48 protein-coding genes, 2 tRNA genes and 3 rRNA genes (2 of these 53 cut by a window edge) are annotated in these 57,671 nt (G+C 39.8%); 30 read left to right on the forward strand and 23 right to left on the reverse strand.

The window, feature by feature from the left end; translation table 11 throughout:
• The 12 genes from GSQ74_RS09035 to GSQ74_RS09090 form a co-directional block, all read left to right on the forward strand.
• Positions 1-855: the 3' portion of a heme A synthase gene (locus tag GSQ74_RS09035; protein ID WP_158992372.1), read on the forward strand. The gene continues 207 nt to the left of window position 1, outside the view; the window shows 855 of its 1,062 coding nt (coding positions 208-1,062); its start codon lies off the left edge, out of view; it ends in the stop codon at positions 853-855.
• Positions 852-1,727 (forward strand): heme o synthase, encoded by an 876-nt coding sequence (gene cyoE / locus GSQ74_RS09040; protein ID WP_158992374.1) that lies wholly within the window; start codon positions 852-854, stop codon positions 1,725-1,727. Before GSQ74_RS09035 ends, cyoE begins: the two co-directional genes overlap by 4 nt.
• Positions 1,724-2,299, forward strand: coding sequence for a cytochrome c oxidase subunit 3 (locus tag GSQ74_RS09045; RefSeq protein WP_254060838.1), 576 nt, complete (start codon positions 1,724-1,726; stop codon positions 2,297-2,299). The genes cyoE and GSQ74_RS09045 overlap by 4 nt, the downstream gene beginning before the upstream one ends.
• A gap of 19 nt (positions 2,300-2,318) precedes the next feature.
• Positions 2,319-3,047, forward strand: coding sequence for a cytochrome c oxidase subunit 3 (locus GSQ74_RS09050; protein WP_158992376.1), 729 nt, complete (start codon positions 2,319-2,321; stop codon positions 3,045-3,047).
• Between the two features lie 19 nt (positions 3,048-3,066).
• The gene (locus GSQ74_RS09055) at positions 3,067-3,414 is read left to right on the forward strand and encodes a cytochrome C oxidase subunit IV family protein (protein WP_158992378.1); all 348 of its coding nucleotides are present in this window, start codon (positions 3,067-3,069) and stop codon (positions 3,412-3,414) included.
• A complete protein-coding gene (locus GSQ74_RS09060; RefSeq protein WP_158992380.1) occupies positions 3,414-4,115 on the forward strand; it encodes an SCO family protein in 702 nt (233 codons plus the stop codon). The genes GSQ74_RS09055 and GSQ74_RS09060 overlap by 1 nt, the downstream gene beginning before the upstream one ends.
• Before the next feature lie 119 nt (positions 4,116-4,234).
• The gene (locus GSQ74_RS09065; protein WP_158992382.1) at positions 4,235-4,807 is read left to right on the forward strand and encodes a DUF420 domain-containing protein; all 573 of its coding nucleotides are present in this window, start codon (positions 4,235-4,237) and stop codon (positions 4,805-4,807) included.
• A gap of 24 nt (positions 4,808-4,831) precedes the next feature.
• A complete protein-coding gene (locus GSQ74_RS09070; protein WP_158992384.1) occupies positions 4,832-5,110 on the forward strand; it encodes a hypothetical protein in 279 nt (92 codons plus the stop codon).
• 32 nt (positions 5,111-5,142) lie between these two features.
• Positions 5,143-5,544 carry a DUF983 domain-containing protein gene (locus GSQ74_RS09075; protein WP_158992386.1) on the forward strand — a complete coding sequence of 134 codons (402 nt, stop codon included), beginning with the start codon at positions 5,143-5,145 and terminating at the stop codon, positions 5,542-5,544.
• The gene (locus tag GSQ74_RS09080; RefSeq protein ID WP_158992388.1) at positions 5,522-6,184 is read left to right on the forward strand and encodes a DUF2461 domain-containing protein; all 663 of its coding nucleotides are present in this window, start codon (positions 5,522-5,524) and stop codon (positions 6,182-6,184) included. Before GSQ74_RS09075 ends, GSQ74_RS09080 begins: the two co-directional genes overlap by 23 nt.
• Positions 6,185-6,202: 18 nt before the next feature.
• The gene (locus GSQ74_RS09085) at positions 6,203-7,051 is read left to right on the forward strand and encodes an OmpA family protein (protein WP_158992390.1); all 849 of its coding nucleotides are present in this window, start codon (positions 6,203-6,205) and stop codon (positions 7,049-7,051) included.
• 174 nt (positions 7,052-7,225) lie between these two features.
• Positions 7,226-7,984 (forward strand): metallophosphoesterase, encoded by a 759-nt coding sequence (locus GSQ74_RS09090; protein ID WP_158992392.1) that lies wholly within the window; start codon positions 7,226-7,228, stop codon positions 7,982-7,984.
• A 69-nt stretch (positions 7,985-8,053) separates the two neighbouring features.
• On the opposite strand, the gene GSQ74_RS09095 is transcribed toward GSQ74_RS09090, so the two are convergent.
• Both GSQ74_RS09095 and GSQ74_RS09100 read right to left on the reverse strand, forming a co-directional pair.
• Complete coding sequence (locus tag GSQ74_RS09095) at positions 8,054-8,356, reverse strand: DUF4286 family protein (protein ID WP_158992406.1); 303 nt, start codon at positions 8,354-8,356, stop codon at positions 8,054-8,056.
• 142 nt (positions 8,357-8,498) lie between these two features.
• Positions 8,499-10,307: a tetratricopeptide repeat protein gene (locus GSQ74_RS09100; RefSeq protein ID WP_158992408.1), complete on the reverse strand. Its 1,809-nt coding sequence runs from the start codon at positions 10,305-10,307 to the stop codon at positions 8,499-8,501.
• Between the two features lie 142 nt (positions 10,308-10,449).
• Here GSQ74_RS09100 and GSQ74_RS09105 point away from each other — a divergent pair, with 142 nt between their 5' ends.
• From GSQ74_RS09105 to GSQ74_RS09115, 3 genes are read left to right on the forward strand one after another with little or no spacing between them, the layout of a single operon-like run.
• Positions 10,450-12,348 carry a prolyl oligopeptidase family serine peptidase gene (locus tag GSQ74_RS09105; RefSeq protein ID WP_158992410.1) on the forward strand — a complete coding sequence of 633 codons (1,899 nt, stop codon included), beginning with the start codon at positions 10,450-10,452 and terminating at the stop codon, positions 12,346-12,348.
• Positions 12,349-12,359: 11 nt separating this feature from the next.
• The gene (locus GSQ74_RS09110; RefSeq protein WP_158992412.1) at positions 12,360-14,006 is read left to right on the forward strand and encodes a sensor histidine kinase KdpD; all 1,647 of its coding nucleotides are present in this window, start codon (positions 12,360-12,362) and stop codon (positions 14,004-14,006) included.
• A gap of 3 nt (positions 14,007-14,009) precedes the next feature.
• Complete coding sequence (locus GSQ74_RS09115; protein ID WP_158992414.1) at positions 14,010-14,702, forward strand: response regulator transcription factor; 693 nt, start codon at positions 14,010-14,012, stop codon at positions 14,700-14,702.
• A 110-nt stretch (positions 14,703-14,812) separates the two neighbouring features.
• Here GSQ74_RS09115 and GSQ74_RS09120 read toward each other — a convergent pair whose 3' ends face one another.
• A complete protein-coding gene (locus GSQ74_RS09120; protein WP_158992416.1) occupies positions 14,813-16,462 on the reverse strand; it encodes an NAD+ synthase in 1,650 nt (549 codons plus the stop codon).
• 13 nt (positions 16,463-16,475) lie between these two features.
• Here GSQ74_RS09120 and gldB point away from each other — a divergent pair, with 13 nt between their 5' ends.
• Positions 16,476-17,549 carry a gliding motility lipoprotein GldB gene (gene gldB, locus GSQ74_RS09125; protein WP_254060839.1) on the forward strand — a complete coding sequence of 358 codons (1,074 nt, stop codon included), beginning with the start codon at positions 16,476-16,478 and terminating at the stop codon, positions 17,547-17,549.
• Between the two features lie 66 nt (positions 17,550-17,615).
• Here gldB and GSQ74_RS09130 read toward each other — a convergent pair whose 3' ends face one another.
• The 3 genes from GSQ74_RS09130 to GSQ74_RS09140 form a co-directional block, all read right to left on the reverse strand.
• Positions 17,616-18,089: an SRPBCC family protein gene (locus GSQ74_RS09130; protein WP_158992418.1), complete on the reverse strand. Its 474-nt coding sequence runs from the start codon at positions 18,087-18,089 to the stop codon at positions 17,616-17,618.
• A gap of 146 nt (positions 18,090-18,235) precedes the next feature.
• On the reverse strand, positions 18,236-18,748 hold the full coding sequence (locus tag GSQ74_RS09135; RefSeq protein WP_158992420.1) for a TlpA disulfide reductase family protein: 513 nt from the start codon (positions 18,746-18,748) through the stop codon (positions 18,236-18,238).
• 46 nt (positions 18,749-18,794) lie between these two features.
• Positions 18,795-19,268 (reverse strand): ribonuclease H-like YkuK family protein, encoded by a 474-nt coding sequence (locus tag GSQ74_RS09140; RefSeq protein ID WP_158992422.1) that lies wholly within the window; start codon positions 19,266-19,268, stop codon positions 18,795-18,797.
• Positions 19,269-19,475: 207 nt separating this feature from the next.
• Here GSQ74_RS09140 and GSQ74_RS09145 point away from each other — a divergent pair, with 207 nt between their 5' ends.
• On the forward strand, positions 19,476-20,390 hold the full coding sequence (locus tag GSQ74_RS09145) for an alkaline phosphatase family protein (RefSeq protein ID WP_158992424.1): 915 nt from the start codon (positions 19,476-19,478) through the stop codon (positions 20,388-20,390).
• A gap of 16 nt (positions 20,391-20,406) precedes the next feature.
• Positions 20,407-20,850, forward strand: a complete 444-nt coding sequence (locus GSQ74_RS09150; RefSeq protein WP_158992426.1) for a hypothetical protein — start codon at positions 20,407-20,409, stop codon at positions 20,848-20,850.
• A gap of 19 nt (positions 20,851-20,869) precedes the next feature.
• Here the strand turns inward: GSQ74_RS09150 and GSQ74_RS09155 are convergent, their stop codons facing one another.
• The 3 genes from GSQ74_RS09155 to aqpZ all read right to left on the reverse strand — a co-directional run bounded on the left by GSQ74_RS09155 (position 20,870) and on the right by aqpZ (position 24,384).
• On the reverse strand, positions 20,870-21,550 hold the full coding sequence (locus GSQ74_RS09155) for a hypothetical protein (RefSeq protein WP_158992428.1): 681 nt from the start codon (positions 21,548-21,550) through the stop codon (positions 20,870-20,872).
• Between the two features lie 196 nt (positions 21,551-21,746).
• The gene (gene ettA / locus GSQ74_RS09160) at positions 21,747-23,429 is read right to left on the reverse strand and encodes an energy-dependent translational throttle protein EttA (protein ID WP_158992430.1); all 1,683 of its coding nucleotides are present in this window, start codon (positions 23,427-23,429) and stop codon (positions 21,747-21,749) included.
• Positions 23,430-23,676: 247 nt separating this feature from the next.
• The gene (gene aqpZ / locus GSQ74_RS09165; protein WP_158992432.1) at positions 23,677-24,384 is read right to left on the reverse strand and encodes an aquaporin Z; all 708 of its coding nucleotides are present in this window, start codon (positions 24,382-24,384) and stop codon (positions 23,677-23,679) included.
• Between the two features lie 492 nt (positions 24,385-24,876).
• On the opposite strand from aqpZ, the gene GSQ74_RS09170 reads away from it, so the two are divergent.
• On the forward strand, positions 24,877-27,414 hold the full coding sequence (locus GSQ74_RS09170; protein ID WP_158992434.1) for an ATP-dependent Clp protease ATP-binding subunit: 2,538 nt from the start codon (positions 24,877-24,879) through the stop codon (positions 27,412-27,414).
• 71 nt (positions 27,415-27,485) lie between these two features.
• Here the strand turns inward: GSQ74_RS09170 and GSQ74_RS09175 are convergent, their stop codons facing one another.
• Positions 27,486-28,703, reverse strand: coding sequence for a carboxypeptidase-like regulatory domain-containing protein (locus tag GSQ74_RS09175; RefSeq protein ID WP_158992436.1), 1,218 nt, complete (start codon positions 28,701-28,703; stop codon positions 27,486-27,488).
• Between the two features lie 272 nt (positions 28,704-28,975).
• Here GSQ74_RS09175 and GSQ74_RS09180 point away from each other — a divergent pair, with 272 nt between their 5' ends.
• Positions 28,976-29,368 (forward strand): hypothetical protein, encoded by a 393-nt coding sequence (locus GSQ74_RS09180; protein ID WP_158992438.1) that lies wholly within the window; start codon positions 28,976-28,978, stop codon positions 29,366-29,368.
• 103 nt (positions 29,369-29,471) lie between these two features.
• Here the strand turns inward: GSQ74_RS09180 and GSQ74_RS09185 are convergent, their stop codons facing one another.
• The 8 genes from GSQ74_RS09185 to GSQ74_RS09220 form a co-directional block, all read right to left on the reverse strand.
• On the reverse strand, positions 29,472-30,284 hold the full coding sequence (locus GSQ74_RS09185; protein ID WP_158992440.1) for an enoyl-ACP reductase: 813 nt from the start codon (positions 30,282-30,284) through the stop codon (positions 29,472-29,474).
• 115 nt (positions 30,285-30,399) lie between these two features.
• Positions 30,400-32,055, reverse strand: a complete 1,656-nt coding sequence (recN, locus tag GSQ74_RS09190; protein WP_158992442.1) for a DNA repair protein RecN — start codon at positions 32,053-32,055, stop codon at positions 30,400-30,402.
• A gap of 49 nt (positions 32,056-32,104) precedes the next feature.
• Entirely contained in the window at positions 32,105-33,970 is a 1,866-nt protein-coding gene (locus GSQ74_RS09195; RefSeq protein ID WP_158992445.1) for a M56 family metallopeptidase, read from the reverse strand.
• Between the two features lie 2 nt (positions 33,971-33,972).
• On the reverse strand, positions 33,973-34,347 hold the full coding sequence (locus GSQ74_RS09200) for a BlaI/MecI/CopY family transcriptional regulator (protein ID WP_158992447.1): 375 nt from the start codon (positions 34,345-34,347) through the stop codon (positions 33,973-33,975).
• A 340-nt stretch (positions 34,348-34,687) separates the two neighbouring features.
• Positions 34,688-35,590, reverse strand: a complete 903-nt coding sequence (locus tag GSQ74_RS09205) for a DUF4835 family protein (RefSeq protein ID WP_158992449.1) — start codon at positions 35,588-35,590, stop codon at positions 34,688-34,690.
• Positions 35,590-36,786: a bifunctional phosphopantothenoylcysteine decarboxylase/phosphopantothenate--cysteine ligase CoaBC gene (coaBC, locus tag GSQ74_RS09210; RefSeq protein WP_158992759.1), complete on the reverse strand. Its 1,197-nt coding sequence runs from the start codon at positions 36,784-36,786 to the stop codon at positions 35,590-35,592. The genes GSQ74_RS09205 and coaBC overlap by 1 nt, the downstream gene beginning before the upstream one ends.
• A 113-nt stretch (positions 36,787-36,899) precedes the next feature.
• A complete protein-coding gene (locus GSQ74_RS09215; protein WP_158992451.1) occupies positions 36,900-37,235 on the reverse strand; it encodes a DNA-directed RNA polymerase subunit omega in 336 nt (111 codons plus the stop codon).
• Between the two features lie 5 nt (positions 37,236-37,240).
• Complete coding sequence (locus GSQ74_RS09220; protein ID WP_158992453.1) at positions 37,241-38,170, reverse strand: outer membrane protein assembly factor BamD; 930 nt, start codon at positions 38,168-38,170, stop codon at positions 37,241-37,243.
• 1,221 nt (positions 38,171-39,391) lie between these two features.
• Between GSQ74_RS09220 and GSQ74_RS09225 the strand changes: the two genes are divergently transcribed.
• From GSQ74_RS09225 to GSQ74_RS09250, 6 genes are all read left to right on the forward strand, one after another.
• Positions 39,392-40,913 (forward strand): 16S ribosomal RNA (locus GSQ74_RS09225).
• 280 nt (positions 40,914-41,193) lie between these two features.
• Positions 41,194-41,268, forward strand: a tRNA-Ile gene (locus GSQ74_RS09230).
• Positions 41,269-41,356: 88 nt separating this feature from the next.
• Positions 41,357-41,430: transfer RNA gene (locus GSQ74_RS09235), tRNA-Ala, on the forward strand.
• A 234-nt stretch (positions 41,431-41,664) separates the two neighbouring features.
• Positions 41,665-44,546, forward strand: a 23S ribosomal RNA gene (locus tag GSQ74_RS09240).
• A gap of 238 nt (positions 44,547-44,784) precedes the next feature.
• Positions 44,785-44,896: ribosomal RNA gene (gene rrf / locus GSQ74_RS09245) — 5S ribosomal RNA — on the forward strand.
• Together the 16S, 23S and 5S rRNA genes with 2 tRNA genes alongside form the textbook arrangement of a ribosomal RNA operon.
• Before the next feature lie 607 nt (positions 44,897-45,503).
• Positions 45,504-46,421: a bestrophin family protein gene (locus tag GSQ74_RS09250; protein WP_158992455.1), complete on the forward strand. Its 918-nt coding sequence runs from the start codon at positions 45,504-45,506 to the stop codon at positions 46,419-46,421.
• A gap of 9 nt (positions 46,422-46,430) precedes the next feature.
• On the opposite strand, the gene GSQ74_RS09255 is transcribed toward GSQ74_RS09250, so the two are convergent.
• From GSQ74_RS09255 to GSQ74_RS09270, 4 genes are all read right to left on the reverse strand, one after another.
• Entirely contained in the window at positions 46,431-48,005 is a 1,575-nt protein-coding gene (locus GSQ74_RS09255) for a hypothetical protein (protein ID WP_158992457.1), read from the reverse strand.
• Positions 48,002-49,840, reverse strand: coding sequence for a glycosyltransferase family 2 protein (locus GSQ74_RS09260; protein WP_158992459.1), 1,839 nt, complete (start codon positions 49,838-49,840; stop codon positions 48,002-48,004). Before GSQ74_RS09260 ends, GSQ74_RS09255 begins: the two co-directional genes overlap by 4 nt.
• A 105-nt stretch (positions 49,841-49,945) precedes the next feature.
• Positions 49,946-52,033, reverse strand: a complete 2,088-nt coding sequence (locus tag GSQ74_RS09265) for a cellulose biosynthesis cyclic di-GMP-binding regulatory protein BcsB (RefSeq protein WP_158992461.1) — start codon at positions 52,031-52,033, stop codon at positions 49,946-49,948.
• A gap of 13 nt (positions 52,034-52,046) precedes the next feature.
• Positions 52,047-53,393: a sensor histidine kinase KdpD gene (locus GSQ74_RS09270; protein ID WP_158992463.1), complete on the reverse strand. Its 1,347-nt coding sequence runs from the start codon at positions 53,391-53,393 to the stop codon at positions 52,047-52,049.
• Positions 53,394-53,477: 84 nt separating this feature from the next.
• Here GSQ74_RS09270 and GSQ74_RS09275 point away from each other — a divergent pair, with 84 nt between their 5' ends.
• Positions 53,478-54,614: a glycoside hydrolase family 5 protein gene (locus tag GSQ74_RS09275; RefSeq protein ID WP_158992465.1), complete on the forward strand. Its 1,137-nt coding sequence runs from the start codon at positions 53,478-53,480 to the stop codon at positions 54,612-54,614.
• A gap of 53 nt (positions 54,615-54,667) precedes the next feature.
• On the forward strand, positions 54,668-55,645 hold the full coding sequence (locus tag GSQ74_RS09280; RefSeq protein ID WP_158992467.1) for an acyl-ACP desaturase: 978 nt from the start codon (positions 54,668-54,670) through the stop codon (positions 55,643-55,645).
• Positions 55,646-55,733: 88 nt separating this feature from the next.
• On the opposite strand, the gene GSQ74_RS09285 is transcribed toward GSQ74_RS09280, so the two are convergent.
• Positions 55,734-56,060 carry a hypothetical protein gene (locus GSQ74_RS09285; protein ID WP_158992470.1) on the reverse strand — a complete coding sequence of 109 codons (327 nt, stop codon included), beginning with the start codon at positions 56,058-56,060 and terminating at the stop codon, positions 55,734-55,736.
• Between the two features lie 173 nt (positions 56,061-56,233).
• Here GSQ74_RS09285 and GSQ74_RS09290 point away from each other — a divergent pair, with 173 nt between their 5' ends.
• Positions 56,234-57,259, forward strand: a complete 1,026-nt coding sequence (locus tag GSQ74_RS09290) for an aldo/keto reductase (RefSeq protein WP_158992472.1) — start codon at positions 56,234-56,236, stop codon at positions 57,257-57,259.
• A 263-nt stretch (positions 57,260-57,522) separates the two neighbouring features.
• A protein-coding gene (locus GSQ74_RS09295; protein ID WP_158992474.1) for a hypothetical protein crosses the window boundary here: on the forward strand, positions 57,523-57,671 show its start. 388 nt of this gene lie beyond the right edge of the window; 149 of the gene's 537 nt are visible here — the first part of the coding sequence; the start codon lies at positions 57,523-57,525; its stop codon lies beyond the right edge, outside the window.

The raw sequence follows: 57,671 nt of genomic DNA on the forward strand, positions 1-57,671 counted from the left end.
GGTCGTATCAAAAAGAATCAAAGGTTTGCTAAAACCCTTGATGTATTTGGTTACAGCGATCTGGCTATGCGAATCCGCAACGACAAATCTATCCTGATTCCTGAAGAATTTAATGCAACCAGAACATGGACGGAATATATTAACCGCTTACTAGGCGCAATATCCGGCATATTCCTTTTTTTTACGGCCGTTTATTCTTTCAGCTATTTCAGGTATAGCATGATGATAGCTATCCTAAGTGTATTTAACCTGATACTGGTAGGCTTCCAAGCCTGGTTAGGCGGCATTGTGGTTTCTACTAATTTGGTTGCCGGTATTGTAACCGTACATATGTTATTAGCGTTAGCCATATTAGCCATAGCCATTAGTACTTACTTTATGGCGAAGGTTTATGATAAGAACCGGATTAAAACCAGTCCATTGGTATATGTTATTACACTTATTGCTTTGGTAGTTAGTGTAATACAGATTATTTTCGGAACCGAAGTCCGCGAGAAAATTGATGAAGTATCAAGCCATTTGCAAGGCGGTTACCGTGGAGACTGGATAACTGATGCGGGTAGTATTTTTATTGATCACCGTTCTTTAGCTATGCTGGTATTAATAATAAACGTGGTGTTATACGCCTTAATCAGGCGTACTTTTACCCGCCATTCTATTCAGCAGCAATTAATGAGCTTTACCTTTTTGATGATAATGTTGCAGATAGTTACCGGCATATTGTTATCGTATTTAGCATTACCGCCATATGCACAGGCATTGCACATTGTGTTGGCGAGTTTAATATTTGGGGCACAGTTTTATCTACTGCTCAATTTTCACAAATCAGTTAGTTTACAGGGAGCAAGCAAATGAAGTTGAGCGATTTTTCGAAACTGATTAAAACCAGGCTTACATTTTTGGTGGTGTTTTCCGCCTCTATATCATTTTTGATCGGTGGGATGGCAAATCCTGCGACCCATGGTGTTATCAACTGGAAAAATTGGATAATACTAATTGTGGGTGGGTTTTTAGTTACAGCAGCAGCAAATTGCTTTAACGAGATCATCGAAAAGGATTACGATAAATTGATGAAGCGCACTATGGACCGCCCAATCCCTACCGGACGGATGACAACCGGACAGGCATTGGTATTAGGTTTATTTATGGCGATAGCAGGTACCTATTTGCTAGGTAGCTTAAATTTAACTACGGGACTACTATCTGTATTCTCTATAATACTTTATGCTTTTGCATACACACCATTAAAACGTAAATCGCCTATAGCGGTTTTTGTAGGTGCTATACCGGGTGCATTACCACCGCTTATTGGTTATGTTGCAGGTTATGGAACTATTGACCAGGTAGCTTTAATATTGTTCGGTATACAATTCGTTTGGCAGTTTACACACTTTTGGGCTATTGCCTGGGTTTTGGATGATGATTACAAATTGGCTGGTTTTAGGTTGTTACCCACCGGTAAACGCGATTTTACCAGCGCGCTGATTGTATTTCTGATCACCATATTTTTAATACCGGTAAGCTGGTTACCAACTTATTACCATTTCGGTGGTTACTACGTAGGTGTTGTGTCGTTAATTTGCAGTTTAGTATTTTTGTACCAGGCTTTTACGTTGTTACGTACACGTACAATTAAGTCGGCAAAGCAACTCATGTATGGGTCGTTTTTATATCTGCCGATAGTGCAGCTTATGTTTTTATTTGATTTTATAGGAAAAGCGAAATGATGGCACAGATTCAGGAAGATAAATATAACCTCGCCCCCAAAAAATTCAATATGTGGATATTCATATTCACATCGTTTATGTTTTTCGCAGCGCTTACCAGCGGCTTTATAGTTTATACCGGCGGCCGCGAGCATGCTATTAACATTATACTGCCAAGGGCGTTTATGTACAGCACTACGGTAATTATTATCAGTAGCATTACCATGTTTATTGCTTCTAGGGCAGCGAAGCGGTTGGAATTTGGCAAACAACGCCTGTTTTTATGGCTTACACTGGCCTTAGGCGTGTTGTTTTTTGTAATACAGATTTACGGTTGGAGCATTTTAATTAAGATGGGCGTATATTTTATAAACCCAAATGCCTCCCAATCATTCATATATGTGTTTACCGGTATGCACCTGATACACATTTTCGCAGGTTTATTACTGATAATTAACACCCTATGGCGCAGTTACAAAAACGTGCCACAGGCAAAGAATTTGTTTGGAATGGAGATGTCCGGTATTTTTTGGCATTTTGTCGATATTATATGGATATATCTGTATGTTTTTTTACTTTTGAACCAATATTAACAACCCATAATAAGTACAGATGAGTACAGCAGCAGTATCACAAATTGATGAGGTAAAATCAACACCATGGTCGGGGGGAAGATCTCCGTTCAACGTTGAATACGGAAAAATGATGATGTGGTTTTTCCTACTATCGGATGCATTCACATTTTCATCATTATTAATTGCTTACGGTGCTTTGCGTTTCAGCGCATATGCATGGCCATCAGCTGCATTGGTTTTCCAATCAGTACCGGGCTTAATTGAGCATGGCGCACCATTGGTGTTCGTAGGTTTAATGACATTTATCCTCATCATGAGCTCTGTTACCATGGTATTGGCTGTTGAGGCTGGTCACCGTAACGCTCGTAAAGAGGTTATAGGTTGGATGATAGCCACAGTAATTGGTGGTTTAATGTTCTTAGGATGCCAGGCATTGGAGTGGAATCACTTACATAGCGAAGGCTTTTGGTGGAGCAGTATCCCAACAAGTCCTGAAAAACTACAAGAGTTTTTCGCGATAGGGGTACCTTATGCGGCACAGGCAGCTTCGGCACACCAGTTTGCTAACTTATTCTTTACCATTACAGGTTTCCACGGTTTCCACGTATTTACAGGCGTAGTGATTAATATCATTATTACCGTTAACGTATTACTGGGTACTTATGAAAAACGCGGTAGCTATTTAATGATCGAAAAAGTTGGCCTTTACTGGCACTTTGTAGATTTGGTATGGGTATTCGTATTTACATTCTTTTATTTAGTTTGATCTTTTAATCACAAATCATATGTCATCACACGCTACAGACGCGCATGCAGAGCATGGCGAAGAACATGAATCAATGACCAAAGGCAAAATATGGAAAGTGTTTTTCATATTGCTGGGCATTACATGTGTTGAATTTGTTATAGCGCTTATTTTAGTACCTAAAGGAATTATCCCTGGGCACATAGCAAATCCTTTATACATCGTTTTAACACTATTTAAAGCGTTTTATATTATTGCATATTTTATGCACTTAAAGTTTGAAAAAACAGGGCTTATCATATCAATAGTTGTTCCTGTTCTGTTTATTATCGGTTTAATCCTGGTACTTACTAACGAGAGCCACCACTGGATTACCTTGAGGGGGTAATGAGCAAAAACAACATTCTGAAAAAAATAGTAATCCTGGCTTTGATATTAGCATTGCCGGGATTTTTATATTATTTACTTACCGCTAAGGGCAAAAACCGTTACGATCCATTACCGTACTTCGGCCCAAAGGAACTGGCTACAAGCAGCCACATGGTTAAGGGTAAGTCAATCCCGGATACCATCTACCATAATATTTCTGATTTCAATCTGCAAGATCAGAATGGTAAGCCGGTATCCTTAAAAACGCTGACGAACAAAATACTGATCGTTAACTTTTTTTACAGCAATTGCCCTAATTTATGCAATCAGGTAAATCAAAGCATTAGTAAGCTGGCAGCGGAATATGCGCATAATAAGATCACTAAGTTTATTTCGATTACGGTAGATCCGCAGCGTGATAACGTTGCAGTTTTAAAGACGTACAGTAATAAGTTTAATGCAGATAGCACCCGTCGGTTATTTTTAACCGGAGACACATCTGTTATTTATCCGCTTGCGCGACAAGGGTTTTTAGTGAATGCTTTGGATGAAGGTAACGGCAATTTTGTGTACAGCGATAAAATTATGCTGATAGACGAAAGCCACCATATCCGTGGCTATTACTCCGGTACATCCGACGATGACATGTTGAGGTTGGATAACGAGATCAAAGTGCAGATAGCTGAGGAAATTCGTAAGAACGACCACTCTATGTATTAGATTCAAGAAGTAAGATTCAAGAATCAAGATTTTACAGTAAATTTAAATCATAATTGAGGTTAAGGACGCGGTGGATCAGCCTTGATTCCTGAATCTTAACTCTTGATTCTCAAAAAACTATGACTGATAAATTTATATTCCGTTTTGTAGCAGCAGTATCTGTTTTTGTATTTGTTGTTGTATTTGTTTTAAGCTTGAAAGTTATACCCAAGCCAGCACAGATGCCAGCTTTTATGCCTTTTTTACCGAAGCTTAACGCCATCTTAAATGGTACCTGTAGCGTACTATTATTGATATCCCTGTACTACATCAAAAAACTGAATATTACTATGCACAAGCGCATAAATATTCTGGCTTTTGTATTGTCGTCGCTTTTCCTGGTATCTTATATTTTATTCCACTGGTTAGCGCCTGAAACCAGGTACGGAGATATTAACGGCGATGGTGTATTGTCTGCCGCGGAAAAAATTACGGCTGGTAATACCCGTTACTTTTATTACGTGTTATTAATAACACACATTATACTTGCAGCCGGGGTTTTACCGTTGATATTACTGAGCTTTTACCGTGGCCTGCAAATGCAGGTGGAGAAGCACAAAAAATTGGTTCGTTGGGCATTCCCGATATGGTTATATGTGACAGTAACAGGGGTTATTGTTTATTTAATGATCTCGCCTTACTACCATTTCTAAGTTATAATTAATTAAATTTGCAGCATGAAAAAGGGCTTAAAAATATTTTTGTTTGTTATTGCCTTCGGCTTTACCGCATTGAGCTATCAGCCGGTAAAAGCACAATGTGCCATATGTGCGGCCAACGTTGCCTCAAATGTTAAAGATGGCCGCAAAACAGCCGACGGATTGAATCACGGTATTATGTATTTATTGGGTGCTCCATACTTAGCTATTGCAGCGTTGGGCATCATCTGGTACAAAAAATATCGACGCAAAAACGTTGACCTGAATATGCGCAGCGAAAAGTTGCATTTGAATTAATAACACCCGGCTTTAAACCGTTACACGTAATTATGGCCACCACACCCAAAGCATGGGCAATGCTGCATGCCAAATGCCCACGTTGCCGTCGGGGTAATATGTTTAATGGGGGAACTTACAGCTTTGGTAAGATAAATCTGAATTGCCCGCATTGTAATTTATACTTCGAGATTGAACCGGGCTACTTTTATGCAGCCATGTATGTGAGTTATGCCATGAATGTTGCCGAATCGGTAGCGCTTGCATTAGCAACACGCGTTATCACCCAAAATACTACATCGCCCTGGTTATATTTAGGCGTTATATTTAGCGGATGCTTATTGCTTTCGCCGCTAAATTTCCGATATTCAAGGGTGATTTTATTATATTGGTTATCACCCAAAATACATTACTATCCACATTTAGATACTGATGATAAACCCGCAAACCGTTGATTTTTTAAAAGAGCTTATTGATAACAATAACCGCGAATGGTTTCAAACCCGGAAAGCGGATTATGATAAGGCCCGCGAAAATGTAATTGATTTTACCGGCAAGCTTATCAAGCAAATACAAAAGATCGACCCTACGATTGATGAAAACCTTGATCCGAAGAAATGTGTAATGCGCATTTATCGCGATATCAGGTTCAGCAAAAATAAAGCACCGTATAAAAATAACTTTGGTATCAGCATCCCAACCACAGGCTCAAAGCTTGGCGGTGTTGAATATTATTTTCACCTGACGCCCGGTGCCTCTTTTATTGCCGGTGGCTACTGGATGCCGGAAGCAGAACATTTAAAGGCCATCAGGCAGGAGATAGACTACAATGCCCACGATTTGAAATCGATTATTGATGATCCGGAATTTGTGAAGCTTTTTGGCAATTTCCGTGATCAGGATAGATTAAAGACCGTACCCAAAGGTTATGATGCCGATAATGAAAATATCGACTTGCTAAAACTAAAAAGTTTTATAGTTTCACATACAATAAAAGACAAAGATTTGTTTAAGGCGGATGCGGTGGATTATGTGGCGCAAGTTTGTACTAAACTATACCCCTTAACAGTTTTCTTAAGAAACGCTATTGCTTAATTAAAAACTCACCATACAATGAAAATACAACACTATTTTTTTGCCGCGATTTTGTGCACAACCCTGCACTCCTGCGTGGTGTTATCCCCTAAAAAATATAAAGCGCTTGTTGCTGATCGTGATTCACTGCAAAACCGTACCGTTAATCTTGATGCTGAAGTATCAAGTCTGCAAGGTGATACCGCCCGCCTGCATCACGAAATTGCCGACCTGAAAGGCCAGTTAGCAGCCATGAACGACAGATACAATACACTTAACGGTAACTATAATACATTAAACGATAACTATAATGCTACTTCATCCAAGGTAACCAAGCTATCGGGTGATTTGCAGGCGCGTGAGGCCCGTTTAAAAGAGGTTGAAGATATTTTGCATAAACAGGATGCCGCTAGTCAGGCTTTGAAGAATAAGTTGCAGCAAGCGCTATTAGGCTTCCAGCAAAATGGTTTAACGGTTGATATCCGTAACGGTAAGGTATACGTATCGTTAACTGATAAATTGTTATTCCCTTCAGGCAGTATCACTATTGACGATAAAGGAAAACAGGCATTAAAGCAATTAGCTGCAGTATTGAATAAAGAACCGGATATTAATATCGCTGTAGAAGGCCATACTGACGACAAAAAGGTAATTAACCTTGGCCAGATAAAAGATAACTGGGATTTGAGCGTATTGCGTGCAACATCGGTAACCCGTTACTTGAGCGAAACTGAAGGAGTTGATCCGCATAGGTTAACCGCTACCGGCAAAAGCCAGTACCAACCTATCGACCCAAGCAATACACCTGAGGCTTTAGCTAAAAACAGGCGCATTGAGATAGTGCTTACGCCTAAGCTTGATGAGCTTTATAATTTAATTACTAAATAATTAAAAAAGCCTCCTGACATATAGGAGGTTTTTTGTTATATATAGATAATGTTATTCATCACCTTGTCATTCTGAGCGGAGCGAAGAATCTATCCGATAGACATTTGCGCCATGTATAACGGATAGATTCTTCGCTCCGCTCAGAATGACAAAAGGGAATATAAATTCATTACCATGAAACAATATGCCATCATATCAGACATTCACGGAAACGCATTAGCGCTTGCGGCCGTGCTCAAGGATATAAAAGCCAGGAATATTGAGACGATCATCAATTTGGGCGATTACTTCTTTGGTGCTTTAGAACCTGAAGCTACTGCCGATCTGCTCCGTGCTGCGCCGATGATTTGCATCAGCGGTAATACCGACAGGGAAATACTGGAGAGCTTTACCAAAAAATCAGAAAAAGCTGATATGGAAAGGGTAGTGGCTGATTTATCCGATTTGAGTATAAATTGGCTAAAAATGTTGCCGAATACTACCACGGTTGATGACCTGATATTCGTTTGTCACGGTACACCCGAAAGCGACAATGAATACCTTTTAGAGAAAGTAACCCAGTACGGTGTATTTGTTTATAACGATGAAGAATTGATCGCGAAAACAACACATATCAAAGAGCGTATAATCCTTTGTGGGCACTCGCATGTAAACCGCGTGGTCTATCTATCAAACAACAAAATAATCCTGAACCCTGGTAGTGTTGGCTTGCCTGCCTATTTGGGTAACGGTGAATACCGCTTCGCTATGGAATCCATGACACCGCATGCCAAGTATGCCATTATAACTGTTGACGGTAATGCCATTAGCATTGAGCAAATTAATTGTGCTTATGATTGGGTTGCTGCATCACAACAAGCCAAGGCTCACGGTAATGCGAATGCTGCTAAGTTTTTATTATACGGCCGTATGCCAAAGGATCTGAGAGTTTAGTTGAAGGTTAAAAGTGTAAAGTCAACCGATTAAAACTTTGAACATTCTACTTTAAACTTTTCACTCCAATTAATCAATAGTTTCCATCAGCGTAGTGTAAAGCACAAATTTACCTTCATAACGCTGGTTGTGGATGATGTGCAAGCCTTGTAAATGCTGTTCGTAAAATTGCGCGAATTTTTCTTCGGTATCGGTATTGTATTGTATGCAGGCTGTTACCCCTTCGTTTGGGGAGTCGATCACATTTAATATGCGGTAGCTTTCAAAATAGCCGGTAGCCATTACAGCCGGGATATGTACTTCTTTCATCCAGCTTAACCATTCCGGGTAAGCGCCTTCTTCAACAATAAGTGTTTCGTTGTATACGATCATGATGCAAAAGTACTAAAACTATCGTCATTGGGAGGAGTGTAACGACGTGGCAATCCCAAACTTTACAAGGCCAATATACAAGTCGGGGATTGCCGCGCTATCGCTCGCAATGACGTTATAAAGAAAGGATGTCATGCTGTGGTTAACTCGTCGGCGAGTCCCCCCTTATCACCCTAAATCTTTTCCTTGCATCATTTATCCATAAACTGCCAGGATAATCGGTTATGATTTTCTGATAATAGATTTTAGCCTGCGCTTTATCATTTAATTGGTTATCATAAATATCGCCTAGCATAAACACGGCATCATCTGCCCAAAGATTAGTTGGGCTATCTTCGTAAATTTTCTTTAATAAAGGTATCGCATCGGTATAATCCTTTTGCTGGATCAGGATTCGGGCTTTCGCCATCAAAATATCGTTACTCAAAGCGTTGCCGGGGTACTTTTTATCAATGCTATCTAAAGTTTTTACTGCTTGCTCCGGTTCTTCTGCAAAAATCAGCAGATCTGCACGGGCATAAATCTTTAACGCATTGCCGCTGCTATCCGCAGTTAAATTATCACCGATTAATAACGACAAGTTCAACGCGTCGTTTGCTATTAATTGCGAAGTAGCTGCTTTGAGTACATCCAATTGTCTTTTCGCCCAGTAAAAGTCGCCGGTATAGTAGGCCAGCCTGGCATTACGGAATTTCGCATCCTGCCCGATGTCGGTGTTCGGGAAATCCTTTTCAACCTGGCTGTATAACAAGGTAGCATCCCATTGTCTGCCGGTAATTAAATAAACATCGCCCAAATCAATTTTGCATTGCGCTAATAGTTCCGGTTGTACACCGGGAATGGTAATCACATGTTCGAGAGACTGCTCGGCTTCATCAAATTTGTGCAGTTTGAAAGCCTGTAGTTTTGCCAACTGTTCTACTGCGAATGCTGTATTGGTAACATCGCCAAATTCAGCTAACAGATCTTTGTAGTTCTTTTCCAGTTCAATCAGATCGGCTTGGGTATACTTACCTGCCGTAATTTTAATGTTTTTTGTGTTGATGAGTTCTATTTTAGCCGGGATATAGTATGGCGCATCTTTACCCTTATCAATTAAATACTGGTAGCCACGTATGGCGGCATCATAAGCGTTATTAGCTGTTAGGGTGTGGCATAGCGCGTAAATATTACTGCCATCATCATTACTGCGCCTGTTTAATGCCAGTGATTGGTTCAGTGCCTGGTCAAAATCTTTTTGTTGCAGATATTGCCATATCAACAGCTCAATATATATGGTTTGTTCGGGCTCTTTTTGTATCTTTTTTAATAAGGCTGTTTTTAGCAGATCGTAACCATCATTATCCTCAAACATGTTTGATAAGGTGTTCTCAGCTTGAGCCAGGTAACCTGGGTTTGCGGGTAAGAACTTCAGGTACTCATTTATGATCGAAGTTTTATCACCTTTATATTTGTAAAGCATGATGAGCTCAAACGAAAAATCTTTGTCGCTATTCAAAGTTTTGCGCCCTTCTTCAAGCGTTTTAATGGCATAATCAATATTGGCATTTTGATAGAATTGCCCGGCCAAGGCACTAATGGCGTTTTGATCTGCAGGGAGCTTCTTTAGCAAGTCATTATACAAGGCGTCGGCTTTATCATTATTGCCGGTTTGCGTATAAATGTTACCGAGGTTGATGAGGTAAGTATTATCGCCAGGATATTTACGCATCATTTTTTTAGTGAGACTTTCGGCGTCATCAAACTTTTTAAGCGCTAGCAGGCATTTAATATAATATGGATAATAAGCTTCGTTGTTAGTTTTAAATAAGTTTTGATAAATATCTAGCGCCTTTAACTGTTCGCCGTTAGCAAAGTACTGGTTAGCTAGTGGTAAATCATCGGTCTGTGCATAAGCTTTTGAGTATGAGCCGATAAAAACAATAAGAATAATCGCGAAAAACCACTTCATCTATCCAAAAATAGCTAATTTAAACCAATCCAATTTCAAGTATTATTTAATATTTAACATAAGTTTACGGGTAAAATTATAGTGACATTAATTATTACCTAAACTAAATTGCATAATTTGAGCGTCTATACTTTTATTTAAGATGTTAAGAAGGGTTTGTTTCTGTTTATTTATGGTGATGGCAATGGCGTTCAGTTCCTGTATGCGGAATGGTGCTGTGCAAATACCTATAAATGAATTTTTCAGGACACCTCAAAAAAGCGGTTTCAAAATATCTCCCGATGGTAAATACATATCTTATTTAAAGCCTTATAAAGGTCGTTTAAACCTGTTTGTACAATCATTAGCCGATGGTGAAGAGCGTATGGCCACATCTTTTACTGATTATTCGCTGCGTGATTATTATTGGACATATAACGATCAGTTGGTTTTTAACCAGGATATCATAGCAACTGATCAGCTGAAAATATTCGCGTTGGATATAGCTACCATGAAACTCCATTTGTTAATGACAGGGAATAAGGTACGCATGCGGGTGATTAGCCGGATAAAGGAAGATCCGAATATCATCAACGTGGCGATGAATAAAGATGACCCAACCCGTACGGATGTATACAGGCTTAATATTAAAACAGGCGAAATAAAGTTATACCTGGTTAATCCGGGCAATTTTACCGAATGGTTCCCGGACCCGGATGGTAAAATAAGGCTTGTTAAGGCATCTGATGGTGTAAATGAAACAATATTGTACCGTAATGATGATAATAGTCAGTTTAAGCAAATCATCACTAATAACTTTAAAACACGTGTTGAACCAATTGCCTTTACCGGTATAAAAAATGATTTTTACGCCCTATCAAATGTTAATCGGGACAAAACGGCATTAGTTGAAATTGACGCGGAAACAGGCAAAGAAGTAAAAGAAATTTATGCCAATAACAACGCCGATATTATGAGCGTTGAATATTCAAAAAATAGGCATAAAGTTGAATATGCTTCATGGGAAGAGGCTTATCCTCAAAAACATTTTCTGGATACTTGCATGGCAAGTATTTATAAAAACTTTGAGAATCAGCTTAAAGGATACGAGATCAGAATTGTTGATAGGGATAGCGCCGAAAATAAATTCATCATTAATAGTTATACTGACCGTGATCCGGGCTCATTTTATTTGTTTGAACGAAAAAAATGTAAGCTAACTAAACTTGGAGATATTAATTCGTGCATTAAACCCGATGAGTTATGTGCCATGAAGCCCATATCCTACAAAGCAAGCGATGGTACGCTGATTAACGGCTATTTGACCTATCCGCAAGGAAAAGATTCAACAAACTTACCAATTGTGGTTATGCCACATGATTGGCCTTACGGACCGATGAGTCGCAACTCCTGGGGATATAATCCCGAAGTTCAGTTTTTGGCGAACAGGGGCTATGCGGTTTTCCAGGTTAACTATCGTGGTTCCACAGGTTATGGCAAGGCTTTCCATAGCGCTGGTTTTAAGCAGGTTGGTGGTAAAATACAGCAGGACATAACGGATGGTGTAAACTGGCTAATTGCTAATAAAACGGCTAACCCTAAAAAGATAGCCATTTTTGGTGGGGGTTTTGGTGGTTTCTCGGCTTTGTATGGCGTGTCTTTTCATCCGGGCTTGTATAACTGCGCTATTGTACAAAATGGTGTCATCAATTTTTTTACTTATATAAAGGATGTGCCGCCTTTTTTCAAACCATCGTTGCAAATGATATATGAGATGATTGGTAACCCCGAAACTGATGCTGACCAATTAAGAGCTATTTCGCCGGTTTTTCATGCTGATAAGATCAAAGCGCCATTACTCATTTTTCAAGGAGCTAAAGACCCTAAGGCCAACATAAGCGAATTAAATCAGTTTGTAATTGAACTGCACAAACAAAACGTACCTGTATCCTATTTTTTAAAGGAAAATGAACGTGCATTTTTCAGAAGTGAGCATAACAGGATGCAAATGTATACCGAAATTGAAAAGTTTTTAGATACTAACATGCGGGTTAAACGATAATCCATTTGTTAATGAAGCCACACAGCAATATTTACCGGAAGAATTTTTCATTGATCATTATCTTTATGGTACTGATTTCGATATCGTTTGTGATAGCGCTTATTGTGGCTTACAACTTAACTTCGACCTATGTGCAGGATGAGTTCGCCTCAAAAAAAATTGATGTATCAGAAGAAACCATCAAGCCCTATAATGATTTCTTTCTGAATAAAATACCTGAGATAACGTCCTACCAAGGTTATTTGACCTTTAATTCAGCATCCGATTATTCTAAATCTGTTTTTAATGATTACCCCTTTGTGAGGCATATCATTTTTTACGAACTGGCTATAGGCAGTGGAGTAAAATCAAGTAAACAAGAACATAGATTGTCGATAGATATTGAGTCCGCATATCAATTTAAAAGGCACAAAAATATAATCAACAGCGCTCCCGAAAAAAGACTTACCGCTGAAGCGGATTTTAGGAATATGGCCGACAAGCTAAATGATTTTATAGCCTATTCTGATACATCGCGCGAAGCTACACAGGATGAGATCTTCAAGACATTTTATGACGTTAAACCCGAAAAAATAAGCTACCTGAATATATTAAGGCGCGAGGATGTAAAAATATATCGTGGTTTACAGGATCATGTACAACCGGGCGTCATTTATCGCCAAAATATGATGACTTTTTTGCTTGATCCATATCACTTAAAAGTTAATAACATCCATAAGGAGCTTTATGAAAGTGTAACTATTAGGCCGGTGGTATATTATCCGCTGGAGAACGATGCCAGTAATAATATGATAACGGAAGTAGCCTTGCCGGGAGCTTTTTCTGATTATAAGTTATTTTTTAAATCGACCAAAGGTTATTTGATTGATGAAACTAACCGCAGGTTTATGCCTATTGGCGGTATTGTAGTGTTGATTTATATGTTTTTGATTTTAATAGGTTACCTTATATATCGTAATCTTAAAGTAAACATGCAGATGTTTAAGCTACAGTATGATTTTATAAACAATTTCACCCACGAGTTTAAAACGCCGGTTAGCGTAATTAAAATAGCAGGATCAAATTTGCGCGGCGAGGGTGGCTTATCTGAACGGCAGCTGAAACATTATGGTAAAATTTTAGATGAAGAAGCAGATAAGCTAAACGATTTGATGAATAAGTTGTTATCATTCACGCAGCTCGAAAATAAATCCATCAACATAAAAATTGAGGAGATTGTATTGAACGATTTTGTTGACAAGTATATAGCCAGCTTCAGGATTAAATATGCTGATTTTAAGTTGAGTTGCAAAATTAAGGATGTGAACATAATACATACTGACCCTGTATTGTTGGGTAGTTTATTCCAGAATTTAATGGAAAATGCTTACAAATATTCGCATCCGGAGAAAAGGGAATTGCACATAAATATTAGCCGGGATAAGCGAAACGTTATTTTTTCGTTTAAGGACAGAGGAATTGGCATCCCGAAGAGTGAACTGACCAATGTTTTTAATAAATTTTACCGAATAGAAAATAAATATAATCAAAATGGCAGCGTTGGGCTTGGGCTGGCATTTTGTAAAGAATTAGTTAATTTTATGCACGGGGAGATAATAGTGAACAGCCAGGTTGACCAAGGATCTGAGTTTGTTGTTACGCTTCCGTATGATAATTAGAAAATGAACAAAGAAATAAAAATTGTATTAGCCGAAGACGACGAGAACCTGCGGTTTTTGGTGGCAGAACGTTTACAATCTGAAGGTTATAAAGTGTTAGAGGCCAGCAATGGCGATAATGCTGAAACCGCGATATTGGAAGAACAACCTGATATTGTTTTGTTGGACTGGATGATGCCGGGCAAGCCGGGCTCAGAAGTATGCGACAACGTACGCGCCAAAGGGTTTGATAAACTCATTATTATGATGACTGCCAAAAGCCAGGATATTGATAAGATAGAGGCTTATAACTTTGGCGTGTCTGATTACATTACCAAGCCTTTTAATATGGATGTTTTGGTGGCGATGATTGATAATAAGATCAAATTTTCATTAAATAACGAGAAATCGGAATCGTACAAGTTTGCCAATATTGAACATTTGCCTAATACGCACTTACTGATAAAAGATGGCCGTAAAATTGAACTGACCATACTGGAGAACAGGATTTTACTTTACTTCCTTAAAAATCAAAACAAGGTTATTAACCGTGAGGAACTGATGATGGAAGTTTGGGGATACAACGCTGATGTAAATACCCGCACGCTGGATATGCACATCGTCCGCCTACGTAAAAAAATAGAAAGCAACCCTGATTCACCGCAATACCTGCAGACGGTTAGGGGTATTGGGTATAAGTTTGTTTATCAGGGGTAAATTAATAGAAACAGGGTGTCGTGATGAGGCACTCGAAGCATGAGCGCAGAGGCCTTTACGCTTATGCTTCGAGTGCCTCAGCACGACATGCCCGCACTTTCGAGTCTTTTTTACGACAAATACTTCCCTACAATAGGCATCCTTCTACCCATACCAAACGCTTTGTTTGACACCCTTAATATCGGTGGAGTTTGATACCTTTTGTGCTCAGCAAGGTTAATTAATCGGATGGTTCGTCTTACAGTTGGTTCATCATAACCCATTTTGATAATCTCGGCAGATGAGCAGCGATGCTCTACATATTCAGCGATGATCTTATCTAAAATATCATATTCAGGCAGGGAGTCGCTGTCTTTTTGATCCGGCCTTAATTCAGCAGATGGCGGTTTTATGATGGAATTTTCCGGGATGATCTCACGGTCGCGGTTAATGTAGCGAGCTAATTCAAAAACCTGAGTTTTGTAAACATCACCAATTACGGATATACCTCCACACATATCACCATATAAAGTACCATAACCTACGGCAGCTTCGCTTTTGTTGGAAGTGTTCAGCAAAATGTAGCCGAACTTATTGCACATCGCCATTAATAAAATAGCCCTGCTACGCGATTGTATATTCTCCTCGGCAATATTAAATGGCAGGTTTTGAAACTGGGGCGATAAAGCTGTTTCAAAGGCTTCGGTCACATTCTTTATGGCAATAGTTTCGCTTTTACAACCTAAATTAGTTACCAAATCTTCTGCATCCTTTAAAGAGTGATCAGAAGAGAAACGAGATGGTAGTAATACTGCCATCACATTTTCAGGCCCTAAAGCCTCGGCAGCCAAAGCACAAACCACGGCAGAATCAATCCCGCCGGATAAGCCTAATATCGCTTTGCTAAACCCTGATTTATGAAAATAATCTTTTATACCTAATATTACCGCCTGGTGGATTTGTTCAATATCTGCTGGGCGTTCAGCCTTTAAAGTCGCCGGTTGCTCTAAAGTGATGGTAGCATCCTTGCCTAAAGTATAGTAAGCAAGGCTTTCCTCAAAATAAGGTAATTCATCAACCAGTTTGCCTGTTCTATCATAAACTAATGATCCACCATCAAAAATCAATTCTGTCTGCGCGCCTACCTGGTTTACATAAAATAGGGGTAAATTATATCGGCTGGCGTTATCCCGCAAAATATCAATACGCTCATCATCATGCTTTACTGCAAATGGCGATGCCGCGATGTTGATCATCACATCAGGCTTTTGTTTAATAAGTATATCCATTGGCCGGGTAACATATAGCGGGTTCTCTATATTATTCCATAAATCTTCGCAAATGGTTAGTGCTATGCGGTGACCTTTAAACTCAATACAATTAAATACGGTTGAAGGTTCAAAGTAGCGGTATTCATCAAAAATATCGTAGTTAGGTAATAACGCTTTGTTAACTATCGCTTTTACTTTCCCATTCTCAATAAAGTAGGCAGAGTTGTTCAAATCCTTGCCTTCAGTACCTTTGTTAAAGGTGGGAATGCCTATAATGCAGGCCATATCGGTACAGGCAGCAGCAATTTGTTGTGCCGATGCTTCGCATAACTCAATAAACTCGTCGAACTCCAAAAAATCGCGGGATGGATAACCGCATACACATAGCTCGGCAAAAACCACTAGATCAGCCCCATTTTGGCGCGCCTTATTAATGTTGCCGATAATTTTAGCAGTATTCGATTCAAAATTCCCGATATGATAGTTGAGTTGCGCTAATGCAATTTTCATAGTATGAACAGATATGAAGAAAAAAACTAATTTTGCCCAAAGTATAAAAATGATGGCTACTCCGAACAAGACAAAGCAAATTTATTTATTTTTTTTCATCAGCCTGCTATTAACAGCCTGTAGCCACAGTAAAAAAGTTGATGTAAGTAATATTGATGTTAATATTACTGTTGAACGCTTTGATAAAGATTTTGATGCCATCCGCACAAAACCAACCGCGCAGGAGACGGCCATTCTTCAAAATAAATATGGCGTTTTTTATAAGGACTTTATTGAGCAAATATTACAGGCCGGAACCATTACCGATACTGCTTACTATAGTGTGATCCGCCAAATTGTGAATGCTCAGCCCTACAAGGATCTGGAGCATGATGTAGACTCGGTATACCCTAACATGGATAAGCAGAATGCGGAATTAACCGATGCATTTCGCCGTGTAAAGTATTATTATCCGCAGCAGCGTATACCAAAGGTTTATGCTTATTTCTCGGGTTTCGAAGCGCAAACTTCTATTGGTGATGGTTATTTTGGTATTGGTTTGGATTTGTTTCTGGGGGCGAATTCGAGATTTTATCCATCATTAACCAAAGCTTTTCCGCATTATTTATCGCAATTTTTTACACCTGATAATATCACCCCGCGCGTAATTGAAGGTTTTGCACGTAATGAGATGTTCCCTGAAAAAGATGTAGACCAATCGTTGCTGACTAAAATGATCTATAATGGCAAGATATTGTACTTTATGGATCAGGTGTTGCCTGATGTGTCGGATTCAACCAAAATAGGTTATACCGCTAAACAACTGGATTGGTGCAAAAAATATGAGCCGAGCATCTGGGGATATTTATTGGACGAGAATTTATTATACGAAACGGATTATAATAAGATCAAGAAGTTTATTGATGTAGCGCCATTTACATCGGGTATTGGTGAGAATAATGAAGCCGCGCCAAGATTGGGCCTATATGAGGGCTGGCAAATTGTAAAGAGCTATATGGATAAGCATCCGGATGTTACCTTGCCGCAATTAATGGCCAATACCACCCCACAACAAATTTTAAACGACTCGAAATATCATCCGAAGTAAGAGATTAGAGTTTAGTTAATTGGAGATTAGTTTTTTGAAGTTGACCTGATCTCTAATTTCCAGTCTCTATCCCCGATAAGTACCAAATAGTTTGTTAACTTCTTTAGTGCGGTAATCAAATATCTTATATATCTGTTTAGCTACTATTATCTCATTAGCAGCTCTGCCAATGATGCCGTAGGGGATGGCATAATTTAAAACATCAGTCATTAGCACACCGCTTTTAACTTCTTTAAAATGGTGTTGGTGATGCCATAGCGCATAAGGGCCGATGCGCTGCTCGTCTACAAAATATTCGTTCTCCTTTACGTGGGTTATCTCCGTCATCCAATTCATTTTTACACTGAATATTGGGGTGATTTTGTAAGTAATGATCATACCGGGATACATTTTCGTGTTTTCATCATAATCACTGGTCACCACAAATTTCATTTCGGGTGGGGTGATCTTTGCTAAATTAAATGGCGATGAAAAGAAATCCCAAGCTTCGGCTAAAGGTATAGGGAGATACTGCTCAAATTTTAATTGATATGTCTTCACATATATGATAAGCCGTGGCAGGCTTAATTGTTTTGATTATTTAGTCAAATTTTAGTCGTTTGGTAATCTCATTTCTATCATCAACTTGCTAAAACCAACTTTTTCATAAGCTTTAATATCCATCCTGAAAATTGTCTTCCATACAGCTATTTTAGTTTTGATGATAGTAAGGCAAGCAGCTCACTAAAGTCTTTTTCTGTATAGCCAATGGATTGATAAATGATTTTCCCCTTTTCGTCAATAACAATTAAACGTGGGATAGATTGAGAAGCATACAAGCTGAATATCACCCGGCCCATATCGGGTATCATCGGGAAGGTGAAGTGATTTTTTTGTTTGAAGGGCAATACTTTATCCCAGTTTTCTTCGCGGTCGAAAGCAAATAAGGCAAACTTGGGGTTGGCGTTATATTTCTCCCATATCTCTTTTTGAACCCGTGGAAGTTCCATGCGACAAGGCGGGCACCAGGTAGCAAAAAAATCAAGCACCACAATTTTGCCTTTGTAATCCGAAAGGCTTGCAACTTTGTCCTTACTAATATTAAAACTAAAGTTTGGCGATAAGTCACCTACTTTAGTACGGGTAGTGGCATCAATTTGCTGCGCGTTACTGAATAGTATCGCAAAGCAAAGCAGCAAAAGAATAGATAGCTTTTTCATAGCGATGTTTTTTGCAAGATAGAAACATCACCGAAAAACTATGCCATTATTGCACCATTTTATTGGCGCAGTACGAGCTGGCAAAAGCTTCTGGTTTAGCCTTAAATACAAAGCCCATACCCAATATGTAACCCATTGCTTCATGTAAAGCCTGGTTTGATTTAAACATTGGGTTGGTATTAATATCGGCATGCACTTCCAGATCTACATCATATAAATCAAGCAGATCACAAAGCTTATAGGCAATGTCGATGGATTTTTGTACTTCGCAAAGCATGCGTTCCTTGATGGTCATTTTTTGCGAAGTACGCTCCTGATGGATGAACATGAATGCGCCGCGGGCTTCACGGATGAATACAATTACGGTAGCAAAGTCGGTAACAGCACCTTTTACCTGCGAATCAGTACCGATACAAACTTTGAGTTTATTGCCCAGCAGGTGTTCGCGCTCAATAGCCCTTTCAACTTCCTCCATAATGGGCGATTGGATGATTTCGCCGCTGAATTTTCTCCAGGTCATAAAAATTTGGTTTAGTTAATTTGTTACAACCTGATTTTCAGGTTTATAAAAATAAGCGATACACTTTCATATTAACGTTAAATACATGTGATTTATTTGTTAACATTTATTTGATTATTAACAGGTTAGCTCTTTTTGTAAGATTTTAGCGATAAATCATCATTAATAAAGGCTTTATCAATACTTTTATATTATCAAATACTGACCATGAAATCATTAAAAAAGCTAATTCCTGCATTTATAGGCACTGCCACTTTAGGTGCTGCTTGTCTGTCGTTTGTTAACTATAAGTCGACACCCCCGCTGCCTAAATACAAGCATATTATTGTAATAATTGAAGAAAATCACGACTATGACGCGCTTATTGGCTCGAAAAATTCACCATATATTACCTGGCTTTCAGAAAATGGCGCTTTATTTACTGATTCGCATGGCGTAACACACCCGAGTCAGCCAAATTACCTGGCTTTATTTTCAGGCGATGTTCAGGGCATAGTGGATGATAAATGTTTAATGAGCGAAACACCTTATACTACACCAAATTTAGGAGCAGCGTTAATAGACAACGGATTTACCTTTAAAGGTTATGCCGAAACTATGCCATCGGTAGGGTACCTGCCTTGCTATTATCAAAAAAGCACCCTAACCGGCAGTTATCTATATGGACGTAAACACGCGCCATGGGTAAACTGGATCGGCACTAAAAAGAATAATATCCCGGCTTCGTTAAGTTTGCCGATGACTGATTTTCCTACGGATTATAACAAATTGCCTACCGTAGCATTTGTTATACCCAACATGGATAATGATATGCACAATATTGGCGCACCCGGCGATGATGCCGCCATTCAGCGTGGAGATAAATGGCTGAAGGAGTATATCAGCAAATATGCTGAGTGGGCCAAAAAGCATGATAGCTTACTGATTATTACTTTTGATGAGGACGACAGCCGTACAGCCGTAAACCAGATACCAACTATATTTTACGGTGCCCACGTTAAAACAGGCAAATACAATGAGCACATTACCCACTACAATGTGCTGCACACCCTTGAGGCTATGTACAAGCTGCCTGCCGATGATAAACAAAGTGCAGGTGTGATTGGTGATGTATGGAAATAAATTTTTGCTTTTGTTTATGAAAAATGTGTTTAAAGTTGCTTGCTTGTTCGTTTTATTGTTTGCCATATGGTCATGCAATTCCAGTGCTCCCAAAACAGCTGCTGCGCCTAAAATAGAATTAAATTTAAGTCCTAAAACGGCTGCCGACAGTAATAAAAACGATAGCATAGCCATAGCGCAGGTTACTGCCTTGCCGGAGTTTAACAATATCCTAAAGTGGTTTCAAAAGAATAATAAGGATACCACCAAACACGTTGGGGTTGTTATTGGCCAGGAGCCGGTAAAAGGGTTTAACTACTACTGGGTTAAAATAGGGGTGGATGACCCTGATAGATTCGAAGATCTGGAGCATTTTTATGTTAACGCCAAAGATCAGTCGGTTCACTATTTGGATATAAAGACAGATTCATTGATGAGTTTAAGCCAATGGCGGGGGAGTGGGAAGGATAGTTGGAAGTAATAAGTTTATCGAAACTTCCTTAGTCAATCACATTAATATAAGGATCGTTGCCGCTTATTGATTTTAGTAAGCCATTTTTATCATCACCATCAAATACAGTATAATAATTGATAGTGCTGGCGCCGATTGATTTAATCTTACCTTGGATTTTATCACTATCGAACCGGTCATAATAAACAATCTTTTCGTCTCCAATGGCGTTTAGTTTGCCAATGTTATCCAGACCATTAAGGTTAGTATTGTAAGTGAATTGTATGTTACCAATGCTTTTTATACGACCAAGATCCTGCTGTCCATCAAAAACATCATAGTAAGTGATCAACACATCGCCAACTGATTTTAATTTTCCTGCTTTATCCATGCCATCGAAATTGGTGTAATAATCTATTTCGGTATTGCCAAGCGATTTTATTTTACCTTGCTTGTATTGCCCGTCAAATTGAGTCCAATAGTCAACGTCAGTGCTGTCGATTGAACTCATGCGGATATTTCCCTTCATATCAATGTGCAAAACAACGCTATCTGCAACCAGCTCAACCGAACGAATGTAAGTGTTGTTATTGGTGACTTTTAGGTTGATCCTATTTAAAGTTTGTGATTTGCCTATTAAACCGAAGCTTAATAATAAAGCCGATATGATGATGTGTTTAGGTGTCATGATATGGGGATTGGTTTTAATATAGATGGAAATTGCTTCCATTTATAATTTGGACTAAGAAGGTATGCGGGGTTTAATGCTGAAGAGTTTTATAAATACCGCGTCATTGCGAGGAACGAAGCAATCTCTAAGCTATGCAGAGCAGTTCTGTAAGTAGGGGATTGCTGCGTTTCTCGCAATGACGTGGTGATTGACGAAATAGATTTACGAAGTTTTAAAAACTTCGTAAATCTTAAAATCACACCGTCAACTTCTTATATTTAATCCTCTTCGGTGCAATATCACCCAAACGTTTTTTGCGATTCTCTTCATAATCGGAATAATTGCCTTCGAAGAAGTAAACTTGTGAGTTACCTTCAAATGCCAGGATGTGCGTACATATCCTATCCAAAAACCAACGGTCGTGACTAATAACTACCGCACAGCCGCCGAAATCCTCTAAGGCTTCTTCCAGTGCACGTAAGGTATTTACGTCAATATCATTGGTTGGCTCATCCAGCAATAAAACATTGGAGCCTTTTTTCAACGTGATAGATAAATGCACACGGTTACGCTCTCCCCCGGATAATACACCTACTTTCTTCTGCTGATCGGCACCATTGAAGTTAAAGCGGGAAACATAGGCCCTTGAATTTAACGGACGGTTACCCACCATAATGGTTTCTAAACCGCCGGTAACGTTTTCCCAAACCGATTTATTCGGGTCGAGATCATCATGCAATTGGTCGACATAACCTAGGGCTACGGTTTCCCCTACACGGAAAGTGCCTGAATCCGGTTTATCCTGACCTGTAATTAGGCGGAATAAAGTGGTTTTACCTGCACCATTTGGCCCGATAATCCCCACTATACCAGCTGGTGGTAAGGAGAAGTTCAGGTTGTCAAACAATAATTTATCACCGTATGATTTGCTTACGCCATTGGCTTCTATCACCACATTACCCAAACGAGGGCCCGGTGGAATGAAAAGTTCCAATTTTTCTTCGCGATCTTTTGTTTCTTCGGATGCTAATTTGTCATAGTTGGATAAACGCGCCTTTGATTTGGTATGCCTGCCTTTTGGGCCCATACGTACCCATTCCAGCTCGCGCTCCAATGCTTTTTGGCGTTTGCTTTCGGTTTTATCCTCTTGCGCCAAACGTTTCGCTTTTTGATCCAGCCATGAGGAATAATTTCCCTTCCATGGGATACCTTCTCCACGGTCAAGCTCTAAAATCCATCCAGCAACATTATCCAGGAAGTAACGATCGTGGGTTACGGCTATAACGGTTCCTTTATATTGTTTTAAGTGTTGCTCCAGCCAATCAATGGATTCTGCATCCAAGTGGTTGGTAGGCTCATCCAGCAATAAAACATCGGGTTCTTTCAATAATAAACGACAAAGTGCCACCCTGCGGCGCTCACCACCTGACAATACTGAGATTTTAGTATCCGGCTCTGGGCATCTTAAAGCATCCATGGCTCTTTCAAGCTTGGTATCCAGTTCCCATGCGTTTACCGAATCAATTTTATCCTGAAGTTCACCCTGGCGAGTCATCAGCTTATCCATTTTATCGGCATCACTGTAATACTCCTCTAAACCAAATTTTTCATTGATCTCTTCGTATTCTTTAAGCAGGGCGGTTATTTCGCTAACACCTTCCTCAACTATTTCGCGTACTGTTTTTTCAGGGTCGAGTTCAGGTTCCTGGCTTAGGTAACCTACTGTATATCCCGGGGAGAATACAACTTCGCCAATATTGGTTTTATCAATACCGGCAATAATTTTTAATAGTGATGATTTACCTGATCCGTTTAGACCGATCACACCAATTTTGGCGCCGTAGAAAAAGGACAGGTATATATTTTTTAAAACTGTTTTCTGCGGGGGATATACCTTGCTCACCCCGGCCATTGAAAATATGATCTTTTCGTCTGCCATGTATTTGTATCAATAATATAGAGGCAAATATGAATGAAAATTGATGGAATACCTAAATCAAAGTGGTAATTAAGTTTCCGGAAAATAAAATATCCGCTGATTTGGCGGGGCAACAAATCAGCGGATATGGGAAAAAAGCCCCCTCTAAACCTGCCTGTCCGGCAGGCAGGTCTCCCCCAGAAGGGGAGACTTTAGCTTTACGCTTTTTTAGGGCCCTCCCTTCCGGGGAGGGTTGGGTGAGACGTTGTTATTTTCTTTCTAAAAGGTATCGCCATACAACCGCGCTTAACACGCTGCCAAGTATTGGGGCTAAAATAAATAACCATAGTTGGCTTATAGCTGTGCCGCCAACCAATAATGCAGGGCCAATGCTTCGGGCCGGATTTACCGATACGCCTGTAACAGGTATGCCTACAATATGTATAAGTACTAAACTTAAGCCTATTGCTAAGCCGGCGAAACCACCATTTATATTTCTTGTAGAAGTAGAACCGAAAATAACCAGCAGAAAAATAAATGTAAATACGGTTTCGGCAACAAAGCCCGACAATAAATTATAGCCACCCGGCGATGCCGCGGCGTAACCATCTTGCCCCAGGCCATTTGCTACTATTGAATATCCATCTTTACCTGATGCAATAAGGAAAAGCAGCCCAGCCCCCGCAATTGCGCCTAATATTTGCCCAATGATATAAACGCCAGCTTCTTTTGCAGGCATGCGCCCAGCTACTACCATGCCTATTGAAATAGCCGGGTTAATGTGGCAACCCGATATGTGCCCAATTGCATAGGCCATTGCCACAACAGATAAGCCAAAGGCAAATGCAATGCCTAAAATGCCCACGCCAGTTGTGCCGTTTGCCCCTGCAATTACCGCGCTGCCGCATCCCATTAAAACAAGTACCAGTGTGCCGAAAAACTCGGCAGAGAATTTTGTGAAAAGTTTGGTTTCCATAATTGGTGAATTGGAGTGAAAGGATTTAAGAATTATTAATTAAATATATGAATTATGATTTTCATAATTATATAACAAACATTATAATCTATTATTTATCAAATCAATATACATGGATTTTACGTATATTTAATACTAATGGGTAGCAGTAGTACGTTTGTATGTCGTAATGGCATAAACAAAGTGCCGTATATTCCACATTTGTCATAATTAGGGGGTAGAAAGCATTTATATATTAAACTATTTAGGCTGGCAGGGATCTAAAAATTATTAACAATTGATATACTGTCATTTATAGCTAATAATTTCAGTTTTTATAAATAAAATTCTTTGTGTAATGGGTAAATTAATAGATTGCACATCATAACAATGTCTGTTTTTAAACGGTTTAAAAACTTGGCAATAATATTGTTGATAAGTGTAAAAAGAACTTGTTCCTTTTGAGAAAAACAATTTTTAAATTAGGAACGTACAAACTTAGAAAGGTATAATATGGAAGCTAAATTTTCGCCACGGGTTAAGGATGTTATACAATATAGCAGAGAAGAGGCGTTACGCCTTGGCCATGATTATATTGGTACAGAACACCTTCTACTCGGATTAATTCGCGACGGGGACGGAGTAGCTATTAAATTACTTAAAGAGCTTACTGTTGATACCGCCAAATTGCGCCGTGCCGTTGAAGATGCTGTAAAAGGCACCGTTGGCACTAATGTACACATAGGCAGCATTCCTTTAACTAAACAAGCAGAAAAAGTATTGAAGATAACTTACCTTGAAGCTAAAATATTTAAAAGTGATGTAATTGGTACAGAGCATTTACTGCTATCGATTTTACGTGATGAGGATAATATTGCATCGCAGATATTAATGCAGTTTAATGTTAACTACGAGATATTTAAAGGCGAAGTGGAATCACATAAAAACGATGTGACCGACGAGATGCCAGGATCGCCGACTGGTGGTGAGGATGAATTTAAGGATGATGACTCTTTTAGCCAGCCTAAAAAAGTATCTGATATAAAATCAAAAACACCGGTGCTTGATAACTTTGGCCGCGATTTAACCAAAGCTGCTGAAGATGGCCGCCTTGACCCGATCGTTGGTCGTGAAAAAGAAATTGAGCGTGTTTCGCAGATCTTATCACGTCGTAAAAAGAATAACCCTATATTAATAGGTGAGCCGGGTGTAGGTAAGTCAGCAATTGCTGAAGGGCTTGCATTGCGTATAGTTCAGCGTAAAGTATCACGTGTGTTGTTTAACAAACGTGTGGTAACGCTTGATCTGGCTTCATTGGTGGCAGGTACCAAATACCGTGGCCAGTTTGAAGAGCGCATGAAAGCGGTAATGAATGAGCTGGAAAAATCTCCGGATGTAATTTTATTTATTGATGAGATACATACTATAGTTGGTGCAGGTGGTGCTTCAGGTTCGCTTGATGCTTCGAACATGTTTAAACCGGCTTTGGCTCGTGGAGAGATCCAATGCATTGGCGCGACAACTTTAGATGAGTATCGCCAGTACATTGAAAAAGATGGCGCTTTAGACCGTCGTTTCCAAAAAGTAATGGTTGAGCCTGCTACTCCTGATGAAACCATCGAGATATTAAACAGGATCAAAGAGAAATACGAAGAACATCACGGTGTAACTTATACGCCTGAAGCTATTAACGCTTGCGTTGCATTAACCACAAGGTATATTACCGACAGGTTTTTACCGGATAAGGCTATTGATGCTTTGGACGAATCAGGTTCACGTGTTCACTTAACCAATATCCACGTTCCGCAGAATATTTTGGATATTGAGCAAAAGATAGAGCTGATCAAGGTTGAGAAAAACAAGGTAGTTCGCAGCCAGAAATATGAGGAAGCCGCTAAACTTCGGGATACTGAAAAACACCTGTTAGAAGAACTTGACCAGGCAAAATCAGTATGGGAAGCGGAAACAAAATCAAAACGTTACACTGTAACTGAAGATAATGTTGCCGAAGTTGTTTCAATGATGACCGGTATCCCGGTGCAAAAGGTTGGGCAAGCCGACAGCTTAAAGTTGTTGAACATGTCTGATACCATTGCCGGTAAGATTATTGGTCAGGAAGATGCGATCAAAAAATTAACCCGCGCTATACAACGTACCCGTGCCGGATTGAAAGATCCTAAAAAACCTATTGGTTCATTTATTTTCTTAGGCCCAACAGGTGTTGGTAAAACTGAGCTTGCTAAGGAGCTTGCCCGTTTTATGTTTGATACTGAAGACGCGCTGATACAAATTGATATGAGCGAGTACATGGAGAAATTCGCGGTATCTCGTTTAGTTGGAGCGCCTCCGGGTTATGTTGGTTACGAAGAAGGTGGCCAGCTTACTGAAAAAGTACGCCGTAAACCATATGCAGTAGTATTATTGGATGAGATCGAAAAAGCTCACCCGGATGTATTCAACATATTGTTACAGGTATTGGACGAAGGCCAGTTGACTGATTCATTAGGCCGTAAGGTTGATTTCAGGAATACAATCATCATCATGACCTCTAATATCGGCGCACGCCAGTTGAAAGATTTCGGTCAGGGTGTTGGTTTCAGCACTAGTGCAAAAACTACCCAGGCAGATTCACACTCACGTGGTGTAATTGAAAACGCGTTAAAACGTGCTTTTGCCCCTGAGTTCCTGAACCGTGTTGATGATGTGATCGTGTTTAACTCTTTGGGTAAAGACGAGATCTTCAAAATTATCGATATTGAATTGGCTTCATTATTTGGCCGTGTAAACAGCTTAGGCTACAAAATTGAGCTTACACTTGCTGCCAAGGAATTCATCGCAGAAAAGGGATATGATTCACAATTTGGTGCTCGCCCTTTAAAACGTGCCATCCAGAAATATCTGGAAGATCCGATTGCTGAAGAAATATTGAAAGGCGAGCTTAGCGAAGGTGATACGATGGAAGTGGATTTCAATAAAGAAACCAACGAGATTACCATAGCTGACCGTAAAGGCGAAAACAAAAAGCCTGAAGAGGAAGAAGAACAGAAATAATTTTATTGCGAATAAAATAAAAAAGCCTCCAGGGATTTCTTGGAGGCTTTTTTTATGAATATTATTAGCTATTATAGTATTGGCCTATAATCATAAGGAAGCATAGTTCCTACTCGTGTCTGCAATAACATATAACCATCTATGTTTATTACTGCAGGATTAAGGATTTTACCATTGTTATTAAAAACAAGGTACGGTTTGTTTTTATTAATAAACATAAAGAACGTTATTGAACTGTGCCATATCCAAAAAGGAGAAACCGGATTACCATTAACAACAGGCACAATGTTTTTTACATGCTCTATAAACAAGCTGTTTAATGAAGTATCTTTTGCGCTTGTACCCTTTATGGCATACATATCCTTTTGATTAGTTTTTAAAAGTAGCTCTTTACCAGTTAAAAAACCGTTTTGAAGCTGAGCACTATAAGTAGAGTTATCATAGTCAGCATCGATGCCAAAATTATCTGACATGGCATCTACATCTGCTGCAGCCTGCGGATCATAAGGATCTACCGTAATAGCATTTCTATTATAATAAGGGTTTTTTCCGCGACTGGCACGCTTTATACGGAAACCGTTTTCGGAAAGGCTATCACTTTTTATTGATCTGAAAAGCTGCATCATTGAACCCTGATAACATTCTAACCGGTTCATCCGCCATTCTTTTTGCTGCTTCGGAGTTCCCTTCATCTCTTCAAAATAAGATTCTCCTCCAAAGTAAACGTTGGATGTATTTATGTCCTTAACAAAAAAGTTAAGCAGGAATTTAATCTTATAACCTAATGCATCGTTTTCTATCTCAATAAATTTATCAGATCGTGCGCTAAACCCACCACGGGCATCGATATCATAAAATTTAACGTCGTACGGATTAAGTATTTTACATTCTCTCGCGAAAATTGAATTACCGAAAAACTCTGTTTCAAACATAGGAAAACAGGAAGAAAGTTTAGGCTTAGCCTTGATAACCACTTCTGTTAAATTATTGTTGGATGCCTTTAGTGCTATAGCTTTTAAATCGATATTACCAGTTACATTAAGCATTGCATGATAGGGTTCATAACCAACAATAGTTACTAAAAGTTGGCAACGGCCCGCAGGTACCTGGTGTAAGTTGAATACGCCGTCATCATTAGTGCTGGTAGAAATCATCGTATTGTTAATAAAAGCTACTGCTAGGTGTATAGGGGTTTTATCAGTTGTATTTATAACCCTGCCGGTAATAGTATACTGGGCGTTGCTATTAATAGCTATAAATAGTAAGAAGATTGTAAGGTATTTAAACATAGATAAATGGGGTTTTTATTGCTATTGACAATGTTGGGTTTGGTAATATAAAGCTAAGGAATATTGTAAAGCTGTTTTAACGCGTATAAAGATTTTTACAATTGATGGGTATATACTTTCGCAATAAATTATTAATCCCCACAATAAATGGGTGCTTTTTTTGTTAAAGAATGTTAAAGAGCCGTCTTTAATGTCTTTTGAAGAAAATTTTACATTTTGTTTAAACCTTTTTACGGAACTTTGGTCTATATAAAAAAGTAACATCTTGCATTATGAAAAAAATCTTATTTTTATTAGTTATCGGCGGTGCGTTATTTACCGCGTCTTGCACAAAACAATATAACGTTGTTCAACCTAATCAACATTATACCGCTACTGTTAAACCAAGTGATTGGACTGTAACCGCTGATGGTAGATCAGATTCGGTTTCACTACCTGCAAAGCAAATTGGTAATTATTTTAACCAACAAGGTGCGGTTTTAGTTTACTTCTCATTTTTCGAAGGAGTGTATGAGCAAATACCAGAGGTATATAACAATGTATCATACAGCTATTACAATGACGCTGGAAATTTAGTATTATACTCACAAGATGCTGGCGGTACTACACCATATTTACCAACACAAGACATTACAGTGAAATTAGTTTTAGTAGCTGCTAATTAGTGATTGGAGGTTAGACTTACTAATCTTTTTTAAAATCAAAAAGCCTTCGATATATCATCGAAGGCTTTCTTTTTATATGCCTGGAAGATTGTGAAACTAATTACTATTTCTCCATCTGCTCAATAACAGCTTGTGAAACCCCGGTGAAGGAGAATCCGCCATCATGGAAAAGGTTTTGCATGGTAACCATTTTGGTTAGGTCAGAGAATAAGCTTACGCAGTAATCAGCACATTCATCAGCTGTTGCATTACCAAGTGGGCTCATTTTCTCAGCATAGCTGATAAAACCATCAAAGCCTTTAACACCTGAACCTGCAGTAGTGCGGGTTGGTGATTGAGATACAGTGTTGATACGCACTTTCTTTTCGACGCCATAAAAGTAGCCAAAGTTACGTGCAATACTTTCCAGCATTGCTTTTCCGTCGGCCATATCATTATAGCTTGGGAATACACGCTGGCCTGCAATGTAAGTAAGGGCTACAACAGATCCCCACTCGTTAATCGCATCTTCTTTCATAGCTATCTGCAATACACGGTGTAAGCTGATCGCTGAAATATCAAGGCCTTTGTGAGTGAAATCGTAGTTATTCTCAGTATAAGGTATGTTTTTACGCACGTTAATGCTCATGCCTATTGAATGAAGGATAAAATCAACACCGCCGCCAAAATGTTCTTTGGTTTTAACGAACAGGTTGGTAATATCTTCGGCGCTGGTAACGTCAGCCGGGATAACGGGTGCGTTAATCTCTTCTGCCAGTTTATTGATGGTTCCCATGCGCAAAGCGATAGGAGCGTTGGTTAATACTAATTCGGCACCTTCGGCATAACAATGCTGTGCTGTTTTCCAGGCGATAGAATTTTCATCCAGCGCACCGAATATGATTCCTTTTTTGCCTTTTAATAAATTATAAGCCATGTTTTGGTTTGTTGTTTATAAAGTGGTAAAGTTATAATTATATTTACGATTTTATATTTACGAGTTACGATTTTCCATTACCAGTTAAATGATCAATTTATTCCTTTTCAGGGGATTAAGAAGCTAGTAATTCTCTTGCATTTTGCAAAGCGCTTTCACCTGGTTTATCACCACTTAGCATTTTGGCAATTTCCAGTACACGTTCCTGTTGGTTCAATTGTTTTATGCGGGTGTTAGTAGCTGCGCCTTCATCATCTTTGTATACAAAGTAATGGCTTTGACCTTTGCTGGCAATCTGCGGCAGGTGGGTTATGGTGATCACTTGTAAGTTATCGGCCAGTTTCTCCATGATCTGCCCAACTTTGTTGGCAACTTCGCCGGATACCCCTGTGTCGATCTCATCAAAAATAATTGTTGGTAAAGCAGTATTTTGCGCTACAAGCGATTTGATGCTTAACATTAATCTTGATAGCTCACCGCCTGATGCTACCTTGCTCATCTCTGCCAGAGCGTGACCTTTGTTTGCAGAGAAAAGAAAACGCACATGATCCACGCCATCTTTAGTTAACTCTCCGGTATGGGAAGTATCAATCTTGAGCGCTGAATTCGCCATGCCCATTTCGGCAAGGGTTTCCAGTACTTGTTTTTCAATTTGGGGGATGATCCGAGTACGGTTTGCTGATAGTTTTGCAGCTAATTGTTCCAATTCTTGTTTATCTACAGCTAATTGTTTCTCTAATTTTTCTATCGCTTCATCACTAAAAACAGCCTGTTGTATTTTGGCGGATAGATCATCCTGGATTGCTAACAGATCGGCAATCGTGTTTACCCGATGCTTTTTTTGCAGATTGTAGATCAGGCTTAAACGAGTATTGATCTCCTCAACACGTGTTTCATTGGTATGGGTGCGTTGTTCAATTGTATCAATCTCGGCGGCAATATCCTTTAGCTCGATAATGGTACTGTTGAGGCGTTGGTGTAATTCGGTTATTTCTGGGTTGAATTTTTCGAGGGAAGATAGCTGATGCCCCGCCTCGTGTAATTGAATCAATGCGGATGATTCTCCCTCATTCATTAAATAATAAGCGCCTAATAGGTTACGCTTTATCTCACCAGCATTATTCAAAGCGTAAAGTTCCTGTTCCGCTAATTCCTGCTCATCGGTAGATAGGGTTGCTTTTTCCAACTCATCAAACTGAAACTGGAAGTAATCTAAATCAGCTTTTGCTTTATCGCTTTCCTCAATCAATTGCTGCAGGCGCGAAATGGATTTTTTATAAGTTTTGAATTTGGCGCGATAATCATTTAACAACTCATCATGTTTGCCTACGGAATCAACAATCAGTAATTGAAATTCAGGATCGTTAATTTCTAAAGTTGCATGTTGCGAGTGGATATCGATCAACTTTTCGCCCAATGCTTTAAGCGAATTAAGGTTTACCGGGGTATCATTAACAAAAGCCCGGGATTTACCATCGGCAGAGATCTCGCGTCTTAAAACGGTTTCGGCTTCGTAGTCAAGGTCGTTATCTTCAAAAAAGGATTTCAGGTGAAATCCTTCTATCTTAAAAGAGCCTTCGATAACGCATTTTTTTTGTTGATTATAGAAATACCTACTCTCGGCCCGCTGACCTAATATAAGCGAAAGGGCGCCGAGTATGATTGATTTACCCGCGCCCGTTTCACCTGTAAGTATATTCAACCCTTTATCAAAACTGATTTCCAGGTTGTCAATTAAAGCGTAATTACTAATAGAAAGCCTTTGGAGCATAGCGTTAAAATAAGAACGCTAAAATACAAAATACTTTGTTAAGGCTTGGTTAGTTTGCGCTCTTTGTGCTGTCTATCGGCATGTTTTTTAGGTTCTTATTAACCTCGTCCTGTATGTTTTTCTGCATGTCTTCCATCTGCTTTTTCCATTCGGGGCTGTTGAATTGTTTGTTCAATTTGTCAAGTTGACCACGCAGTTCGTCTCGCTGTTTTTTCAATTGGTCGCTGCTAAACTGTTTACTCATATGCTCAGCCTGTAATTTTATTTCAACCATTTGCTTCTTAAATTCCGGACTGTTAACATATTGCTCACTCATTTTTTTAGCCTGCACCTTCATGTCTTCCAATTGTTTTTTCCATTCAGGGCTGTCAAATTGCGCTTTCATTTTTTCAGCCTGATCTCTCATTTCTTCCCGTTGCTTTCTCCATTCTGCGCTGTTAGCCTGTTTGCCCATTTTTTCGGCCTGAATTTGCATGTCTTTAATTTGCTTCTTCCATTGCGGGCTATTGAATTGTTCCTGCAGTTTCTTTGCATTCATCTTTATTACAAACATTTGCTTTTTAAATTCAGGAGTCATCTTAAAGTTTACTGCCGATGCAAAGCGCATACTATCATCAAACTTAAAATCAAATGATGGGTTCTCTTCTAAAAATTCCTTCTTGTCTGATGCAGGCATGTCGCTTAAAGAGCGGTACTCTTTCTTGTCGCCTTTATCGTCCTCAATAACTATTTTAAACTTTTTTTTGGTGGTATCATCCAATATTTTGGCGGTAGCAGTATCTGTATAAAGTGCAAAGAATTTCTTTTTATGAGATGTATGTACAGCACAATTGCCTGTTAAATGAGCTGTCGGAGTAGTCTCCTTTATGAAGAAGCTTATCTTATGTGCTTTTTTCGCGGTTGTTTTCGCTGTACTATATTGCGGTATACCCCAGGCTAACAATGTGCCGATAGCTGCTATGGTAATAATTGCAAGCAGATTAAATTTGGGTAGTGAATCTTTTGTTTCCATGGTGTTTAATCTTTTAATTCTGTTTAGTAGTGGATATTTTTTATTGCCGGCAGATGCCATAGCCAGTGCATAATGTTGACTGTTTTGTTGCGCGATGACAAGCAACGCTTTAGAGTAAGTGAAATTGTTATAATCAGCATCAATAACCATATCATCGCAGCAATGCTCGCGCTTTAGCCTGATGGTTTTTGAGATCAACCAAACAAAGGGGTTAAAGCAGAGGATGGTTTCCATAATGCACTGCAAAATGTTCAGCAGGTAATCATGCCGTTTAATGTGCGATAACTCGTGCATCAATATAGCTTCAACCTGATTATTATCAAGGTTATTGATAAGCGATAAAGGGAATATGATGATAGGTTTTAGATAACCGATGGTTAAAGGAATGGATATGTGCTCCGAGAAATATAACGATACCGTTTTAACGATTTTTAGATTCTTGCATATTTCCTGCGCCTTGTTGGTCCATGAAATATCTGTTTGTAGGTTCTTTTGTTTGCGGATGTGATGGATGTGTACAAAACCGCCGGTTAACTTTATGGCTTGCAGTATCAAACCTATCATGTATAGGCCTGCTATGTATTTGGCATATTGCGTAATTAAGCTTTCTGCCTGTTGTAATAGAGAGGGGGCATGCGTCACACCTAAAATTAGGTTATTGCCTGTGGAGAGTATCGCATAATTAGCCATGGCTACATTGTGCAGGTATATTTTGAGCAGATTAGCCATAAACCAGCAGCAAATAATAGTTAAGCCAAGGTAGTTAGCATCGTACTTGTATTTTGAGGTGATGCCCGGGAACAGTTGCACCAATACCTGTAATGCAACATAAACTAATAATGCCTGCCCAACAGACTCAAATATGGCCTGGCCAAGGGCGTTGATAAGGATGCTCGTTGTCATAACTAATTGTTTTTTTCTAAGTTATCCAGGTAGTTTTTTATCATGTCCAGTTCTTCTTTGGATGCTTGATTGTTGCTAAGCACCTGCATTACCAATTGTGATGAAGAACCATTAAATACGGTTGATATAATCTTATCCAATGCGGTATTCTGTGCTTGCTCACGGGTGATTAACGCTTTATACAAATGTGTTTTGGCAGTGGTGTCGCGCTCAACCAAACCTTTGTCGTGCATAATCTGCATTAATTTAAGGGTGGTAGTGTAGCCGGCGTCTTTTGTTTTCTCTAAAACCTCATGTACATCACGCACCGAGCACTGGCCCTTTTCCCAAATGATCTGCAATATTTCAAGCTCGCTTTCTGTCGGTTTCATTTCCATTTTTTTGTATTACGAATTCTTTCGTACAAATATGTACGATATTTTTCGTACATACAAATTATTTCACATTATTTAACAAAAGAGACGTGAAGAATTGTGGGATGTTGCATAGAATTGAAAGCTGAACGCTTAATTTTTGATATTTAAGCATAGGCATTTGAATGGACGATGATGAAGGGTTTTCAATCTAAAATGTTTTGTCATTTTGAGCATAGCGAAGAATCTGTAAAATGTAAACAGGTGTACAGATTCTTCGCTATGCTCAGAATAACAAAGGGGGATTTAGTTACGATATTTAAATCCTGTAAATCAAAAAGAATCCTTAAAATCCAGGTTCCTACTATTTATTGCCTTGTAGCGTGGCATATTTATTCCCATCGCCGGGATCGGCCTGGGTAAGTATGTTCATCGCCGCTATCCTGTCCTGCGGATCGGCTTTGGTAAAAATAGAAACCAGCTCATCGCTTTTAGCGGTATAAAATACCAGCGGATACATGGCGCCTGAACGGGTGCGGTCAATTTGCTCCAGGTCGGGCAAAAGGTTGGCAATCACTTTAATGCCTTTGCCGGTATTATCGGCCATTATATCAAGCCCGTTGCGATGATAGTCATACATAAAGCTACGCAGTGGTGCATAAACTTTATCATTCAGGTTTTCAGAAAGCCAGTAGCGGCTCACATTGTTATTATCAAAAGCTTTCCAGCCGGTATAGGTTGATGTTTGCGCAAGGTTAACTACGTTTTGTGCAAGCGTAAAGTATTGTGTGCCACCGTATCGCGAAAATGTATCATAATCCATACCTATAACTATGTATGCGTAAAAGGCCATTATCGAGCTTAAATTACTGGTAAAGCTTTGGTCGGAATAATCAATGGTTTGGCCTTGTTGATAGGTGAAGTCGATGTTCTTGTCATTTAACAACATTACTGGGCTGTTGTAGGTGGAATTAAAGACAGGCCTTGATGATTGTACCTGTAATTCGCCGCTAAAGCTGCTGCTGCCATCCCAACTGGTTACATTCAGCACAAATGTACAATCAAATCTTTCCTGCGACTCAATCTGATCGGCGCACCATTTGTGGCCATTTAAAAAGGTCTTCATAGCTGTTTCCAGCTCAGTAAATATGCGTTTGTTGGTAGTTTGTATTTTGGGGGATAAAACCGATACCCTTGCATTCAAATCCTGACCGAAAGCAGTGCAGCTTAAACAAATAAATAACAGGTAAAGGCTAATTTTTTTCATTACTTTATTAATTCAGCAACTTTTTGACAAATGTCCCGGGCAACTTCATCTTTGGTTTTTAAATCGAAAGTTGTTTTGTTAAGGTTATGGTCAATAATGGTTATTTTATTGGTGTTGCCTTTAAAACCGGCACCCGCATCGTTTAGCGAATTTAATACAATAAAATCAAGATTCTTCTTTTTTAGTTTTAAAATGGCGTTTTGCTCCTCGTCGTTAGTTTCCAGCGCGAAACCCACCAATAACTGGCCATCCCGTTTTTTCTGGCCCAATGTTTTTAATATATCAACAGTGCTTTGCAGTTCTATATTAAGGTTGCCGTTCTGCTTCTTTATCTTTTTAGGCGATGGGTCAACAGGTGTATAATCGGCAACTGCCGCGCTCATCACGCAAACATCAGCATTAATATAATTTGTTTCACAAGCCTGCAGCATTTCGGCAGCAGTGGTAACATCAATGCGATTTACGTGTTGTTTGCTGGTTTGGGCAGTTGGGCCGGAAATAAGTGTTACATCGGCACCCATAGCTGCAAATTCATCAGCAATGGCAAACCCCATTTTACCCGACGAATGGTTGCCAATAAACCTTACCGGGTCAATAGCCTCATAAGTAGGGCCGGCGGTAACCAATACTTTTTTACCGCTTAACGGAAGTTTTTTTTTTAGCTGCGCGGATAGAAACGAAATAATTTCTTCCGGTTCTGCCATTCTTCCCTCACCGTGCAGGCCGCTGGCCAGTTCACCCGTGCCCGGATTAATCAGTATGTTCCCGTACGATTGAAGCTTTGCAACGTTTTGCGTAGTTGCCGGGTGTTTCCACATATCCAGATCCATAGCAGGAGCGAAGTACACCGGGCATTTAGCCGAAAGATAAATAGCCAATAGTAAGTTATCACAAAAGCCATTAGCCATTTTGGCAAGGGTATTAGCTGTGGCGGGAGCTATTAGCAAAGCATCTGCCCATAAACCTAATTCCACATGGTTATTCCATTCGCCGCTTTCGGGTATAAAATAATCAACCAGCACCGGTTTTTTTGATAGCGTAGCAAGGGTTAAAGGTGTAATAAAGCTGGTGGCATCTTTGGTCATAATTACCTGTACATCGGCACCGGCCTTAACCAGTAACCGCACCAATAAAGCCGATTTATACGCGGCTATACTGCCGCAAACTCCTAAGATGATCTTTTTACCCTCAAACATATAATAACCGTTTTGCCGGTACAATGGTAATAAATTTAAAATTAAACAAAAAAACTCCCCAATGGGGAGTTCCAAAATATTTTTTGTGTTATCCGCTTTAAGCGGATAAAGTATTATTGTTGCTCTTTAGCAGGGTTACGGTGATATACCTTACCATCTAGAAATTCCTGAACAGCTACTAAAGTAGATTTAGGTAATTTTTCGTAGTATTTAGATATTTCAATCTGCTCGCGGTTTTCAAATATCTCTTCTAAGTTATCGTTAGATGAAGCAAACTCAGAAAGTTTCGCGTGTAATTCTTCCTTGATATTATTTGAAAGCTGGTTAGCCCTTTTCGACATAATTACAATCGACTCATAAATGTTGCCTGTTTCGATATCCAACTCACGTAAATCGCGTGTCACTGTGCTGCTTGCAACAGCAGGCTTGTTAATGTTTGTAGTACTCATATCTTTTAATTTGGTATTTTCTGATCATTATTCCCTTTTTCTGATGGCGGCTGGGATTTTACCGTGTCTCTTTTAGCAATTTTACGTGCAAGCCTTTGGTCGCTAGCAGCTTCGGCTAATATATCTTTGGCTTTTGTTATGCCACGTTCGCTCTCTTTTTTCAAAACAGCAACATCACTTAAATATTTACTGTTCGGGTATTTGTCTCTAAACTGGTCGGCATCAGTAATCGCCGCGGTAAAACGGTCTTCCTGTAAAAACTCAGCACTTTCCTTAGAATATAAGTATTGAGCCTTAATCGTTAAAAATTCCATTTCCTCAGCATACTTAGTATCAGGGTAATCACGTAATGAGTTACCAAATGATATAACAGCTGATTGGAAATCACCAATAGTTAAATATAACTTAGAGTTAGCGTATGATTTTTCTTCCAGCTTATCACGTAAGTTTTGTATCAGCTTACCTGCTTCAGCCACACGCTCGCTTTTTGGGTATAAGTTGATGAACAACTGCAAGGCATCAATAGCGCTTAAAGTATTCGATTGATCAAGCGAGAAGATCGGCGAATCCAGGTAATAGCAATAAGCTGCCATAAACCGGCACTCCTCGGCCCTTGTGCTGTTAGGGTAAGTATCCGCGAAAGATTTAAAGTGATACCTGGCTGATGTATAATCATGCAACCTATAGTTGGTGTAAGCGTAGTAGTAGTATAAATCTTCCGCTTGTTCCTGTCCGCGGTAGCGGGCAACCAACACATCAAATAGCTCTAAAGCTTTGCTGTAGTTCTTTTTATTATAAAGCCTGATGGCCTCTTTATATTTTTTGGCGTAATCGTTACTTGCTTTTAACTTCTCAAACTTGCTTTTGCAACTGCCAAATGCAAGTAGTAATACAATTAAAATAGCCCCTAATAAATAGTATTGTTTTTTAAACATCGTGCAAAGATAGTTGAATAATGTAATTCAGTCAATTATTTTATTTATAAGCAGCTAATATATAGCCACTTTTTTGTACACGTGTTATATATATATAGTATTTAACATCTTTTAACCTTTGTACGGGCACGCAAACGATGGCCTATTGCTATATAGTATAAGAGAGGAAAAGTATCTGTTTCGCTACCAGTTTATACGTCTGTATATATACTATAGTATAAAGGGTTTTCTTTGTGGCTATCTCGTTCGCTTATCCGGCACAGGTTTACTATATATATACTATATAATATAGATGTTTTTTTTACGATATGGCTACTCGTTTACATAGGGTGTGGTATATAGCTATATATACTATATAATAATATAGTGGCGTTCTTTACGGTTATGGCTGTTCGTTTATATTTATATCTCCACTATAATATAGTTGTATATATTCTATATAGTGTAGGTGGCAGTTTAGGTATGTTTAGTTGTGCGATGTATCCTGAGTACAGCCGAAGAGTGTAGTCGTTCCTTGCACTTTTTAGGTGTTTTAAGTATATAAGTAATGATAGGCAATATTCATGCAAATTTTTCTTGCTGATTTGCAAAGCTTTACAAGCTTTATTGAATAATTATTAAGCAAGCCATTGCATAATATGAAAATGTGATTACCTTTGCAACCCGCAAAAAAGGTAACGCGATGTTGCTTTTAGCAGGTGAAAAAAATGAAATAAATACTGCAAAATACAAAAAGGTTTATACCTTTGCAGCCCGCAATTGAAGGAGAAAAGTGAGAAGGAAAGCGGCGGAAAAAACTTTAAAATAAAGTTTGGAGATAAGAAAAAGGTTTATACCTTTGCAGTCCCAAAAGAAAGGGTCACCGAGAGGTGAAAAGCTGAAAGCCGGGAGGCAAAAAAGTTAGAAGCGATTTCTAACAAACAAAATTGAAAAAGTGAATCTCGAGAGAGAAGATCGAAATACAATCCGAACCGGGAAGGCTAGGGAAAAAGTTCTTTTAAGAAATAGAAAATCATGTAACGTAGTTGAAAGCTTCGGTACGAAAACGGGGAAAGATTCCTAAAGAGTTATGCGAATAACAAATAAGGAAAAGGAACTGAAGTAGTATCAAAGTGTTTGATATACGAAAAGAAGAGAGAAAGAGAGGATCTTGTATAAAGAAATAATAATACACAGATTCTATTAATTAATAATAGGGTCAGTGAACAAACAAAACATTTTACAATGGAGAGTTTGATCCTGGCTCAGGATGAACGCTAGCGGCAGGCCTAATACATGCAAGTCGGACGGGATTGGAGAGCTTGCTTTCCATGAGAGTGGCGCACGGGTGCGTAACACGTATGTAACCTACCTTTGTCAGGGGGATAGCCTCTCGAAAGAGAGATTAAGACCGCATAACATGAAGACACAGCATTGTGACTTCATCAAATATTTATAGGACAAAGATGGGCATGCGGAACATTAGCTAGTTGGTAAGGTAATGGCTTACCAAGGCTACGATGTTTAGGGGATCTGAGAGGATGACCCCCCACACTGGTACTGAGACACGGACCAGACTCCTACGGGAGGCAGCAGTAAGGAATATTGGTCAATGGGCGGAAGCCTGAACCAGCCATGCCGCGTGCAGGAAGACGGCCCTACGGGTTGTAAACTGCTTTTATACGGGAATAAACCTTGATACGTGTATCAAGCTGAATGTACTGTAAGAATAAGGATCGGCTAACTCCGTGCCAGCAGCCGCGGTAATACGGAGGATCCAAGCGTTATCCGGATTTATTGGGTTTAAAGGGTGCGTAGGTGGCCTGTTAAGTCAGGGGTGAAAGACGGTAGCTTAACTATCGCAGTGCCCTTGATACTGATGGGCTTGAATGAACTAGAGGTAGGCGGAATGTGACAAGTAGCGGTGAAATGCATAGATATGTCACAGAACACCAATTGCGAAGGCAGCTTACTATGGTTTTATTGACACTGAGGCACGAAAGCGTGGGGATCAAACAGGATTAGATACCCTGGTAGTCCACGCCCTAAACGATGAATACTCGATGTTGGCGATATACGGTCAGCGTCTAAGCGAAAGCGTTAAGTATTCCACCTGGGGAGTACGCCCGCAAGGGTGAAACTCAAAGGAATTGACGGGGGCCCGCACAAGCGGAGGAGCATGTGGTTTAATTCGATGATACGCGAGGAACCTTACCCGGGCTTGAAAGTTAGTGAATGATACAGAGACGTATCAGTCCTTCGGGACACGAAACTAGGTGCTGCATGGCTGTCGTCAGCTCGTGCCGTGAGGTGTTGGGTTAAGTCCCGCAACGAGCGCAACCCCTATGTTTAGTTGCCAGCATGTAATGATGGGGACTCTAAACAGACTGCCTATGCAAATAGAGAGGAAGGAGGGGACGACGTCAAGTCATCATGGCCCTTACGTCCGGGGCTACACACGTGCTACAATGGGCAGTACAGAGGGCAGCTACCTGGCAACAGGATGCCAATCTCAAAAAGCTGTTCACAGTTCGGATCGGGGTCTGCAACTCGACCCCGTGAAGTTGGATTCGCTAGTAATCGCAGATCAGCAATGCTGCGGTGAATACGTTCCCGGGCCTTGTACACACCGCCCGTCAAGCCATGGAAGCTGGAAGTGCCTGAAGTGCGTAACCGCAAGGAGCGTCCTAGGGTAAAGTCGGTAACTGGGGCTAAGTCGTAACAAGGTAGCCGTACCGGAAGGTGTGGCTGGAATACCTCCTTTCTGGAGCAGGTTCCCTCACTCTCAGCATGAGTATGTTTAAAACTGCTCGTTACATGATTATTTCTTAAGATTAGATGTGAGACATTAGATGTGAAATATGAGACAAAAAAATCTCAATACTCCAATCTAATTAAAAACACACAAAAGGAAACCCAAAAGATGAAGCCATTAGTGGCACTAAACATCTGAAATGGCGAGATTGTAAGAAATTACGATTGACGATTGACGAGTTACGATTGACTAAAATCCGAAATCGTAAATCTGAAATCCGAAATCACAAAGTCCCGTAGCTCAGTTTGGTTAGAGCACTACACTGATAATGTAGGGGTCAGCAGTTCAAATCTGCTCGGGACTACAGAGGTGAAGTACTTAGTAGCAAGTACATAGTAACAAGACAAAATACTTGATACTAGATACTAGCGACTTGATACTATAAATCTTAAGGGGGATTAGCTCAGCTGGCTAGAGCACCTGCCTTGCACGCAGGGGGTCAACGGTTCGAATCCGTTATTCTCCACTATACCCACCGATTGCCGGAAGGCAAGGATAATGAAAAAGGCGATCCGCAATGGAAGACCGGGGTAAAAGTTCTTTGACATATTGGAAGAAGTAATTGAAAGAGAAAACAACAGAAGGGACGTTGTTGAGTCTGAAGTGTTGAGTCAGAAGTCGTAAGACCAATGACCTGATGCCCTGATGACACAATGACTAACTAAAAAGCATACATACCGAGCAAAAGGCGGTATAGTAGAAGAAAGTAAGAAAGGGTACACGGGGGATGCCTTGGCTCTCAGAGGCGATGAAGGACGTGATAAGCTGCGATAAGCCGCGGGGATCAGCAAATATGAATTGATCCGCGGATTTCCGAATGGGGAAACCTAATTAGTTGAAGACTAATTGCATAAATGCGCGAACCTGCTGAACTGAAACATCTAAGTAAGCAGAGGAAGAGAAAACAATAGTGATTTCCAGAGTAGTGGCGAGCGAAATGGAAACAGCCCAAACCGGCTATGTTACGGCATAACCGGGGTTATAGGACCACAACATGAATATTAAAATGAACCGGAACGGGGTGGGAAACCCGGCCATAGAGCATGAGAGCTGCGTACGGGTAAGTAATAATAGGATAGTGGTATCCTGAGTACCGCGAGGTCGGAGACGCCTTGTGGGAATTTGCCGGCACCATCCGGTAAGGCTAAATACTCCTGAGAGACCGATAGTGAACCAGTACCGTGAGGGAAAGGTGAAAAGAACCCCGAACAGGGGAGTGAAATAGAACCTGAAACCGTGTACTTACAAGCGGTCGGAGCAGACTTGTTCTGTGACGGCGTGCCTTTTGCATAATGAGCCTACGAGTTACTCCTCTCTGGCAAGGTTAAGTGGTTCAGCCACGCAGCCGAAGCGAAAGCGAGTCTGAAAAGGGCGTATAGTCAGAGGGGGTAGACGCGAAACCTTGTGATCTACCCATGGACAGGTTGAAGGTGCCGTAACAGGTACTGGAGGACCGAACCGATAAACGTTGAAAAGTTTCCGGATGATCTGTGGGTAGGGGTGAAAGGCTAATCAAACTGGGAAATAGCTCGTACTCCCCGAAATGTTTTTAGGAACAGCCTGGCGGTTGAGTTAATAAGAGGTAGAGCTACTAATTGGGTGCGGGGGAGTCAAATCCTACCAAATCCAGATAAACTCCGAATGCTTATTAATATACGCTGGAGTGAGGCTCTGGGTGCTAAGGTCCAGGGCCGAGAGGGAAAGAACCCAGACCATCAGCTAAGGTCCCCAAATTAACGCTAAGTTGAACTAACGAGGTCCGATTGCACAGACAGCTAGGATGTTGGCTTGGAAGCAGCCATTCATTTAAAGAGTGCGTAACAGCTCACTAGTCGAGCGATCGGGCATGGATAATAAACGGGCATTAAGCGTTATACCGAAGCTATGGATTATATACATTGTATATACTGGTAGGGGAGCATTCTAATTGCCGGCGAAGCAGATACGTAAGTTACTGTGGAGGTATTAGAAAAGCAAATGTAGGCATAAGTAACGATAAGGCGGGAGAGAAACCCGCCCACCGAAAGACTAAGGTTTCCTGATCAACGCTAATCGGATCAGGGTTAGTCGGGGCCTAAGGTGAAGCCGAAGGGCGTAGCCGATGGACAACTGGTTAATATTCCAGTACTTTTTATAACTGCGATGCGGTGACGGAGTAGTGACACTGACGCGAACTGACGGAATAGTTCGTTAAAGGCCGTAGGTATATGGACTGTAGTTAAGTACGCAGACCATGCTGAAAGCTGATAGTATACTGAGCCTTCGGGTGAGGTAATAGTTCAGGTAATCAGACTTCCAAGAAAACCCGCTAAGCTTCAGGTTATAAAAACCCGTACCGTAAACCGACACAGGTAGTCGAGGAGAGAATCCTAAGGTGCTCGAGTGAATCATGGCTAAGGAACTCGGCAAAATGGCCCTGTAACTTCGGGAGAAGGGGCGCTGGTAGCAATATCAGCCGCAGTGAAAAGGCCCAGGCGACTGTTTAACAAAAACACATGGCTATGCAAAATCGAAAGATGACGTATATGGCCTGACACCTGCCCGGTGCCGGAAGGTTAAGAGGGGATGTTAGGGTTAAACCGAAGCATTGAATCGAAGCCCCGGTAAACGGCGGCCGTAACTATAACGGTCCTAAGGTAGCGAAATTCCTTGTCGGGTAAGTTCCGACCTGCACGAATGGTGTAACGATCTGGGCGCTGTCTCAGCCATGAGCTCGGTGAAATTGTGGTATCGGTGAAGACGCCGGTTACCCGCAACGGGACGGAAAGACCCCATGCACCTTCACTACAACTTAACATTGATATCGGATACAGGATGTGTAGGATAGGTGGGAGACTGTGATCCGGCTTCGCTAGGAGTCGGTTAGTCAACGTTGAAATACCACCCTTTCTGTATTTGGTGTCTAACCCGGCTATGTCGGGGACATTGTTTGGCGGGTAGTTTGACTGGGGTGGTCGCCTCCAAAAAGGTAACGGAGGCTTTCAAAGGTAAGCTCAATACGCTTGGTAACCGTATGAGGAGTGCAATAGCATAAGCTTGCTTGACTGTGAGACAGACAAGTCGATCAGGGTCGAAAGACGGATATAGTGATCCGGTGGTTCTGCATGGAAGGGCCATCGCTCAAAGGATAAAAGGTACGCTGGGGATAACAGGCTGATCTCCCCCAAGAGCTCATATCGACGGGGAGGTTTGGCACCTCGATGTCGGCTCGTCACATCCTGGGGCTGGAGAAGGTCCCAAGGGTTGAGCTGTTCGCTCATTAAAGTGGCACGCGAGCTGGGTTCAGAACGTCGCGAGACAGTTCGGTCCCTATCTGTTGTGGGCGTTGGAAGTTTGAGTGGGGCTGACCTTAGTACGAGAGGACCGGGTTGGACTAACCTCTGGTGAATCTGTTATGGCGCCAGCTGTATTGCAGAGTAGCTACGTTGGGAATAGATAAGCGCTGAAAGCATCTAAGTGCGAAACTAGCCACAAGATGAGACTTCCATTGAGGGTCGTAGCAGACTACTACGTTGATAGGTTACAGGTATAAAGGTGGTGACATCATAGCCGAGTAATACTAATTGCCCGAAGCTTTCTCATAGCAGGTAATAATAGGGTTGAAAGTAGATGAGTTGAAAGTTAAAAGTCAGTATTCGTAAGAATATTAGCTTTAAACCTTAAACTTTGAACTTTCAACCTGAACAAACACTAAACTGTTGTTTTCTCTTATTCAATCACTTCTTTCAATAATATGTCATTGTTTACAAGTTAAAAGTCAAAAGTTAAAAGTCAAAAGTACTTTCAACTTTAAACCTTCAACTTTAAACTATAAAAATATTCAGGTGCCTATATCGGCGGTGTCCACCTCTTCCCATTCCGAACAGAGAAGTTAAGCCCGCCAGAGCCGATGGTACTGCAGTAAAATGTGGGAGAGTAGGTCGGTGCCAAATCTTAATCCGTTTAACAGCGATTAAACAGAACCCTTCAATCGAAAGATTGAGGGGTTTATTGTTTAAAACCTTTTTCTAACCAGGAACAAGAATACATAACTCAATTGCCTTCGCGTATAAACGAAGGCTTTGAGTGTTGCGGGAATGTTGGTAATCTAAGAGCCTACCTGGCTGGGAAGTCAGAGACTTCCAGTATCAATAGATTTAAGAGCGCTGCGCTAACTCTTAAACCAGAGGGGGGCTTTAAAAACCTCCCTTGCTTTTTTTTAATCTTTACCGGACAGTAATAGTCAGAGACTACGAACAGCGAGGGGTGATTTATTAGCTATTTAATTTGCACTGACATTCTTCCCTAAACCCGATAGAAGCGGATACCGGCCTCAGTGGCTAAGGTTTTGTGCCGTATGAGCGCATAGCGGGGCTATCCGTTGTAGAAAGCTGTGGCTTTGGTTTTCAGGGAAATATGATTTTGCTAAACTATTTAATGCATCACGGCCAAATTTAAGCCTTCGTTTAATCAACGTAGGCTTTTTGCGTTTATTTAGCATTTGAAATCAATCTTATATCATCTTATGCTGATATTTGCATCCATTATTTTATAATACTCATGATACAAAAAAGGAATTTGCATTGGTTTAAACTGTTGTTTGTATGGAAAGGGTCTGTTCTGCCCAAATTACTTCCCCGGTTAATAGTGTTGTTTATTTTGAGTATTGCTGTTGTTTATTTTAAAGGCACATTCTTCAATCATAAAATCCCGTTAAATCCGGCACCGTTTACCTTGTTTGGGATAGCGCTTGCTTTATTTCTAGGTTTTAGAAACAGCGCGAGTTATGATCGGTTTTGGGAGGGGCGTAAATTATGGGGAGCCTTATTAAACGTAACGAGATCGTTAGCAAGGCAGTGTATTACGTTAAGTGGGTATAAAAGTCCGTCTATAGAGACTGATACTTTCATTAATTACCTGATAGCTTTTACTTATGCATTGAAACATCAATTAAGGGGTACTGATGCCAGCAGTGATATGCAAAAGTGGCTACCTAATGAATTAGCACAGAATTTAAGTATTGTTAAATATAAGCCGATGATCATTCTTTCGGAGGCGGCGAAATGGGCAAGGGATGCGAAGGAGAAAGGAAATATGGATTCTATAATCCTAGCGGCTTTTGATGAGAATTTTAATGAGCTTTCAAATATTGTTGGTGGCTGCGAAAGAATATTATCTACCCCAATCCCTTTTACCTATAAGGTTATGCTGCATAGGACGGTTTATTTTTATTGCCTGTTATTACCATTTGGTTTTGTGGATAGTTTAGGCTGGATGACCCCGATAATCGTATTATTTATCGCTTATACGTTTGTTGCTTTGGAGGCTATTGCTGATGAAATTGAAGAACCATTTGGCATAGAGCCAAACGACCTGGCTTTAAACGGGATGAGTAATATGATCAGAAATACCTTACTGGAAATTTCGGGTAAGCGGATTGATATACAGCCGGTTCCGGATCTATATATCGCGAATTAAGCTCGATGATTACCTCTCAATATGATATAATATCCAATCATCGCTTTGGTAAACTATACGCAAATTTAATGCTGAGTTTGCCTGTTTTATAATGGCGATATACTTATTATTGAGTTGTGTGTAGCCGGTAACAATATTTTTAGCTGTTGCTACCAGTATGTAGTCGTCATATTTTTGAGGGGACTCGATAGCACTGGAAAATTCATCCTGGTACGGCATGGTTAGCTGCTTAATATTATCTACATAAGCAATTAGCGGGTAGGCAATGGCATCATCAACCAAAACGTTGGAATTACTTGGGAGCCCATTTAAGTAGTAGGAAATGTCGCGGTTGCTATCCTGGTTATCAATACCGGATGATTTGCGGGTTAGTAGGGTTGTTATAAAGTTTCTTTCTTCGGGTAAATTTGATTTCGCCAAAAATAAGTAACCTGTAAAAATTTGTACAGGAACCAGTATTATGAGTGCAAGCTTTAAGGTTTTTTGCCGGTGTATTAATTGGGCTTTAAACGTGATACACAATAGTGCCAGTACCAGAAAGATGAGATAATATTCGTATGCCAAAAATACTTTATCGTATTTTATGTGTAGAAATTCGATGAGCGCAAAGGGTGTTAATAGTGTAAGTATTTGGTAGGTGCTACGCCTGAACAGATAAATGGCCAATATGATCATCGGACAAAATACTAAGGCCTTTAAACTGATCAGCAGCGATATTTCCTGCGGGATGATCGTACTTGCCCGGGAGCTGGTGATCTGGTCGAAATTTACTCTTTCGCTCAATACATTCCATGTTGCGTAAGGGCTTTCTAAAAAGTAATTTAAATCGTTAGCGTGGGTTAGATTGAGCAATTTGAAAACGATTACTGACGCAATAGGCAGTATGAAAATGATGATGTATAAGGCAAATGTTTTGCTAATGAGCTTACGCCGTAACGAAGGGCTGTTAAAGCTTAAAAACAGCCGGAATATGGATTCTTTTTCGCTGAGGTTTAGGCTTTGTATGGCTATTGATAATACCAGCGGGATAAAGAATAGGGTAAGCCAGATAAATTTATAATCGCAAAATACCAATACTACCAGGCATATACTGGCTATGGAGATATGGAATGTTGTATTTGATTTGTAGAACTTGAGTATATTAAGGAAGAAAAGATAAAAGAAGATAAGTACCAAATAAATGCTTTTGCCTGAGCATGCCACATATAGTATGCCGGGATGAAGCATGAATATTATCAGCAGTATTAGCAGGTAAAAATCGTCATTAAATCTTTTTACCAGGGTGCCGGACATGATGTTAAATAGTATGGCGGTACCTATTGCTGACGCGATAACCGGGGCGAGCATTTTGCTACAGGCTATAAAAAATATGAATGTGGCATAGAATGGAAAAATAGGTGACGTTAATCCCATTACTTTGATCCTGCTGCCGGTGCCTTCAAATACTATACGGGCTTTTTCGATATAAAAAAGAGACTCCGCATTGGTGTAGCCAAGCTTATTAAGGTAAACACCGCAAACAAGGTAATATATTGCTAAAAATAGCGTAATTAATAGTAAGAAGAATGATTTGGAAAATCTCATTTAACTACGTTTACCGGGTTATTAACTTTACTTATACCGTGGTTGGTTTTTTGCCAGTAAAAAGGCTTAACAATCAATTCGTACAGGCCCATATACGCTGCAATGGAGTGCATTAACCAGTAAACCGGGTTAGCTATGGCAAATAATATCAACTCATAATAACGCCTTTTAAATACGGCCATCATGTTTACATATATCATCAAGATGTTACCAACCATGAGGTTGAAGATGGACATGAATAGCACCCAATCAGGGAATAAACTACGGATGCCTGAGAAATCAAATATTAAGTAAGCGATAAATATGGCAAGCAAAAGCGGGTATACCAAAAAAGTAAGTGGCGTGGCCCCAACAAAGAAGCTAAAGCCTATAAATCCTTTCCAGCCTAATTTTTTTATGAGTTTAAAAGGATTGCGCATGTGTACTAAGTAGGTTTGCATGTAGCCCTTTATCCAGCGTGAACGCTGGCGAATCCAGTTGATGGGCTCGTTATTAGCTTCTTCGTAAGTGGTGGAATTTACGATGGCTACTTTATAACCTTTTGCGTAAGCACGTACACCTAAATCGGCATCTTCGGTTACGTTGAATGGATCCCAGGCGCCGAGCTCGATCAGGTGCTCGATTTTGAAGTGGTTACTTGTACCGCCCAATGGGATAGGAATATCTAAAGTATCCAATCCCGGCAGCATATAATCAAACCAATAGGAATACTCGAGGGTAAACATCCGGGTTAAAAAGTTCTCATTACGGTTGAAGTAGTTGAGCGCACTTTGAATACAGATATAATTTTCGGGCAGCTTATTGAATAAGGCGATTACTTTTTTAAGCTGATCGGTATCAGGAATATCCTCGGCATCATATATGGTTAAATATCTGCCACGGGCAAAGTGCAACGCATAATTACAAGCTTTTGGTTTGGTTTTAGGCATGTGGAACGGCACTACGATTACCTCGAATATTGCAGGAAAATCAAGATTACGAACCGCGTTTAAGGTTTTATCGTCATCTTCTTCAATAACTAATTTTATGTCGAGTTTTTCGCGGGGATAGTCGAGGCTTTGTAAGTTCCAGATTAGCTTTTTGATCAGTTTATCTTCTTTATAAACCGGGAGTAGTATGGTGTAGATAGGAAGGTCATCTTCATTAATTAAAGCTAACTCTTCTTTGGTGACGGCCTGATGCAGCTCGAACCGGGAGCCAACTAAGGCCAGGAACAATTTGAATATAATAGCAACCAGGAAAAACGAACTTAACAGCACGTTGATCAGTATGGATGTGTTTTTAAAATTAACCATCAAGCCGATAGCTACAACGGCGATAAGCACAAACAATGAAATAAGTTGTGGGGATGTAAACGTAACAATGGCCGAGCTTTCGGCATCATTATTTAAAAGTTCGTATACGGCAGATTTTACATACTTTTCGCCGATGAGTTTATGCGAGAGCCATAATATGTCCAGGTCAGATGCTACAATAACCTGTGGTTCCAGACTGTAGGTAACACGTATAAAATCAAGGAAAAGTTCATCGCTTGGGTCGGCCATTATGACTACCACTTTATTTTTTTCGATGCGTAAAGGCAGTGCCAGTCGGTCATCGGCAAACCTTAATTCTATTTTCTTTAAAACTTCAACATCAAAAGGCTGGTCTCTTATTTCCTCAATTTTGTAATTGGCGTTGATGAGTATGCGCTCGTAATTTTTACGCGAGATGTAGCCGTAGGTAAGCGCTACCTTTATAAACGAGGTATTTGTTTGGGCTGATAGATCTTTAATCCTTCGCTTATCATCTGATGTAATAAAACCATCACTTACCAAAAGTTCCGGGATCGACATATCTACTGCTGTTAACAAATTGTTTTATGAATTTTAACCTGCTTTGGCAGCTGCAAAGGCCGCCAAAGCAGGTTGGTTATAAGATTTAATAGTGCTTAAAAGCAATTAATCATTAAATTGATCCTGAGACCTTTGAATTCTTGAACGAACGAACAGGAAGGATAACAATATCAATATTAATATACCTAATAGTATGTACAGGTTATAAGATTCCCAAAAGCGGGTAAGTAAGCTTTTGGTATCAATATACTCCAGGTTTTCGCTTGATTTATTGATGTTAAATAAATATTTATTTGAGTTAACATCAGATATAGATACGTTGCTTGATAGCGTTGAAAGCTGCTCGGTAATTGATCTTGAAGCTGAAAGTAATGCATCGGATATTTCAGTACCTGTGGCAGTTAATACCAGCGTTGCGTTATTGCTCCGACCGTAAAATATCTGAGCGAGGCCATTTGATACGCTATCAGATAAAGAATATACTACCTTATTATCATCTGTGCTATATAAACGGAATTTATCCTGGAACTTAATTGGCGCATCCGGGAATTGGTTCATTATTTTATCGTTGTGCGATAAAATCGCAACAATATTATTTTGTTTCAAATCTGCCGGTTGTACATCGTCTGAATAGACAAACTCAGGGAAATTATTTGCATTAATATTATTGTTTAACTCGTATATAATTTCACCCAATGCCGGGCCTGAATATTTTTCGATATCTTTTGAAATAACAATGAGGGTTTTACCAGTATTAAATGCCTCGGGATATTGGTAAAAGCTTAGATCATTTGTTACGAAAGGGTCTTTCGACTCCAGATAAGATTGATCGACATCAATTTCGGAAAAGAAGTTGATAAAGCTATTTAAACAGTTACCGCTGTTTGGATAAAAGCGGAATTCGGCATCAAGCGTATTGTATTTGTGGTGCTGGTAACGATTTATAGATACAGAAACATTTAATTTACCCGATGCATCAAGTTTTTGACTGCTTATTAATGAACCATTAAGATAGATATTGAAAAAGCCACGGTCGCCAGGGTTTAAGCTGCTATAAATACCCTGGAAGTGAATTTCAACTTCTTTTGGGGTAAAGCTAAAATCACTGTTTTTAAAATTATATGAGCTTTTCAACGATCCAATACCCGACATGAAATTACTTGTACCGCCAATTTGCTTTAATGTAAGTTTAGAGCGGTTTTCGTCAACACTTTTAGTGAAAGTATTTTGAGCAACATCAATTAGTAAGTAATTACCAAATGATGAGTTTAAAATATTCATATTTCCTAAAGCGGTAATGGCTTTTTCCAAACCGGCATCATCGCCACCGGTAACAAATAAAATTTCAGTAGATTTTCGCTGAGTGACAGGAATCTTTACTTCTTGAGTAGTGGCGCCTGTAGTAACAATTTGAGTTACCGTATCTGTAACTACGTTTATCTCTTTGTGTAAGAAAAATAACCCTTCGTTATTTTGTGGCGTAACAGTAATAAAGTTGTGTTGATCTGCCGGTACTGAGTTTATATTTCCAACTGAAATATAGTTACGTATGCTATCCGGTTTTTTATCAACTTCATAAACACCAATATTATTTACACCAGCTTTTTTTAGGCGGGCATATGCCCATGCTACAGCTTTAAGATCATGAATTGAAGGGTCGGCAGGGTATACAATAGCTCTTTTTGAATCAAAGCAATTGCTAATGTTTACGTTTGTGAAAAAGTTTTTATCGCTTTTAATTAATGAGATGTAAGAGTAGTTCTTAACTTTCATCCACATTGCCGGGTTATCCAGGTCGCGGCACTTATCATCCGTAATAGTAGCTAACGTTTTTACCTGGATTTTTAAAAATCCGCCGGGTGATATATCAGCCTTATTGATGTTGAGTACAAGCCGCTCTATAGAATCAGCGGTGAGCTTGTTACTATAAGCAGGCTTGTCATCGATCAAAATGTTAATAAATGATTTATCTTTTATTAAGGCTTGTGAAGGCTCAAAGAATAAAACAAGTTTGCTGCCGTTAACCTCATATTGAGGGGCTAACTTAAGGAAAAACGCGGTTGACCCGCTCATTCCATAAATGGGTTCATCTTCGTGCCCCATAGCTTTAAAAGTTATTATAGCTTGTTGCTGCGCTAATGATACTGTACTTAATAGTAATGCAAGGCCTAAAAAGCTTAAAAATTTATTCATCTGATCGAATGTGTTAATTTATTACGTAAAATTCTACTCTAAAATAGTTGCCGTTTTCATCGCTGCGGTAAACTAATTCGCCGCCCAACTCTTTGGTCATTAATTTGGCTATTGAAAGGCCTAAACCAAGCCTGCTTTCTTTTGATCCGGTTGCATCATTAAGGGTTTTTAGCTTGTTGAACATCATATCCAACTCATCCTGCCCTATAGCTATACCTTCGTCAATAATTTCAAATACAAATTTTTGGCGCTGAAGACTGGTAATTACTTTTATGCTGTTATTGGTTTGTGAAAACTTAATAGTGTTTGACAACAGATTTTGAAATACCTGGCCCACGAATACTTTATCAAGCCTTACCTGTAAGGGTAATTTCAAAATATTATCAACCAGGTGAATGTTCTTCATCTGCGCGGTTTCAACAAGGCCTTTAAATACGTGCAGTACTTCGGCGTTTATATCAAATACTTCCATGTTGAAGTTCATTTCCGGCGATTCAATTTCTTTCACATCCATCAATTTGTTCAACATATATTGCATTTTTTCGGCTGAGTCACCTATGTAACCCACAAAATCCTTCTGATCTGCACTTAACCTGTAACTTTCTTCTTTCAACATGTTATTACTCATCACGATAGAACCGATCAGGTTTTTTAAGTCGTGGCCTGCAATATTTATAAAGCTGTTTTTATGCTCATCAAGTTTGCGCAACTGCTCATATTGCATATCGATGATTTTATTTTTCTCATTAATGTCGCGGTTTTGATCTTTAAGCTGCTCGTTTGATTTTTCGATCAGGATCTGGGAGCGCACATCACGTTCAATCACCGTGTAACGGGCGGTAGGGATAAGGCATGATATTCCAGCCGTTATAAAAAAGAATACGCCACCATTACTGATGAAAGCATCTAAGGTATACTCGCCGAAAAGATTAAAAAACAGTGCCAGTAATAAAAAGGCTATTAATGTTTGTATTACCGAGTTAACAGGCTCCCAAAAAACCTGCAGGTTGAAGAATAGTATTATAACCGAGTACAATAAAAAGTATATATTTAATTGTTCGATATTTACCAGTGTACACAGTAGGGCTGATGTTACCGATAAAAGCAGGAAAGATATATGTAATAATATGCGGTAATTGTATTTTTTATACTGAAAAAAGGAATACAAGGCATATATAACAACACTTATTATAATACGTACTATAAAAAACTGTAACCATACGGCACTTGCCCAAATAAAATCAACTATACTGAATAAGGGGTATAACAGTATAATACTGAATATGATATTGTTGGTTTGATACCAGGCCTTTTTTGATAAGTCCCGGGTAAGTTCTTCTTTAGTAATCTGAATAAACATTATTCGTTTTTCTTAAATTATGATTAAGTATGCAATTAGGTCTATGTTATTATAATTATACGCGATTAAAAATAAACTAAAAATATGGCTAATGAAAATTGCAACATTATTTCAATCGCATTCAGGCATATATTGTTACTCGGAATTGCTATACTGTGCCTTAATGCAAAAAGCAAACCAAAAATATTGCCCGATAGGGCGTTGATATTTAATAGGGCGCAAAGTTTAAACAATGGTATCAGTGTTTCGTGGTTGGAGCAGGTTTGGAATAAGAATGTATTAGATACCAGTGAAATTAACCCTGCCGATTTAAGGTTGCTTAAAAAACTCGGGTTTAAAAGTATTCGCCTACCTGTAGCCTTTGCTTATTACGAATCGCACCAAATACCGATTGAAAAAGTTTTGGCACATGTTGATTATGTAGTAAAAGAGTGCAACCTGTATGGGTTTAAATTAATAATAGATTACCATGGCGGTAACTTAAATGACAGCAATTATTTAGCGGAAACACCCAAAATTATTAAATTATGGTCGGTTTTGGTAAAACGTTATATCAACCAAAACCCAAACAACCTTTTTTTTGAATTGTATAATGAGCCGCCGCACATGAACCCTCAAATTTGGAAAGATGCCGCATATAATATTGTTACCGCCATACGCGAAGTTGATAAGCACCGAACCTTGATTGTTGGCGCATCAAATTATAACAGTATTTATGAGCTAAGCCGGTTTGTAAGGCTTGCAGATGAAAACATTATATACACTTTCCATTTTTATGAGCCTTTTCTTTTTACCCACCAGGGTGCAGAATGGGTAGGCGCGGCTGCGGCAACAACTGGGGTATCATTTCCATATAATGGGGAAAATTTCCCAAAGCTTAATCCCGGGACGGCAGGTACCTGGGGTGAAGCTAATTACAAACAATACCCGCGAGATGGCAACGAGCAATCGCTCAGGGACAAGTTACAAATCGTTAAAAACTGGAGCAATAAATATGACGTACCCATACTGTGCGGCGAATATGGCGTTTATAATAAATATGCCGGTTTGGATAGCCGGTGCCGTTATATTAAAGCAATGCGAGGCGCGTTAAAAGGATTAAATATACCCGGTATGTTGTGGGAATATAACGATGGGTTCTCCATTTTTACAGGGCCGCCGTCTGTTGAGAATTTACCCACATGTATGAAAGATGCCATAGGTTATACCGCTACAAAATGATATATTTTTATTTATATTAAAATAAGTACATTTGCAATTTACTGATACATTTTATGAAATTCTTTGAAGATAAGAGACGGGAAGTAATGGTACATATCGAGAAATTTATGCTCGAAAAAATGGGTGAATATTTGAAGCCGATTGATACCATATGGCAACCATCCGACTTTTTACCAGATGCTTCGAGAGATACATTTTTTAGTGAAATTAAAGAGATGCAGGAGAGCGCCAAAGGGTTATCATATGACCTGGTTGCTGTACTGATTGGTGATACCATTACCGAAGAAGCTTTGCCAAGCTATGAATCATGGTTGGCGATGGTTCAGGGTGTATCTGATGATGAAGAAGGTGGCTGGATGAAATGGAACCGCCATTGGACCGCTGAAGAAAACCGCCACGGTGATTTGCTGAATAAATACTTATACCTATCGGGCCGTGTTAATATGCGCATGATGGAGGTATCAACCCAATACCTGATCGCTGATGGTTTTGACATCGGTACAGGGCATGATCCTTACCGCAATTTTATTTACACTTCATTCCAGGAACTGGCTACCAATATTTCTCACCGCCGTGTGGCTTCACAGGCTAAAAAGGATGGTGATACCTTGTTATCAAAAATGTGTGGTGTGATCGCGTCTGACGAGGCCCGCCATGCCAAGGCGTATAAACATTTTATCGAAAAAATATTCGAGGTTGACCCTAACGGTGCCATGCTCGCTTTTGAAGATATGATGCGCAAAAAGATTGTTATGCCTGCGCACTTTTTGCGTGAGGTAGGATTAAAGATAGGCCAAACTTTTGGTCACTTTACCGATGCCGCGCAACGCCTGGGTATTTACACCGCTATTGACTACGTAGATATTTTAAAGGAATTGATTGAGGACTGGCACATTGAAAGCATGCCCGAGCTTAACGAAGCCGGCGAAAAAGCACGTGATTATATAGTAAGCCTGCCAAACCGTTTACTGCGCGTTGCCGAACGTATGAAAAATCCCATGTTAGAGTATAAATTTACTTGGATTAATTAAGCCCCACCCAACCCTCCCCGGAAGGGAGGGCTTTAAAAAGCTTTAAAATAAAGTCTCCCCTACCGGGGGAGATTTAGAGGGGGCGGATTCATCCCTCCTGCACCAGATCTGTGCCGCCTTTGCCGGATAGATCGTCAAATAATTCATTCATAACACTTTCCAGAGTTAACGAGTTTACATCATCTACATAATGCTCTGAACGGGTTATGTTGAGTTTGTCGTTATCTAATTCGATGCGGTATAGTACCCCTTCGTACAGTTCGGGAAGGGTTATTTCTATGGCATTTCCGGTATTATCTACATTGTATTTAAATATAGTAGGCTTGTGCTTATTAAACAACGGGTTTAAGTTTTGGGACAGATGATTGTATATGGCATCGATTTTAAGCGGCTTATGCAGGGTTATCGTTTTCATGTAAAAATGACTTTATATATAAATTTACAACCAAAAGTGTATTAATATTGTTTGTATTAAAAAGCCTACCCAACCCTCCCCGGAAGGGAGGGCTTTAAAATAGGTGTTTAATATTAAATTTAACAATAAAATAAAAAGTCTCCCCTACCGGGGGAGATATAGAGGGGGCTTATATGAAATACAAATTACTGGGTCGTTCAGGTCTTAAAGTTTCGGAATTTTGTTTGGGTACCATGGGTTTTGGTACCGAAGGCGGCTGGGGTGCTGATGCTGCCACCAGCTTCGATATAATGGATGCCTTTGCCAATGCTGGCGGCAATTTTATTGATACCGCCAATGTTTACAAGCTTGGTACCAGCGAAAAGATTATCGGAGATTATTTGAGTAATCACGATAGGGATTATTTCGCGCTGGCGACAAAATATACGTTGAAGGATAACATCACCAACCCAAACGCATCGGGCAATAACCGCAAGAATATGATGCGTGGCGTTGAGGAAAGTTTGAAGCGCTTAAAAACTGATTTTATTGATGTGTTGTACCTGCACATTTGGGATGATATTACCCCGATTGATGAGGTATTGCGCGGTATGGATGATTTGATCAAGCAAGGCAAAATAAACTATGCCGCGATAAGCGATACACCGGCCTGGGTGGTAGCCAAAGGCAATACCCTTGCCGAACTGATGGGCTGGAGCCAGTTTATTGCTTTGCAAGTTGAATATAGTTTACTGCAACGCACACCGGAGCGCGAGCTGATACCGATGGCTAAACATTTTGGGATGACGGTTACGCCCTGGGCACCATTGGCAGGCGGTGCATTAACCGGCAAATATTTGCGCGGCGAAAAAGGCCGCATCAAACCCGAAAGTAACCGTTTGAGTGAACACAGTGAGAAAATTACTAAAGTAGTTATTGCTATTGCGGATGAACTGGGTATATCGCCGGGGAATGTGGCTTTAGCTTGGACAAGACAGCAGGGTTTCTCGTGCATCCCGATCATCGGTGCTACTAAGGTTGACCAGCTGCATGATAATTTGAAAACGATGGATGTTACGCTTAACGACGATCAACTGAAAAGGCTGGATGAGGTTAGCGCTATATCGCTTGGCTTTCCCGGCGACTTTTTTAAGGAGGAAGCGGTTAGGACTAATTCATTCGGCGGGTTTTATGATAGGGTGGAGAAGCGTAATCGATAATATGCCTGTAAGTGGTTGATTATTAAAAATAAATAGTAAACATCAACCATGAAAAAAAGATTCATCAGCGCGGTATTGCTTGCTTTAACGCTGGCAGTACTGGGTAGTAGCAGCTGCGCGCCAAGGCATCAATTGCCGCCTCCGCCACCGGGCGTGCCAAATCATTAAAATATTAAGCCTTTAACATTTTGTTAAAGGCTTTTTGTTATTTATCTGCATTTAGGCATTATCTTTGCCTAGACTTAAACTTAAATCACAATTTAATGAAAAAACTATTACTCTTCTCGGCATGTATAATGCTTGCTTTCGCATCTTGTAAAAAAAGTGACCCTACTAAATCTAATACTACTGCTGTTGGCACTATCTCGGCAACTATTGGCGGAGTTAACGAAACCTTTACCACATCGGTGGT

The sequence above is a fragment of the Mucilaginibacter sp. L196 genome (assembly GCF_009765905.1).
GTDB lineage: Bacteria > Bacteroidota > Bacteroidia > Sphingobacteriales > Sphingobacteriaceae > Mucilaginibacter.

What these genes read in the sequence shown, in the direction of transcription:
- cyoE (WP_158992374.1), top strand. Translation starts at nt 852, where the DNA reads ATGAAGTTGAGCGATTTTTCGAAACTGATTAAAACCAGGCTTACATTT.
- GSQ74_RS09045 (WP_254060838.1), top strand. Translation starts at nt 1,724, where the DNA reads ATGATGGCACAGATTCAGGAAGATAAATATAACCTCGCCCCCAAAAAA.
- GSQ74_RS09050 (WP_158992376.1), top strand. Translation starts at nt 2,319, where the DNA reads ATGAGTACAGCAGCAGTATCACAAATTGATGAGGTAAAATCAACACCA.
- GSQ74_RS09055 (WP_158992378.1), top strand. Translation starts at nt 3,067, where the DNA reads ATGTCATCACACGCTACAGACGCGCATGCAGAGCATGGCGAAGAACAT.
- GSQ74_RS09060 (WP_158992380.1), top strand. Translation starts at nt 3,414, where the DNA reads ATGAGCAAAAACAACATTCTGAAAAAAATAGTAATCCTGGCTTTGATA.
- GSQ74_RS09065 (WP_158992382.1), top strand. Translation starts at nt 4,235, where the DNA reads ATGACTGATAAATTTATATTCCGTTTTGTAGCAGCAGTATCTGTTTTT.
- GSQ74_RS09070 (WP_158992384.1), top strand. Translation starts at nt 4,832, where the DNA reads ATGAAAAAGGGCTTAAAAATATTTTTGTTTGTTATTGCCTTCGGCTTT.
- GSQ74_RS09075 (WP_158992386.1), top strand. Translation starts at nt 5,143, where the DNA reads ATGGCCACCACACCCAAAGCATGGGCAATGCTGCATGCCAAATGCCCA.
- GSQ74_RS09080 (WP_158992388.1), top strand. Translation starts at nt 5,522, where the DNA reads ATGATAAACCCGCAAACCGTTGATTTTTTAAAAGAGCTTATTGATAAC.
- GSQ74_RS09085 (WP_158992390.1), top strand. Translation starts at nt 6,203, where the DNA reads ATGAAAATACAACACTATTTTTTTGCCGCGATTTTGTGCACAACCCTG.
- GSQ74_RS09090 (WP_158992392.1), top strand. Translation starts at nt 7,226, where the DNA reads ATGAAACAATATGCCATCATATCAGACATTCACGGAAACGCATTAGCG.
- GSQ74_RS09095 (WP_158992406.1), bottom strand. Translation starts at nt 8,356, where the DNA reads ATGATCGTATACAACGAAACACTTATTGTTGAAGAAGGCGCTTACCCG.
- GSQ74_RS09100 (WP_158992408.1), bottom strand. Translation starts at nt 10,307, where the DNA reads ATGAAGTGGTTTTTCGCGATTATTCTTATTGTTTTTATCGGCTCATAC.
- GSQ74_RS09105 (WP_158992410.1), top strand. Translation starts at nt 10,450, where the DNA reads ATGTTAAGAAGGGTTTGTTTCTGTTTATTTATGGTGATGGCAATGGCG.
- GSQ74_RS09110 (WP_158992412.1), top strand. Translation starts at nt 12,360, where the DNA reads ATGAAGCCACACAGCAATATTTACCGGAAGAATTTTTCATTGATCATT.
- GSQ74_RS09115 (WP_158992414.1), top strand. Translation starts at nt 14,010, where the DNA reads ATGAACAAAGAAATAAAAATTGTATTAGCCGAAGACGACGAGAACCTG.
- GSQ74_RS09120 (WP_158992416.1), bottom strand. Translation starts at nt 16,462, where the DNA reads ATGAAAATTGCATTAGCGCAACTCAACTATCATATCGGGAATTTTGAA.
- gldB (WP_254060839.1), top strand. Translation starts at nt 16,476, where the DNA reads ATGAAGAAAAAAACTAATTTTGCCCAAAGTATAAAAATGATGGCTACT.
- GSQ74_RS09135 (WP_158992420.1), bottom strand. Translation starts at nt 18,748, where the DNA reads ATGAAAAAGCTATCTATTCTTTTGCTGCTTTGCTTTGCGATACTATTC.
- GSQ74_RS09140 (WP_158992422.1), bottom strand. Translation starts at nt 19,268, where the DNA reads ATGACCTGGAGAAAATTCAGCGGCGAAATCATCCAATCGCCCATTATG.
- GSQ74_RS09145 (WP_158992424.1), top strand. Translation starts at nt 19,476, where the DNA reads ATGAAATCATTAAAAAAGCTAATTCCTGCATTTATAGGCACTGCCACT.
- GSQ74_RS09150 (WP_158992426.1), top strand. Translation starts at nt 20,407, where the DNA reads ATGAAAAATGTGTTTAAAGTTGCTTGCTTGTTCGTTTTATTGTTTGCC.
- GSQ74_RS09155 (WP_158992428.1), bottom strand. Translation starts at nt 21,550, where the DNA reads ATGGAAGCAATTTCCATCTATATTAAAACCAATCCCCATATCATGACA.
- ettA (WP_158992430.1), bottom strand. Translation starts at nt 23,429, where the DNA reads ATGGCAGACGAAAAGATCATATTTTCAATGGCCGGGGTGAGCAAGGTA.
- aqpZ (WP_158992432.1), bottom strand. Translation starts at nt 24,384, where the DNA reads ATGGAAACCAAACTTTTCACAAAATTCTCTGCCGAGTTTTTCGGCACA.
- GSQ74_RS09170 (WP_158992434.1), top strand. Translation starts at nt 24,877, where the DNA reads ATGGAAGCTAAATTTTCGCCACGGGTTAAGGATGTTATACAATATAGC.
- GSQ74_RS09175 (WP_158992436.1), bottom strand. Translation starts at nt 28,703, where the DNA reads ATGTTTAAATACCTTACAATCTTCTTACTATTTATAGCTATTAATAGC.
- GSQ74_RS09180 (WP_158992438.1), top strand. Translation starts at nt 28,976, where the DNA reads ATGAAAAAAATCTTATTTTTATTAGTTATCGGCGGTGCGTTATTTACC.
- GSQ74_RS09185 (WP_158992440.1), bottom strand. Translation starts at nt 30,284, where the DNA reads ATGGCTTATAATTTATTAAAAGGCAAAAAAGGAATCATATTCGGTGCG.
- recN (WP_158992442.1), bottom strand. Translation starts at nt 32,055, where the DNA reads ATGCTCCAAAGGCTTTCTATTAGTAATTACGCTTTAATTGACAACCTG.
- GSQ74_RS09195 (WP_158992445.1), bottom strand. Translation starts at nt 33,970, where the DNA reads ATGACAACGAGCATCCTTATCAACGCCCTTGGCCAGGCCATATTTGAG.
- GSQ74_RS09200 (WP_158992447.1), bottom strand. Translation starts at nt 34,347, where the DNA reads ATGGAAATGAAACCGACAGAAAGCGAGCTTGAAATATTGCAGATCATT.
- GSQ74_RS09205 (WP_158992449.1), bottom strand. Translation starts at nt 35,590, where the DNA reads ATGAAAAAAATTAGCCTTTACCTGTTATTTATTTGTTTAAGCTGCACT.
- coaBC (WP_158992759.1), bottom strand. Translation starts at nt 36,786, where the DNA reads ATGTTTGAGGGTAAAAAGATCATCTTAGGAGTTTGCGGCAGTATAGCC.
- GSQ74_RS09215 (WP_158992451.1), bottom strand. Translation starts at nt 37,235, where the DNA reads ATGAGTACTACAAACATTAACAAGCCTGCTGTTGCAAGCAGCACAGTG.
- GSQ74_RS09220 (WP_158992453.1), bottom strand. Translation starts at nt 38,170, where the DNA reads ATGTTTAAAAAACAATACTATTTATTAGGGGCTATTTTAATTGTATTA.
- GSQ74_RS09250 (WP_158992455.1), top strand. Translation starts at nt 45,504, where the DNA reads ATGATACAAAAAAGGAATTTGCATTGGTTTAAACTGTTGTTTGTATGG.
- GSQ74_RS09255 (WP_158992457.1), bottom strand. Translation starts at nt 48,005, where the DNA reads ATGAGATTTTCCAAATCATTCTTCTTACTATTAATTACGCTATTTTTA.
- GSQ74_RS09260 (WP_158992459.1), bottom strand. Translation starts at nt 49,840, where the DNA reads ATGTCGATCCCGGAACTTTTGGTAAGTGATGGTTTTATTACATCAGAT.
- GSQ74_RS09265 (WP_158992461.1), bottom strand. Translation starts at nt 52,033, where the DNA reads ATGAATAAATTTTTAAGCTTTTTAGGCCTTGCATTACTATTAAGTACA.
- GSQ74_RS09270 (WP_158992463.1), bottom strand. Translation starts at nt 53,393, where the DNA reads ATGTTTATTCAGATTACTAAAGAAGAACTTACCCGGGACTTATCAAAA.
- GSQ74_RS09275 (WP_158992465.1), top strand. Translation starts at nt 53,478, where the DNA reads ATGGCTAATGAAAATTGCAACATTATTTCAATCGCATTCAGGCATATA.
- GSQ74_RS09280 (WP_158992467.1), top strand. Translation starts at nt 54,668, where the DNA reads ATGAAATTCTTTGAAGATAAGAGACGGGAAGTAATGGTACATATCGAG.
- GSQ74_RS09285 (WP_158992470.1), bottom strand. Translation starts at nt 56,060, where the DNA reads ATGAAAACGATAACCCTGCATAAGCCGCTTAAAATCGATGCCATATAC.
- GSQ74_RS09290 (WP_158992472.1), top strand. Translation starts at nt 56,234, where the DNA reads ATGAAATACAAATTACTGGGTCGTTCAGGTCTTAAAGTTTCGGAATTT.